Source organism: Yersinia similis (assembly GCF_001053095.1).
Lineage (GTDB): Bacteria > Pseudomonadota > Gammaproteobacteria > Enterobacterales > Enterobacteriaceae > Yersinia > Yersinia similis.
Genome location: NZ_CGBP01000001.1, coordinates 1 through 57671 on the forward strand (window position 1 = coordinate 1; position 57671 = coordinate 57671).

The window sequence follows — 57671 nt, forward strand, 5'->3', positions numbered from 1 at the left end:
GCGTTGCGTGATGAAATGTATAAATGTGATGCGAAATTAGATGCGCTATAATCCTCCTGAACGTAAATAAGGAGAATATAATGGAAGTGGATTATATGTTGATTGGTTACGGAATGGACGGGCAGATACACAGAGATGAGTATCCAAAAAATAATATACGGATTATTGAACCTATAGTATCAAGGTCTGACTCTGGTCATCATGGCGGACCAATAAAAACATTTGAAGTTGATACGGTAACTTTCAATGGTAGAAAATATGCCATTGGCACCAGTCGAAGCACTAATAGCGATGAAGTTTTTCGCTTGATTGATAGCTCTGGAGTCTCGCCAATTCCGGAATAAATTCAAATAAACGCGTCACTATATCAATGAGCCTCGCTAAATGCGGGGTTTTTTATTGCCTAAAAATGGACTCTCAGTAAACGGATTTCATTATCTGGAGACTCACTATGTGTGACGAAATCGATCAAGCCCAAAACCTTGAATTACTCAACATTGAAATCGGAATAGCTAATCACAAGCCAACAATGACGTTTACCGGATTTTGCCATTTTGCAGAGTGTCGCCGGAAAATTCACGAGGGCATGTTCTGAGACCGACAGAGCAATCGCACGAATAATACAGAGGCAAGACCATGAGAAACAACACGACGCAAAAAAAAATAGCCGCCCTCCATAAGGCTCAACCCAACTCATTGAAAATCAGTCTCAAAGAATGGAATGAGCAACAGCCACGAAAACGATGCATGGAAACAGTGAGGCGCTGGGCGCGCGCTGGCATGCTTTACCCTGCACCGGAGTTTGACGGATATGAGTACCTGATAGATTCTGCGGCCGTAAAGCATGATCCCCGCAACTCCCAGAAAATAAACATAGTAAGCCTCATGGAGAGAGTTAATGGGCCGACCACGCAATCACGCCAATCGCGGGCTACCGCCAAACTTATACGTAAGAAATAACGGCTATTACTGCTACCGAGACCCAAGGACGGGTAAGGAGTACGGGGTTGGCATTGATAAACGCGAGGCTATCAATCAAGCCGTAGAAGCAAATATGCAATTAATATACCCGGACATAATAAAACTAGTTGATCGAATAAACGCTGAAAACACAATGACATTTCATGAATGGCTAGATCGCTATTATGAAATTGTTAATACCAGGGGATTAAAGAAAAGCACACTTGTAAATTATAAAAGCTGGATAGGTATTTTTAGAACATCATTCAATAATTCCAGTTTAGCCAGCATAACAACAAAAGATATTGCTGGATTTATTAACACTCAAGTAAATCAAGGCAAGTCTGCCAGTGCAAAATTAATGCGGGGTGCATTGCTTGACCTATTTCGAGAGGCAATCTCCGAAGGTCATATTAATGCTAACCCGGTCGAAGCAACAAGAACCCCAAAGGTTGAAGTCATGCGATCCAGACTGACATTAGAAAACTATAAAATAATCAGATATTCAGCCAATGAGCTACCTCCGTGGGCTGGGCTAAGTATGGACTTAGCACTTATAACCGGGCAGCGACTTGGTGATATATGCAAACTGAAATGGGAAGATATTCACGATGATAAATTATGGATAATACAGAGGAAGACACAAGCAAAATTATCAATACCTTTATCAATAAGCATCAACGGTATCGATTTGCGATCAGTGATCGATAAATGCAAATCGCTGTTTGGTAATACAGATTTTGTACTTTCAACAAATAGAGGGGGATTTGTAGCTGAGAGGACTATGACAGAGGGGTTTATGAATGCGCGCCTGAAGTCTGGACTTCAATGGAAAGGAACACCGCCATCTTTTCATGAGATAAGAAGTTTATCCGCAAGACTGTATACTGACGCCAAAGGTGGCGAGTTCGCCCAACATTTATTAGGCCACAAATCAGCACAGATGACCGCTAAGTATCAAGATAGCCGTGGTAGTGAGTGGGATGATATTACTATATGATTGTGACCTTATTTTGATTGATAATGACTTATCAATTTTAACCTTTTGATTTTAAAGGGATATTATAATGCGCTTATTTCTTGCTAAAGGACGTGAAAAATCCTTACTTCGTCGCCACCCATGGATTTTCTCTGGGGCGGTTCAACGCCTTGAAGGTGATGCACTTCCCGGTGAAACCATAGATATCCTTGATAGTCAGGGAAAATGGTTGGCCCGTGCCGCCTACTCGCCTGAATCACAAATTTTGGCACGAGTCTGGACGTTCAAACAAGATGAGGTTATAGACTGCGCATTCTTTATTCGCCGCCTACAACAAGCCCAGAATTGGCGAGATTGGCTGGCACAGCGTGATGGCCTTGATGGCTACCGCCTGATTGCCGGTGAATCTGATGGCCTTCCGGGCATTACTATTGACCGTTTCCAGAATTTCCTGGTGCTACAGTTACTTTCTGCCGGTGCCGAATATCAACGTGAAACGTTGGTCAGTGCGTTACAACATTGCTATCCAGAATGTTCGATTTATGATCGTTCCGATGTTTCTGTCCGTAAAAAAGAAGGTTTGCCACTGACTCAAGGCCTTGTCTGTGGCGAAATGCCACCAGCCCTGCTGCCGATTAGCGAAAATGGCATGCAACTCTTCGTTGATATCCAGCAAGGTCATAAAACTGGTTTCTATTTAGATCAACGCGATAGCCGCTTAGCGGCCCGTAATTATGCCAATGGCCGCCGTGTTCTGAACTGCTTCTCATATACGGGAGCTTTTGCTGTCGCTGCGTTGATGGGCAATTGCCAACAGGTCATTAGTGTTGATACATCACAATCCGTGTTAGATATTGCGAAACAAAACATTGAGCTTAACCAGTTGGACCTGAGCAAAACGGAGTTTGTCCGTGACGATGTATTCCAATTGTTGCGTAGCTATCGCGCTCAAGGGGAAAAATTCGACATGATCATTATGGATCCACCTAAATTTGTTGAGAATAAAAGCCAATTAGCCAGTGCATGCCGTGGCTATAAGGATATCAATATGTTGGCGATTCAATTATTGCGCCCTGGTGGTATCTTGCTCAGTTTCTCTTGTTCAGGTTTGATGCCAGTCGACTTATTCCAGAAAATTTTGGCCGATGCCGCGTTAGATGCAGGCCATGACATACAGTTTATAGAGCAGTTCCGCCAAGCTGCAGATCACCCGGTTATTGCGGCTTATCCAGAAGGATTATATCTAAAAGGATTCGCGTGTCGGGTAATGTAACTTGAAATATCCTGCGACACCCTCATATATAAGACAGCGAAAAGTTCTCGGGAGGTTATCATGATCGCCAGCAAATTCGGTATAGGCCAGCAGGTTCGCCACAGCCTGCACGGGTATTTGGGAGTGGTGATTGATATCGATCCTGAATATTCTCTTGCACCTCCTGAACCTGATGAGGTTGCAAACAACAAGATCTTACGTTCATCACCTTGGTATCATGTGGTAATAGAAGATGACGATGGGCAGCCGGTACATACCTATCTGGCTGAAGCGCAACTGACTTATGAAGATGTGGATGCACACCCAGAGCAACCTTCATTAGATGAACTTGCGGCCTCGATCCGCCACCAGTTGCAGGCTCCGCACCTACGTAACTGAGCCATGTTAGTGAATATCAAACCGGTGTTGATTGCCTGGTTAATGACATAACTCGCCACCCTGTGAGCAACGCGCTGACAGGGTGTTTTTTAGAAAGCCCAGAGTCGGTACATTGGACGTCACCCTTTTTCTAATCCCAAGCGGGGAAGCTCAATCTTAGGGCAGCGATCCATCACTACCTGCAACCCTGCATCGGCAGCCAATATGGCAGCTTGTTCATTAATAACACCTAGTTGTAGCCACAGCACCTTAGCACCAATAGCAATGGCATCCTGTGCAATGCCATATGCAGCATCAGAATTACGAAACACATCTACCATATCAATAGCATGTGGGATATCGGCTAATTCAGCATAAACCAACTGACCAAGCAGCAATTCTCCTGCCAGTTTAGGATTGACTGGTGTGACCTGATACCCCTGCTGTAGCAGATACACCATAACACGATAGCTGGCCCGTGATGGGGCATCACTCGCTCCAACTAATGCTATGGTTTTTACCTTTTTGAGTATGTCAGCGATATATTTATCATGCATTATTCAGTTCCTCTGATTCGCTAAAAGAATATTCCAAACCCTTCACTTTCGATGGATTAACTAATATTAGCGAGTTTCCTAAGTGTACATCATGTAAAAAGAATCGATAAAAATACCATCTAATTGATTTGATTGAATAGTTGTAGATATTATTACCACCAAATTGTTTTTATTCTTAAAATTCATTAAGATAAAACAACACCCCCATCCAGAATGATCCGAGTAGTAAACAAATACAATGGATTGGAAAGACTTTGACACATGATCTGGCTTACCTGACAATGTAAGCGGGTATCACCTTAAGGAGTAACACATGAAACTTGGTCTGGTTGCAGGGATGTTAGCCGTCTGCTTTAGTTTTTCGTCTGTCGCGATGACATTAAAACTCACGCCAGAAATTGAGCTACTCGTCGTCGATGGCAAAAATATGTCTGGCTCCTTATTGAAAGGTGCCGATAGTTTGGAATTAAACAGTGGTATGCATCAGATTCTGTTTAAAGTGATAAAGCCGCTACCTACAGACCCCTTAGCTCTTTATTCTTCGCCGCCATTAATCGTGGTATTTAATGCTCATAATACTCGGTCAGTTGCCATAAAATTACCGGCAATTAACACCCTGCGAGATGGACATCAATTCTCCAAAAATCCTTTATATCAACTTATTGGTGATAATGGGCACCCGTTATCTGTACGCCACGATGTTTTACACCAAGACCTTCTAAAGAATAGTACGACTCTTGAAACAGTAATGGCGGCATATAATGTTGGGAAATACAACGCATCCGTCCCCGCGTTCGCGGCAATCCCGCCCTCACCGGTGAGTGCAGTGCCCGGTACGACGATTCCGGTTGCTGGCGTCAATACCCCACATAAAACGGCCAGTTTGCAAGGTGAAAACGTCACCGAACAAATGCTGCAATATTGGTTCTTGCAAGCAAATCCGGAAACCCAAAAACGTTTCCTTATATGGGCAAAAAAACAACCTATCCACTAAAAAATGTGCCACCTATTAGCGTGTTAACCTCTGTCATCGGCACCATTTCCCCCAGAGCCGTGTTTAATCATCAGGTTATGCCTACTTTCTCGCATTTCTTTGTGCTGCTACTATGCACAAAATCACCATTTCAGTAATCTGTCAGTAAACCTATTGGCTATTACTGAAGGATATCTTGATGGAACTTACTACCCGCACTATTGCGGCTCGCAAACACATTGCCCTTGTTTCCCATGATCACTGTAAGAAATCACTGCTCGCATGGGTGATGGAAAACAGAGATCTACTGGCACAGCACGAGCTCTATGCCACAGGGACCACAGGTAATTTAGTGCAGAATGCGACAGGTATTGATGTGCACTGTTTACTCAGTGGCCCGATGGGCGGTGATCAGGAAGTGGGTGCGCTGATATCTGAGAAGAAGATAGATATCCTGATTTTCTTCTGGGATCCGCTCAATGCAGTTCCACATGACCCAGATGTGAAAGCCCTGCTGCGCCTGGCAACAGTATGGAATATTCCGGTAGCGACTAACCGCTCTACTGCAGATTTCTTAATTGGCTCTGCCTTGTTTAGTAACGAAGTCACCATCGCCATCCCTGATTATGACCATTACATGCAACAGCGCCTGAAATAGGCAACTCACCCGGTGGCTCAACCACCGGGTTTAGTATTGAGACATCGCATTTATTATGTTGACTAGGGCTTGCGTTGCACCAGGGCACCTAATTCACTGAGTTGAGAAACAAAAACAGACGGCCGTGCCGTGTCTTGTAGTAACCACACTTGATGCTTAGCACGCGTTATCGCGACATAAAGCAAACGCCGCTCTTCCGCATCAGGGAAATCTTCGGGAGGAGGCAGCAACACATCTTCCAGTACAGATTCCCGCGCTGCGGCTGGGAACCCATCATTGCCCTCATGTAAGCCAACGATAATGACATAATCAGCCTGCTGCCCCTTGCTGGCATGAATGGTCATAAAATCGACAGTCAACTTTGGCCACCGCGTCGTGGCTTTTTGCAAAACTTCGGGGCGTAAATGATGGTAACGCGCCAATATCAGGATACGTTCGCCTTCCTTAACAAAGCCGCTTAATTTATCCAATAAGGTATCCAACTGCGTATCGGGTAAGATCATCACCGATTTTTTATTACCCTTACTCAAGCTGTTAAGTGGTTTCTTCAGTTGATAAGGGTTTTGCTGAATAAACCGGTTCGCAATATCACCAATCCGATCGTTAAAGCGGTAAGTCGTATCCAGTGCACATTCAGCCCCTTCACCAAAATGCTCACTAAAAGCCGTTGTCAGCGAAAGCTCAGCACCACTGAAGCGGTAAATAGCCTGCCAATCATCGCCAACCGCAAACAGGCAAGTTTGCTTATTCTGTTTACGCAGTGCCGCGAGTAACATCGCCCTTTGTGGTGAGATATCCTGGAACTCATCAACCAAAACATGCTTCCATGGGCTGACAAAGCGCCCTTTCTCCAGCAAGTTAACCGCCTGATGAATCAACCCAGAAAAATCGACGGCCCCCTCATCTTTCAATGCCGTTTTCCATGCTTTTAGTAACGGTGCCATTAAACGGATACGCTTCTGAAACAGATCACGCACCTCATCATTCGCTTGCTCAATCATTTCAGCCTGACTGCCACCGTGCATACGCATCAAACCTACCCAGCGTTCAAGACGACTTGCCAGCCTCGCAGCCAACCGTTTGTCCTGCCAGAAATCGCCGTCAGCAACGTCCCACGCCAACTCATCAGTTAACCACTCTCGCCACCCTTTGGCCTGTGCTTTCTTCTCACTACACTGTTGTTGCCAATGTTTAATTAGCAACGCCCTTCTGGCCTGGCTGTCAGACTCAAGCTTGCTGATAACCGGTGTTTTGCGGCTACCTTGCTGGATAATATGCAATGCCAGAGCATGAAAAGTTTTAGCTTGAATATCATCCACGCCCAGGCGTTGCTTAATACGGCTATTCATCTCATCGGCCGCCTGGCGACCAAATGCCAGCAATAAAATCTGCTCAGGCAGTGCCTCATTACGACGTAGCAACCAGCCAGCACGCGCCACCAGCACCGATGTTTTACCGCTACCGGCGCCTGCTAACACCAAAACTGAGTCTTCACCGTTAACCACCGCACGGCTTTGTGACGCATTAAGGGGCGAGGTTTCTACATTTTGGAAAAAATCTTGATACTCCTCCAACATACGGGCTGTCCATTGCTGATTACATCGTTCAACACTGTAACGACCTTGCTGTAACCAACGCAGGCAAAATTCATAATCTGCTCGACAGGATTCAAACGCCACTAAGCGTTCTACTGGCATTGGCAAGGCACCGAATGCCTCGCGGATCATGACTTGTATCTGGCCTAATTCACTGCGTTTAAACCATTTATCCTGCTGTTCAATTCGCTTAATTGACTCCACTTGTTTATGCAGCACCTCGGCACAAACCTGGCTCATCTCTTCACTCCATTGCTGCCATACCCTCAGCAAGTAATGATAGAAATGTTGTGTTTCCTGCCATTCAGTACCGTGCAACCGTACAACTTTCTGCTGCGGCAACTCAAATTCAAGCTCGCCCCAAACGATACCTCGTTTACACTGAATACTAACCAGTTGGTTAAAAGGGATTAGGTATTGATGTTTATCACCGCATACTTCGATGCCTGCATTCAGCAAGCGGACCCGGTTATAGGGGTGCTGAGACAGATGTTTGCCAAAAGATGTCGCTTTAAGTTCCATATCTGCGCGCCATAACCCATATCAAGTGAATTGAAGTAACATGATGGAGTGTAAATAAAATAATTGAGTTTAAACAACAGGTATCCGATAGTTGGCAACAGAAACTAACCTGTATTGAGAGTGTGAATGGTTAGCATATGCTATCACTCAGCCACATTGCGGTTTTTTCACTCACCGAGGAAAACTCATTATTATGCGTACTGTATTGAATGTTCTTAACTTTGTTTTAGGTGGTTTTTTCACGACGCTAGGCTGGCTATTAGCAACGTTGGTCAGTGTCATCTTGATCTTTACCTTACCATTAACCCGCTCTTGCTGGGAAATTACCAAATTATCACTCCTTCCTTATGGTAACGAAGCGATCCACGTCAATGAATTATATCCAGAAAAAAGTAATGCGCTGTTCACCGCAGGAGGGGCTTTACTGAATATTGTTTGGTTTATATTATTTGGCTGGTGGTTATGTTTATCTCATATAGCTGCGGGGATTGTGCAGTGTATGACCATAATTGGTATTCCGGTAGGCATCACCAATTTTAAAATTGCTGCCATCGCCTTATGGCCAGTTGGCCGTCGAGTTGTTTCGGTAGAAGTGGCGCAGCAAGCCAGAGTGGCTAATGCTCAACGCCAGCATCGGTAACACTGAATTTTTCTGTTTTAGAGGTTTTTGTGTTCACTTTCGTCACTGATTTACGCCGTTATGCATACAACAGTAGCCTGCTTTATCATGCCCGTATTTTTATCGCTTTGGCGGGAGTAACGGCAGTCCCATGGTGGATTGAGCAACCAAAACTGACTATCCCATTAACATTAGGGGTCGTTGCCGCAGCACTGACAGACCTTGATGACCGCCTAACCGGGCGGTTACGTAACTTATTAATTACGCTAATTTGTTTCTTTGTAGCATCATCTTCAATTGAGTTGCTATTTCCTTACCCATGGTTTTTTGCTCTCGGTCTGACCTTATCAACCTGTGGCTTCACGCTGCTAGGTGCATTAGGGCAGCGCTATGCCACTATTGCTTTCGGCGCGTTGCTCATCGCTATTTACACTATGCTAGGTGCCTCTATGTACCCTACCTGGTACCAGCAACCACTCTTACTGATATCAGGTGCCGTTTGGTATAACGTACTCACGTTGTTCGGCCATCTTATTTTCCCGATCCGTCCCTTACAGGATAATTTAGCCCGTTGTTATCAACAGTTGGCTCATTATTTGGAAGCAAAGGCCAATTTGTTTGATCCTGATATTGAATCTGATATTAACCAGCCCTTAATCGACGTGGCGATGGTCAACAGTACATTAGTAGCCACCTTGAATCAGGCCAAAGCCTCACTCGTGACCCGACTAAAAGGTGACCGTGGTCAACGAGGCACTCGCCGGACACTTCACTATTATTTTGTTGCGCAAGATATCCATGAGCGAGCCAGTTCATCCCATTTTCAATATCAGGTTCTGCGAGAAAAATTCCGTTACAGTGATGTGCTATTCAGATTTCAGCGTTTACTGAGTATGCAAGCCAAAGCCTGTACCCAACTTTCCCAGTCCATTCTGATGCATCAAAAATACCAACATGACCCACATTTCGAACGGGCATTTACGTTCTTAGATGCCGCACTGGCCAGAGAACTGGCTCATCACGAAAATACTCAGCAAGTTAAGGCACTTTCCTACTTGCTAAAAAATTTGCGGGCCATTGATGCACAACTGGCTGGGATAGAGTCAGAGCAAGCCTTAGCACAAGACCCAACACCTGAGAACCGTTTGTCAGATGACCGCATCACTGGCTGGAGTGATATAAAACTACGAATCAGCCGCCATCTGACACCGCAATCAGCACTATTTCGCCATGCAATACGCATGTCTATTGTCTTGTGTGTGGGCTACGCATTCATTCAATTAACTGGGTTACGCCATGGTTATTGGATCTTGCTGACCAGCCTTTTTGTCTGCCAGCCAAACTATAGTGCAACCCGCCGCCGCCTTGCGTTACGAATTATCGGCACCTTAGCCGGTATCCTTGTCGGTTTGCCTATACTTTATTTCGTTCCTTCTATTGAAGGGCAACTCACCCTGATTGTGATCAGTGGTGTTCTGTTTTTTGCGTTCCGTAATGTCCAATATGCTCACGCGACGATGTTTATCACCCTACTAGTCTTATTGTGCTTTAACCTTTTGGGTGAAGGGTTTGAGGTGGCCGCACCACGGGTGTTTGATACCTTGTTGGGTTGTGCCATTGCTTGGGTAGCCGTCAGTTTTATCTGGCCTGACTGGAAATTCCGTCAACTGCCTACGGTGGTTAATAAAACATTTAATGCTAATTGCCGCTATCTGGATGCTATTTTGGCGCAATATCATCAAGGTAAGGACAATAGCTTGCTTTATCGGGTTGCCCGCCGTGATGCACATAATTGCGACGCTGAATTAGCGTCAGTTATTTCAAATATGTCAGCGGAACCCAAAAACGATAAAGAAACTCAGGAAGCGGCATTCCGCTTACTTTGCCTGAATCACACCATGTTGAGCTATATTTCTGCTCTGGGTGCCCATCGTGAAAAATTGACCAATAGCACCACGCTAAATTTGCTCAATGATGCTATTTGCTATATTGAGGGCACCCTGGCAAAAGAACAACCAGACAACGCCAGAATGGCAAGTGCGTTGGCTGAGTTATCCAACCGGCTACAGCACTGTCATCCAGAACCAGAAAGCAGAGACCTATTAGTCTTACAACAAATCGGTTTGCTGCTTGAACTGCTACCGGAACTCAGCGAATTAAATAAACGTATTAGTCAGCCAGCATAAGGTCCCCAAGGGCCACCCACCGTGGCCCGTTATACGGTTTCATACGATTATACTGACCCATACCATTATGCCGTTTCATATGATGGCGTCTTTGCTGGATGGATGTGTTTTTCAAACCATTCGATAAGCTCACTGCGCATCATTAAAGGCAAAGCAGCATAATGATAGCCACTGATAGCCCCCGCCAAAGCCAGCAATATATTGATCCCAAGAGAGCGCCTTAGCGCCCGTAATTTCAAGTAGCAACATTTAGCGCCTTCAAGGCGTAATTCAGTCGCATTCTTTATACCCACCTTCCATAATAGCCGTTCAAGGCTGGCACTAAGATTAGGCAAATCCTTCAGACGAACCACCGGGCCTTTCTTACTTAGAACATCGATTTTCGCGCCCTCATAAGCCTGCCGGACAAAATGATGTAATCTGAGTCCATCATTCCATAATGAAGCATCAACCCATAATGAAGCATCAACTCGATAATAACGTAGTAAGACAGGTAACCCACGTTTCGCATACACAAGGTTAGCCATTCCGCTGGCACGGAATAAATCCTCAACATTATCGTTAGCTCGCAAATAAAGCTCACCTTCCGAAACAACAGCGAACATGATGCTGTTAACCAATAGGCCATAGCCCCCAAATTGGGAACGAATTGTTATCTGCCCCAGAAAACCAAAACGAACTTGTGCTTGAGCGATCCTTTTTTCTGACATGATTTTCATGACTACTCCTTTAGTAAAAATCCTAACCAATGTCCCTATCTTGTAGCAATAAGTGTAAGAGGAACAACTAATTGCAAAAATACGCAATATGGATTACGTAGCCAAACATAAAATGGATTTACATGTATTTGCATCACAATTATGCGAAGCGTCTTATAAAATTTAGTTGATCTTCGATTAAACAGTGACTACTGTATATACATACAGCACACTACAGGCGGGTTCATAATGCGTACTCAATCACTTAAACCTTATCATGCTAATTATCATTCTCTTACTACCAACGATTCTCCAGCAAGAGTTGATGCCCCAACCGATAGCGGCCTTATCAGTGAATTTGTTTACAGTGAAAATCAGCCCGTAGTAACACAATTATTACTTCCTTTATTACAGCAAGTTAGTAAACAATCTCGTTGGCTTTTATGGCTCACCCCACAACAGAAATTAAGCCGTTCGTGGTTAAAGCAATCAGGGCTGCCCATCAATAAAGTTGTGCAACTCAGGCAGATCAATCCATTATCGACCGTTGAGGCGATGGAAAAAGCATTATTAACCGGTAATTACAGTGTTGTTCTCGGCTGGTTACCGGAATTGACGGAAGACGATCGTATCAAACTACGTTTAGCCGCGAAGTTAGGAAATGCTTATGGGTTTGTTATGCGCCCATTGAATGACACAAAAGTGGGTTCAGGACAGTGCGCCACGTTAAAAATTCATTCTTATTTGTATCATTAAGTGAATTTAGGATTTATCCCATGAATAATTGCAATATTCAGAATTTAGCCCTGAAGAAGTGGCATAAAGCGAGTCAGAATGCGGCTTGCCGAATAAAATAATGCCTCATAAAATGCTATTTACACCTTTAAATCGTTAAAATTCATATAGAGTTATGCGTTTTTTTAAGGCGGTTTACTACATCACACTTGTAACTTTCTCGCCACGTTGTAGACTTTACATCGCCAAGGTTGCTCTAAAATGCCAAATCATACAGGCAACGTAATTAACGGGAGCGTAAAAACCTTGGCGAAGAATTTTAACCAAGGGCTTAGCTTTGAAAGCTCATTGCCTATTTGGATGATAACGAGGCGTAAAATGAAAAAGACAGCTATCGCATTAGCAGTGGCACTGGTAGGTTTCGCTACAGTAGCGCAAGCCGCACCAAAAGATAACACCTGGTACACAGGTGGTAAATTGGGTTGGTCTCAGTATCAAGATACTGGTTCTATCATCAATAACGATGGTCCAACTCATAAAGATCAGCTGGGTGCCGGTGCGTTCTTCGGTTACCAAGCAAATCAGTACCTGGGCTTTGAGATGGGATACGACTGGCTTGGCCGTATGCCTTACAAAGGCGACATCAATAATGGCGCTTTCAAGGCTCAAGGCGTTCAGTTAGCAGCTAAACTGAGCTACCCAGTAGCACAAGACCTTGACGTATATACCCGTCTGGGTGGTTTAGTATGGCGTGCAGATGCTAAAGGCTCCTTCGATGGTGGTCTTGACCGTGCTAGCGGCCATGATACCGGTGTTTCTCCATTGGTAGCTCTGGGTGCTGAATACGCATGGACCAAAAACTGGGCAACCCGTATGGAATACCAGTGGGTTAACAACATCGGTGACCGTGAAACCGTTGGTGCTCGTCCAGACAACGGCCTCCTGAGTGTTGGTGTTTCTTACCGCTTTGGTCAGGAAGATGCAGCAGCGCCAATCGTTGCTCCAACACCTGCTCCAGCGCCAATTGTTGACACTAAGCGTTTCACATTAAAATCTGATGTGCTGTTTGGTTTCAACAAAGCAAACCTGAAGCCAGAAGGCCAGCAAGCTCTGGACCAACTGTACGCACAACTGAGCTCTATCGATCCTAAAGACGGTTCTGTCGTTGTTCTGGGCTTTGCTGACCGTATCGGTCAACCAGCGCCTAACTTAGCTCTGTCTCAGCGTCGTGCTGACAGCGTGCGTGATTACCTGGTTTCTAAAGGTATCCCTGCTGACAAAATCACTGCTCGCGGTGAAGGTCAAGCAAACCCGGTTACAGGCAACACCTGTGACAACGTGAAACCACGTGCTGCTCTGATTGAGTGCCTGGCACCAGATCGTCGTGTTGAGATCGAAGTGAAAGGCTACAAAGAAGTTGTGACTCAGCCACAGGCTTAAGTTACCTTCTTTCGTGAAAAACCCCGCTATGCGGGGTTTTTTTTATCCTGTGAGTTAGCCAAAAGCTTACTGAATCGCTTATCTTGGTTTCACCAGATAACACTTAAACTTCTTTATCTAAAATATCTTTCAAGTCCTGCTTCAAAGAAGACATCTGGCTGGCATATTTCTCTTTCCGCTCAGCATCTTCAATCAACTGAACCACAGTATCTGAAAGCGTATTACCACGCCGCCTGGCTAATACCGCCAATCGCTGCCAAACCAAAAACTCCAGGTCGATCGACTTCTTACGCGTATGCTGGTGCTCGGCATTAAAGTGGCGCTTACGGCGGGCACGAATAGTCTGTTTCATTCTGGTCGCCAGATTGACATTCATATGCACGTCAATCCACTCTTGTACTTTCACTGGTTCATTTTCCAGTTTCATCAGTTGCTCTACTGCATCTTGAGCGGCACTGTTTTCAATATGGCGGGTAATGGCTTCACCTTCACGGTGTTTTTTGACCAAATACGCCCATTTCCAACCACTCTCAAGATTTTCCAGCTGTTGATATTTCATCGTGAGCTCTTCAGTGACCGTGTAACTTAAGTCAAGCATAACAGCTTTACACAGAATTTCACCCTGCTAAACACGCATTATTAGCTTGTTTTTTGTACGGAATACACAACATATCGGACTCCTTACCACCAAGAGCCACTCTACGTATATGCAGCCTGCTTTATTCTTGTATAATCGCCCTTTCCCTTTTTGACGATTGCATCTATCACTTTGACCAATAACCGACTCGAATGGCAGTCACTGCTGCCGAACACAACGCCATATGAAGCGTTATTTGCTACTGCCTCCCAATTGGAGCCTGTTGCTTTCGCAGCCTATCAGCCCCGGTTAGAGAATGGGATGACGCTGTTCTGTCATCCACAATCTCAACCGCGGTTTATGCTAATCAAAGCACAGGAAAGTACCGACTATCTGGCATTGATCGCACAAGCGGTTAAAGAGCTACAACCGGAGGCCTCCAACCTGCTTGGTGGAGATTATCTGGTCCATGGCCACCAAGTCACCTGGCAAGCAGCACAGCACGGTAACGAACGGTTTGCAGCGCAATCAACCTGTCTCTATCAAGAATGGGTCGAACCGGAACAGTTGTTTGGCTGTGTCAGGGTGTATAAAGATCAAATTACGCTGCAACCGGGTTTGGTTCATCAGGTAAATGGTGGTGTATTGATCTTGTCGGTACGGGCCTTGCAAGCTCAGCCATTGATGTGGCTGCGTTTGAAGCAAATGATAGTTCAACAACGCTTTGATTGGCTCTCTACCGATGAAACCCGCCCGTTGCCAGTACATATTCCTTCCATGCCACTCGACCTGCGTTTGATACTGGTTGGTGACCGTTTAGGGCTTGCCGATTTTCATGATATGGAACCCGAGCTGGGTGATCTGGCGATTTATGGTGAGTTCGAGGCAGAACTCCCCCTGGTAGATATCGAAGGCATGGCTCTATGGTGCGGTTACATCAACACCCTATTGCAGCAAAAGCAGCTACCGGCCTTATCTGCCGATGCCTGGCCGGTCCTGTTCCGCCAAGCCGTCCGTTACAGTGGTGACCAAGGCAGTCTGCCGCTCTGCCCGCAATGGCTTACCCAGCAGCTAGCAGAAGCGGCGCTTTATGCGGAAAATGACACAATCTCAGCCAACGCGCTAGAAGCGGCGCTGAATGCCCGAGATTGGCGACAAAATTATCTTGCCGAGCGGATGCAAGATGAGATCGAGCTGGGGCAAATTCTGGTTGAGACTGAAGGGCAAGTCGTTGGTCAAATTAATGCCTTATCCGTGCTGGAATATCCCGGTCACCCGCACGCGTTTGGAGAACCCGCACGGATCAGTTGTGTGGTTCATTTGGGCGATGGCGAATTTGTTGACGTTGAACGTAAAGCGGAATTGGGCGGTAATATTCATGCTAAAGGCATGATGATTATGCAGGCATTCTTGATGTCTGAATTAGAACTTGATCAGCCGCTGCCATTCTCCGCATCCATCGTGTTTGAGCAATCCTATGGTGAGGTTGATGGCGATAGTGCATCACTAGCAGAGCTTTGTGCGCTAGTCAGTGCCCTTTCACAGCAGCCTATCAATCAGCAACTTGCGGTTACAGGCTCCGTTGACCAATTTGGTAATGTACAACCTATTGGTGGCGTGAACGAAAAGATTGAAGGTTTCTTCGAGACTTGCCAACGCCGTGGTCTGACGGGCAATCAGGGGGTGATTTTACCTACCACGAATGTTCGTCACTTGTGCCTGAATCAGGCAGTGGTTGAAGCGGTACAGAAAGGTCAATTCCACCTGTGGGCTGTCGATACCGTGGCTGAAGCGCTACCATTATTGACTGGGGTCACTTATGACGATGAGCAGCAACCCAGCCTGTTAGGCGCTATTCAGGAACGTATCGCACAGATAAACCCACAGGATAGACGCCGCTGGCCATGGCCATTACGCTGGCTAAACTGGTTCAACCAGGGCTAATCAGACTTGCTCAGCGTACAGCTGTACGCTATTCTGCGCACTTCACTAAAATAAGGCTTACTGAGAACATGGTAGATAAACGCGAATCCTATACAAAAGAAGACCTTGAAGCATCCGGCCGTGGCGAGTTGTTTGGCGCTGGTGGGCCACCATTACCCGCAGGCAATATGTTAATGATGGACCGTATTGTCAAAATGACAGAAGACGGTGGCAGCCATAATAAAGGTTATGTGGAAGCGGAACTGGATATCAATCCAGATCTATGGTTCTTCGGTTGTCATTTTATCGGTGATCCCGTCATGCCGGGCTGCCTGGGCCTTGATGCCATGTGGCAGTTGGTTGGTTTCTATCTCGGCTGGCTCGGTGGCGAAGGCAAAGGCCGTGCACTGGGTGTCGGTGAAGTTAAATTCACCGGTCAGGTGCTGCCAGAAGCGAAGAAAGTGACATACCGTATTAATTTTAAACGCGTGATTATGCGTAAATTAATTATGGGCGTTGCGGATGGCGAAGTCTTGGTTGATGGTAAAGTGATTTACACTGCCACTGATTTGAAAGTAGGTCTGTTTAAAGACACCAACGCTTTCTAAGTAAATTTCGTCAACACACTGTAAAAAAAGGCGATGATGAATATTCATGTCGCCTTTTTATTTTTACGTAATATACCACATGAAATTCAGGAAATAACCTCACCGCCAGGCCCGGTTGATTGAGACAATTAACACTTCTTAACCTACTGCCATTTCTTAGGTTATTAACGTTTCTTAGGCCACGATCACTTCCCGCTACCAGGCGTCCGCCTCATATCATGACAAAGAATGTTATTACTCCCACGATAACGCTAAATACACTCGTGGTGATTAATACACGCTTCCAGTAAGGGCCGCTAGTGAGTGAATAGATAACACGGGTAATGATACGTGCTATAGAAAACAAGAAGTTAAATATGCTGACCACCGCGTCTGTCAGCACTACCAATAGAGAATCCATTTAATCGCTCATCCATAAGTATTTATGCCACAGAGTATACATAACTTAGTTTGGAACCCCTTATGCAATTCGATACCCCTTCTTGGTACTTGAGACTGACTCTTAGCAGGCCCGGTCAAGAGAGATATAATGAGTGAACGGCTGACGTTCATGCATGAAAACGGTCAGTAAATATTAAGTAACCGTCTTATGGAGAACAGCCTTCGGGGCAGTCTCCTGTTCAATCGAGTTTAAAAGGAAAAAGAATGAGTACACGCCATGTAGTAATTACAGGTATGGGTGTCGTTTCCCCATTAGGCTGTGGTATCGAAACGGTCTGGCAGCGGCTATTGGCAGGGCAATCAGGTATCCGTGTTCTATCGGATGAAATTGTAGGTGACTTGCCCGCTAAAATTGGTGGGCAAGTGCCTACGTTAGCAGAAGACGCTAAAGCTGGTTTCGATCCGGATAAAGCGGTTACCCCAAAAGATCAAAAGAAAATGGATCGCTTTATTGAGTTTGCGATGGCGGCAGCAGATGAGGCAATTAGCCAAGCGGGCTGGCATGCGGATAACACCGAGAAACAAGAGCGTACCGCGACAATCATAGGAGCGGGTATTGGTGGCTTTCCGGCCATTGCCCATGCGGTGCGTACTTCCGACAGCCGTGGGCCAAAACGCCTATCACCGTTTACTGTACCTTCATTCTTAGTGAATCTGGCCGCTGGCCATGTTTCTATCAAACATCATTTCAAAGGCCCGATTGGCGCGCCAGTCACTGCATGTGCTGCCGGTGTTCAGGCAATTGGTGACGCCGTGCGGATGATCCGTAACAATGAAGCCGATGTTGCCCTGTGCGGTGGCGCAGAAGCCGTGATTGATACCGTGAGTCTGGCCGGTTTTGCTGCCGCTCGAGCATTATCAACCAACTTCAATAGCACACCAGAAAAAGCCTCCCGTCCCTTCGACAATGCCCGTGACGGTTTCGTGATGGGAGAAGGTGCTGGCTTACTGATTATTGAGGAGCTGGAGCATGCATTAGCCAGAGGCGCGAAGCCATTAGCGGAAATAGTCGGCTATGGTACCAGTGCCGATGCTTACCATATGACCTCTGGCGCTGAGGATGGCGACGGGGCCTATCGCGCCATGAAAATCGCTTTGCGTCAGGCCGGTATTACGCCCGAGCAAGTTCAGCATCTGAATGCCCACGCGACCTCAACACCGGTAGGTGATCTCGGTGAAATTAATGCCATTAAACATTTGTTTGGCGAGAGTAATACGTTAGCGATTACCTCAACAAAATCCGCCACAGGGCACCTGTTGGGCGCTGCTGGTGGGCTGGAAACCATTCTCACCGTGCTGGCATTGCGTGATCAAATCGTGCCCGCAACGTTGAATCTAGAAAATCCAGACCCTGCGGCCAAGGGACTCAACATTATTGCAGGTAAAGCACAACCTCATGAAATGACGTATGCCCTTTCCAATGGCTTTGGCTTTGGTGGAGTGAACGCAAGTATCTTACTGAAACGCTGGGTGGACTAACGCAAATAAATGAAAACCTCCGCCTAATGCGGAGGTTACCCTTGATAATGACAGAGAGCCGCTTAAGCGGTCACAGCCCTGTCCGCCATAGCCTGTCGCCACCCTCCTAACCAATGAGACCGAGCGTCTAAAGATTGATAGGGACAAATTTCCCTTGAGCGCCCTGAAATACCTGCTTGATACCCACGTGACAACGCCCTTTCCAGGCGATCTCTTTTCTGTCTCTTCATGCCTCGTTTCCCTCACTTTTTTGGTTTGGTGGAAAGAAAACAGTGACTACTTTATGTGCAGCCACAGTTAAGTGATAGACCTTAAAAAACAGAAAAGCAATGCGCAAAATTCACGCCAATGTCACATTTGTGAGCTACATCCACAGAATTAGCTAAGTAGTTGATTTGATGTATATGAAGGTAATGCGTTGATATTAAATAGAAACCCCCCTTTTTCTGACAATGTCATTATTATCAGAGAAAGAGGGTAGACTGATTTAGAAAAATATATTACTTAATCTGTTGCAATTGAGCGGCGATAGTTTTGGCTTCCTGTTGCCAGCCTTCTGCCAATGTACGGACCAGCGCATCATAGCCATCTTCACTCTGTTTAAGTTCCAGATTGAAAGGCTGCTTAATTAACTGCCCCTGATGTTTTAGGATCCATACACCGCGTATTACTGCACGCCCATCATAACGTCCATGAAACCCGGTTACCGTGATATTTAGAACATCCTGATCGCTATCCAACGGTTGCGCAGAGACTAGCCAACCCGGTAGCGAATAACTCAGGTTGGTCACCAACGTTTGCTGTAACTGCTGGTCTAGCGGGCTAGCCCAGAGATTATTGTTGGCAATAACATACTGTACATCGTTGGTTTGATACACCACACCAACCGCCGCAAGGTAATCAGCCACACTGACATGTTCAACCCATAACTGCCGTGATGCTACGCTGCTACTGCCCGTAGCAGGCGCATTAAGTGCCGGTAACTGATAGTACGTTTTACTGGTTTCGCTGCTGCAAGCACTGAGTAACAGCGCGACGATAACTGCCATCCATTTCATCATTTTTTGGCCTTCTTAGGCTGAGGATCCTGACTTCCTGCCGCTTCAAATACCAGCGCATTGCTCTTCTCATTCAGTGTCCGCAATACCGGTTGTAATTCACGCAAGACCTGATCTAACCGCTGCATGTCACCCACCATTTTATTGTAGGCCGGTGAGCCAGGTTGGAAGCCTTTCATACTACGATTCAGTTCATTCAGCGTTTTTTGCAGATCTTTTGGTAGATCCTGCATCGACTGGCTGGACGTGATTGCATTAAGTGAAGCCAAAATTTTCTGGGTTTCACGCATTGTCTTCTGGCTTTCAGCCAACGTCTTCGTGACTTCATTAACCATTGGATTCAGTGGCAGATTATTAATCTTATCCAGTGTTTGCATGACTTTCTGTTGGATTTGAGCCAAGCCACCACTGGTTGTCGGCAATAAAGGATAACCAGCAACTTCTTGCGGCCCTTTCCACGGTTTCGCATCGGGATAAAAATCCAGATCGACAAACAGTGCACCAGTCAGTAAGTTGCCAGACTTCAATGATGCACGTAAGCCACGCTCTTTGGCGGTTTTCAGTACCTGTTCAAAATTGGTATCTGGACCTAAATCATCACGGAAACGGCCCGGTTCAATGCGAATTAATACTGGAATGCGGAAGTCATTATCGACTTGCTGCTTCATCCCCTCTGCGAAGAAGGGTACATCTGCAACCGTACCAACACGAATACCACGGAATTCTACCGGTGCACCAGACTGTAGCCCACGTACAGAATCAGAGAAGAACAGTAAGAAGTTTTCATGTTCAATGTACAAAGAGTTCTGAATGCTACTGCGGTTATCAAACAGCTTAAACTCCGCTTTATCCTGAGTGACGGGCTTACCCTGCTCTAAACCATCTGGTACATCAAAACTGACTCCACCACTGAATAATGTCGCCAACGATGCCATCTCCACACGCATACCTTGTGAAGACAGATCCACAGCGACACCACTGTCTTTCCAGAAACGGACGTTGCTGGTCACCAAGCTGTCATAAGGCGCGCCAATAAATAGCTGGTAACGCATCAGACGGGATTGAGGATCAAAAGTACTGGTTTCTACGGAGCCTACGCGATAACCACGGAACAGTACCGGATCACCGGCATTCAACTGCCCCGCTTGATCACTATCCAGCATAACCCGTAAACCTTTCGCATCTGGTGAGGCAAGCGGTGGGGAATCCAATAAACGGAATTCATTTAGTGCCTTACCGTTACTGCCCGGTTGCAGCTCAATATACGCACCGGAGAGTAGAGTCCCTAAGCCAGATATCCCTTCACGGCCAATCTGCGGTTTTACCACCCAGAAAGCGGTATCGCCGTGCAACAGGGTATTCATGCCAGAATTTAACCGGGCCTGTATGATCACATGGTTAAGATCTTCACTCAACGTGACCTTTTCAACCACACCAACATCCACGCTACGGCTCTTTATTTTTGTTTTTCCCGCCTCAATACCTTCAGCATTTAGGGTGGTCAAAACAACCTGTGGCCCTTGGTTACTGAAATGATAAAACAGTATCCATGCGCCAATCAGCGCAGTGACGATCGGGATGATCCACACCGGTGACCATCGCTTGATTTTTTCAATTTCTGCCACACTCTGGCTGGGATTATTGTCCGTCACCTTGCGGCTCCTTCTGGGTTGTTTCATTGATTCGATCCCAGGTTAAACGAGGATCAAACGTTAATGCAGAAAACATTGTCAGGATCACAACCATCGCAAACAGTAGTGCCCCAATCGCCGGGTAGATACTCATCAGCTGCCCAATACGGACTAATGATGAAAGCACCGCAATAACAAAGACATCGACCATTGACCAGCGGCCAACAAATTCTACGATTTCATAAATAAAATGCATACGTTCAGCATCAGTGTTGCCCTTGCCTTTGGCATCCCAACAGAGCCAAGCAATCGCCAACATTTTTAACGATGGCACCATGATACTGGCAATAAAAATCACCAACGCCACGGGGTAGGAACCCTCACTCCAGAGAAAAATCACCCCAGCCATAATGGTGGAGTTCATTTGGTTACCCAAACTTTCAGTTATCATTATCGGCATCATATTTGCCGGAATATATAACAGGATCGACGTGACTAATAACGCCATAGTCCACTGCAAGCTATTACGGCGGCGAGCATAACCGTGGGTATAACAACGTGGGCACTCGACTTGGTCTTGCGGCAAAATTGCTGTACAGCATGAGCATGAGCGCAAACCTTGACGCAAGCCAGTACGGCCTGGGATCAATCGGTAAGGCACTGCTGGCGCAGGGGCGATGTCTTGCCACATCCAATGACGATCAATGCACTGAAAAGCGCGCACTTGTAACAAACAGAATAAACAGTATGGGATAAAACTGCTGCCAATACCGATCTCACCATAAGCCATCAGTTTGACAAAACTCACTAATACGCCGGCGAGGAAGATCTCAACCATGCACCAGGTTTTAAACTGGAACAGTGCTTTCGCCATGGCGATTTTCCAACGGGTTGGCATACGCACCCGCAGGCAAAGCAGAATAATCGCTACCATACAAAATGCGGGGATTAGCTGAACCAACACCATAAACAGCGTTGCCATACTGACGTAATTATCAGACAGCATCACTCGAGGGATTTGGATCAAACTTATTTCGCTGGTGATCCCCGCCACACGCATATCGACGAAGGGGAACATATTAGCCAACAACAGCATAAACAGAGCGCTAAGCGCATAGCCTATTGGCCGCTTGCGAGGCTCTTCCCACCGCGCAGTCAGTGTCGTTTTACAACGGGGGCATACCGCTTTAGTGCCATAAGGCAAGGGGGGTAAGGCCACTGACATATCACACTGCCGGCACAGGAGAATATTCCCTGATTGCCCACCATTAACAGGCTCAATAACAGCACACAATATCTATTTCCTTACGGCAGGCCTTTATAGCTGAACACCGTTCTATCAAGAGACTCAATGTAACAATAAACACAATATCATCACAAAGCACAACATTACGTCACCTGGCAGAACGGTGTAACGCATTTTTAACCGTTTTTCTGAGCTTCCAGCTCTTCCCAACGACTGAATGCCACCTCTAACGCCTGCTCAGTATCTGCCAGGGTTTTCAAAACCTGTTGAGTCTCTTCGTGTGGACGAGAGAAGAAATTAGCATCACTGACTTCAGCCTGTAACTTACTGATATCATTTTCCAGTTTTTCTAGCTGTTGCGGCAACTGATCCAACTCACGTTGTAAGTTATAGCTCAGCTTGCCGGGTTTTTTAGCCGCAGGTGCATGGCTTTTAACCGAAGTAGACGCTTTGGTTTCTTCAATCTTCGGTGCAACCTGACGAATCGGCTTTGCCTCTGCCCGTTGTTGATGCGCATCATAATAACCGCCAACGAAGCTATTGATTTGACCATTGCCTTCAAAAATCCAACATTCAGTCACTGAGTTATCAACGAATTGGCGATCATGGCTAACTAACAGCACGGTGCCTTGATAGCTATCGACCATCTCTTCCAGCAATTCTAGCGTCTCAACATCCAAGTCATTGGTCGGTTCATCGAGGATCAACAAGTTACTTGGCTTAAGGAATAATTTGGCTAATAACAGACGGTTACGCTCACCACCAGACAGAGCTTTCACCGGTGTCATCGCGCGCTTAGGGTGGAACAGGAAATCTTGCAGATAGCCCAGTACATGGCGTGAACGGCCATTCACCATCACTTCCTGCTTACCTTCCGCCAGGTTATCCATGACCGTGCGCTCGGGATCCAGCTCCGCACGATGCTGGTCAAAATAGGCGACTTCCAGCTTGGTCCCGCAATGCACTTTACCACTGTCCGCGTTAAGCTGACCGAGCATCAGTTTCAGCAAGGTCGTTTTACCGCAGCCATTTGGCCCCACCAACGCAATTTTGTCACCACGCTGTACTTGAGCTGTGAAATCGTTCACCAGCACTTTGCCATCAATCTGATAATTAACATTTTCCAGATCGAAGACAATTTTGCCAGAACGTACGGTCTCTTCCACTTGCATCTTGGCGGTACCCATAACCTCACGGCGTTGCGAACGTTCCATCCGTAACGCTTTCAGCGCACGAACACGGCCTTCGTTACGGGTACGGCGCGCTTTGATGCCCTGACGTATCCAGACTTCTTCCTGGGCCAGCTTGCGGTCAAACTCAGCGTTTTGCAGCTCTTCAACCCGCAAGGCTTCTTCTTTGCTGGCGAGATACAGCTCATAATTACCGGGCCATGAAACCAATTTACCGCGGTCCAAATCTACAATACGGGTCGCCATTGCACGAATAAAGGAACGGTCATGGGAGATAAATACAATACTGCCTTGGAACTCTTTCAGGAAACCTTCCAGCCAGTTGATGGTTTCGATATCCAAGTGGTTGGTTGGCTCATCCAGCAGCAACACTTTTGGTGAGCTTACCAATGCACGGCCAAGTGCCGCTTTACGCAACCAACCGCCCGACAGTGAAGAAAGTTCAGCATCTGCGGATAGCCCTAGTTGAACCAGCACTTCTTGAATACGGCTATCCAGTTGCCACAACCCTTGGTGGTCCAAAATTTCTTGTAATGCCGCCAAGCGATTGAGATTTTTTTCACTCGGATCCAGTTCTACCTGATGTAGCGTTGCATGGTAGGCTTTTAGATGTTCAGCCTGTTCCTGCACCCCTTCAGCCACAAAATCAAACACGGTACCGGCCACATTACGCGGTGGATCTTGTTGCAGACGTGCCACAATCAGATCCTGTTCATAAATGATTCGGCCATCATCTAATGGAACTTCTTTACTCAGAATTTTAAGCAAGGTGGATTTGCCCGCACCGTTACGGCCCACCAGACAAACACGTTCGTTCGCCTCGATATGTAATTCAGTGTTATCTAATAAAGGTGCATCGCTGAACGACAGCCAGGCTCCGGACATGCTAATTAACGACATAGTTTTTACTTTTCCTCTTGGCTGTGGGTGACCAGCCAACAATTGTGGATCTGACGATTACGGGCAAAGTCTTCAGATTGTGTAAGTGTGGTTATCTCTTTCGCTTCCAGCCCCAGCGCGGCTATCCCGGCCAGATCCATCTGGAAACCACGCTTATTGTTCGAGAACATAATTGTCCCCTTGCGGCGCAGTAACCGTTTAAGTTCTTTCATCAGCACTAAGTGATCCCGCTGAACATCAAAGGTGGTTTCCATACGCTTGGAGTTAGAGAATGTCGGTGGATCAATGAAGATCACGTCGAATTGCTCATCAGTGTTGCTGAGCCAAGAAAGGCAATCCGCCTGAATTAAGCGGTGTTGCTGGCCCGTCAAGCCATTCGCTCGCAAGTTCTTCTCTGCCCACTCCAGATAGGTACGCGACATATCTACCGTGGTTGTGCTGCGCGCGCCGCCCAGCCCCGCATGGACGCTGGCGGTACCGGTATAAGCAAACAGGTTAAGGAAATCTTTGCCCTGGCTCATTTTGCCCAACATCTGGCGGGCAATACGGTGATCCAGAAACAGACCAGTATCAAGATAGTCAGTCAGGTTAACCCATAGCTTGGCGTTATACTCACTGACCAGCAAGAATTCACCCTTTTGGGCCAATTTCTCGTATTGATTTTTACCCTTCTGACGCTCACGGGTTTTCAACACCAACTGATTAGAGGGCAGTTCTAGCACCGCCAACGTGGCATTAATCACATCAAACAAGCGCTGGCGGGCTTTTTGTGGATCGATCGTTTTAGGCGGCGCATACTCCTGCACCACCACTTTGCTGCCATAGCGATCGACCGCAACATTGTAATCCGGTAGGTCGGCATCATACAGACGGTAGCATTCGATACCCTGTTGTTTCGCCCACTTATCCAGTTTCTTCACATTCTTACGCAGACGGTTAGCATAATCTTCAGCCACCAACGCGCCACCTGCACCCTGTGGGTTCACCGCCAACTGATAGTTTTTCTGTACGCAATCCAGCGGGCCATTCTTGGCTTTAAATTCACGATCTGCACGCAGTTGCAGGCAGCTCAGTAATTCTGGAGAGGCACTGAACAGTGACAGACGCCAGCCGCCAAATGCGGTTTTCATCATACGGCCAAACATATTATGCAATGCAATCAATGCAGGTTCGCTTTCCAGCCGTTCGCCGTAAGGGGGGTTGCTGATAACGGTACCCACCGGCCCTTCAGGTAATGGATTCACCAGCTTACTGATATCGTTAGCATTGAAGGTAATCAACTCAGCAACACCTGCCCGTCGGGCATTCGCACGCGCCATTTCGATGACCCGACGATCAATATCTGAACCAAAGAAACGAGATGAAGTCTCTAGCAGGCCACGACGAGCGCGCACTTGCGCTTCAGTGGTCAGTTCACGCCACAGATCTTCATTAAAAGCATTCCAAGCGGTAAAGCCCCAATGCGCCCGGTGCAAACCCGGAGCACGATCAGAGGCCATCATTGCGGCTTCAATCAGCAAAGTCCCTGAGCCACACATAGGGTCGACCATAGGTGTACCCGGCTGCCAGCCAGAACGCTGGATAATCGCTGCTGCAAGGTTTTCTTTCAGCGGTGCCTGACCAGTCAGATCACGATAACCACGCTGATGCAGCCCCTCACCACTGAGATCAAGAGCCACGCTGGCCATATCCCGTTGCAAGAAAACATTCACCCGAATATCAGGTTGTTGTTTGGCAACCGTTGGGCGTTGATCCATTTTGCGAGTGAAGCTGTCCACAATCGCATCTTTAACTTTCAACGCACCATACTGGCTATTACGGATCTCTTCATTCACACCGCTAAAATGTACGGCAAATGTTTTTTCCACACCAAAAATTGACGGCCAATCGATAGCCTGTACCCCAAGGTACAAATCTAAATCACTGTAGACCTTAAACTCGTTGAGCGGCAATAAGATGCGCGAAGCCAACCGGCTCCACAACAGGCTTTGGTACATGAGTCGATCGTCGCCCTGAAAATGTACCCCACCCTGTACTATTTTACAGTCGTGAGCGCCCAGCGCTTCGAGTTCGCTTTTTAACAGTTCTTCCAGTCCACGCGCCGTGCTGGCAAACAGAGAGTTCATATCGCACTATCACCAAAAAGAAAATTGTTGCGCATTATAGCTAATCCCAGCGGCTTGTCATAAAGTTGCTCCCTCTAATTTAATACTCATACGGAGGCAATGGTGATTACCCTCTCTAGGCTTTACGTTCATCCGGTGAAATCTATGCGTGGTTTGCAGCTTTCCCACGCCCAAGTTAGCAGCAGCGGGCTGGCCTTTGACCGTGTATTTATGATCACCGAATCAGACGGCACGTTCATTACTGCACGCCAATATCCGAAGATGGTTATGTTTACCCCGGCATTAATGGCAGACGGCTTATATCTCACCGCCCCCGATGGCGAGAGTGCCAGTATCCGCTTTAATGATTTTTTAGCCAATCCCGCCCCCACTGAAGTTTGGGGAAATCATTTTACCTCGTTAATTGCCCCCGAGGCGATCAACAGTTGGTTAAGTGGCTATTTTCAGCGTGACGTACAACTACGTTGGGTCGGCACAGAATTAACACGTCGTGTCAAACCGTTGCCGGAGGTTCCCCTCTCTTTTGCTGATGGCTTCCCTTATCTGCTGATTAACGAAGCGTCATTTAAAGATTTGCAGCAACGTTGCCCTGGCAGTATTAAACTGGAACAATTTCGTCCAAATTTAGTGGTCACCGGTGCCACAGTTTTTGCCGAAGATTGCTGGCAGGTAATCCGGATAGGCGATATCACATTTGATTTAGTCAAACCATGCAGCCGCTGTGTATTAACGACCGTCAGTGTTGAGCGTGGACGAAAACATCCAACCGGCGAACCATTGCGGACATTACAGACGTTTCGAACTGCGGAGAATGGTGATGTCGATTTTGGCCAGAATATGGTGGCCAGAAATAGCGGTATTATTCGAGTTGGCGATGAAGTTGAAGTTCTGATCACCAAACCGCCAAGGCCCTACGGTGCCGGAGCGGTTGTTGAAAGCCTTACCGCGCCACAGGATCAGTCAAAAACGGTATCCATTGAATATAATGGCATACGCTTTAACGGCAATAATCAGCAAATACTCTTGGAACAGTTAGAACAGCAGAATATCCGTATCCCTTATTCGTGCCGGGCCGGGATATGTGGCAGTTGCAGAATTACCTTACTCGCTGGAGATGTTGCTCCACTCAAACAGAGTGCTGTTGGTAACGATGGAACCCTTCTTTGTTGCAGTTGCATTCCTAAAGGCGATATTTCCCTTAGAGGCAAATAACCAAACTCAAAAACACACCGACAAATTACACCGCACGGTCATACGCTGTTGTGGTGTTAACCTCTTCAACCATTAGTGGAAATAAACGGTTATTCATTATTTTTATCGCATCACCAAGTACCAACTGACGACCAGCTAATACCACTTGAGATTGTGCTAATAAGCATAAACTGGCGGAGCAGCCCGGTTCAACCACGAGCAAACGTACATCTTCTCCGCTGTCTAATACTTTAACCAACGTCAGTTCGCCATTTTGTGGTATCAGAACTTTAGGTTGCTGTACAAAATGCCAACTTTTTGGCATGAGTGGTTTCAAGAAGCGACATGCAACCAATGCATTTAATACCAATTCTGAGCGCTGCTCATTGCTCAATTTAATTTGGCGACACTGATCTTCAAATTCAAAATAAAGAGCCGCATCATCAACACAGAAAGCCGATTCATCGAAAGCATCTGGTGTCAGCATTTTAGAGGGGAAGCGCGAACGGAATATCATACCATTAGCTAAATCCAACATAAGTCGGTCGTGTTCAGTATCAAAATACCAACGCCATTTATCATCTGGTTTAATTCGCATATTTAATCCTTCCCATCATATTGTAATATCATAAACTCAATAGCTGAGTTCTAGACCCATCGAATGGGACTCTCTTCATATAAGCATTTTGCTGAATATTCAATCTACCGGAGTAAAATATAGACTAGCCGGGGGCATAAATAAACCCCCAGCAGGTAATGAAGATAAATAATTAGATATGAGTAACGATATTCTTAATCAAACCCGGCCCACGGAAGATAAATCCGGAATAGATTTGAATCAATGAAGCACCAGCAGCCATCTTTTCCCGTGCAGCTGTAACGGAATCAATACCGCCAACACCGATAATAGGCAGACGCCCTTTTAGCTCTTGTGATAAACGATGAATAACTTCAGTACTGCGTAATTGTAATGGGCGGCCACTTAATCCACCGGCTTGCTCACAATAATTTAATCCCTGAATCAGAGAACGATCTAAAGTCGTATTAGTAGCAATAACGCCATCAATATTATGACGGACCAAGCTATCTGCTATTTGGATCAATTCCTCTTCAGTAAGATCCGGCGCGATCTTCACCGCAACGGGAACATACTTATGATGGTGTTGATGTAGCTCAGTTTGTTTATTTTTAATTGCGGCTAACAAATCATCTAATGCTTCACCGTACTGTAAGGATCGTAATCCCGGTGTATTAGGTGAGGAAATATTAATCGCAATATATCCAGCATAAGGATAAATTTTATCCATGCAAATCAGGTAATCTTCTTTACCTTGTTCGACTGGCGTATCTTTATTCTTGCCAATATTAATGCCCAATATACCGCCAAAATGGGATTTTTTGACATTTTCAATGAGATTATCGACCCCATGATTATTAAACCCCATTCGGTTGATCAAACCTTCAGCTTCGACGATCCTGAATAATCTCGGCTTGTCATTCCCCACCTGAGGCCGTGGCGTTACAGTACCCACTTCAATGAAACCAAAGCCCATGGCACCCAAGGCATCAATACACTCACCGTCTTTATCCAGGCCCGCAGCCAAACCTACTGGGTTTTTAAAAGACAGGCCCATACAACTTACCGGTTTGGTGGGTACCGACTGGCGTACCAAAAATTCCAGAGGTGTGCCGCTAACTCGCTTTAACTGACGGAAAGTCAATTCATGGGCACGTTCTGGATCAAGCTGAAATAGTGCTTTTCTGACAAGTGGATAATACATGTGATCTCCTGAGCGATCAGTGACAAGCGGTTAGCAAGCACTAATTCTGTCGTGCTGTAGCCAGTTAACGTTATCAGTACTGTTGTGTAATCCCGCTAGCTGACCAGCTTCCAACGTATGGAATGCCCATCATACTTCAAGTTGAATGTGTGTTGGCTGTCTTCGTTACTCCGTTGCCGCCTGCCTGCATCTTGAAGTCACTTGGGTATAGATACGGGAATGGTAAATTCATCTTTCAGGAAAGTAAACGTTTGCGAAGTAAAGCCATTCAAAGAATAAGCATATTACCCGTATCCTTTATTACCTTAAGTTACAGTGGTGTTAACAGTAATAACAGGCAGGTAAAAATAGAGGGAATTAATGACAAAATACACACAACGAAGAGAATAGGCAGATTGTAAAAACACCTTATTCCCTGCATCAAATTCCCTATATCAAAATAATGCCCATGGAGCTTGAATCGTGCCATCCGTGGCACGAGTATCTGACTATCCCGACTATCCCGACTATCCCGACTATCCACCATTTAAGACCGCGTTATCGGAGTTTGCCAGCAGCCTGAGTGGGCATCAGACCCTCTACTCAATGAGGTCACATTGACTTATGCCGCAAGTGCTTTGGTTATCTTCTCGTACAAATCACCCGATAAGTTATCCAGCGTTTTCAATTGCTCCAATGCCTTACGCATCAGCGCCTGACGCCCTGCATCATAACGTTTCAAGCGAATCAGTGGCTCAATTAACCGCGCAGCAACTTGTGGGTTGCGGGTATTTAAGTCACTGAGTATCTCAACCAAGAACTGATAACCACTACCATCAGCCGCATGGAATGCAGCCGGGTTACCGGAAGCAAAACTACCAATCAACGAGCGAGTACGGTTCGGATTACTCAAACTGAATGCAGGGTGTTTCAGTAAGGCACGTACCTGTACCAGGACATCTGCCGCCGGGCTGGTCGCTTGTAGAGCAAACCACTTATCCATAACCAAACCGTCATGATTCCAGCGCACATCAAAGGCTGCCAACAACTCATCACGGCAAGGTAACTGAGCAGCAACCGCCGCTGCTAATGCTGCCAATGAGTCCGTCATATTATCGGCTTGATGATATTGTGAAGAAATAAGCTTATTGGCAAATTCCTCATCACCAAAGGCCAGATAATTGAGGCAAGTATTACGTAAAGCACGTTTGGCAATATCACCATGCTCAATACGGTAAACCGGCGTCATATTGGAGACATATACGGCCAACAGTTCATCCGACAGCTCCTGGGCCAGACAACGCGTGATCGCTTCATGTACCGTATTGATCGCTTGCGGATCGATAGTCGTAAACAGTTCGGCCATTTCATTTTCTGAGGGCAACATCAAAATCTGCGCGGCCAAGGCAGGATCAAGATTTTCATCCAGCAATATTGCGCGGAAAGCGTCTGCCACATGCGCGGGCAAACTCAGTGGCTGTTGCTGCTGATATTTAGCAACATTCAGCTTAATGTAGGTTGCCAGCAAGCTTTGCGCTGCATCCCAGCGAGAGAATTCATTGCGGGCATGCTGCATCAGGAACGTGAGTTGCTGATCACTGTAGGGGTAATCCAATTTTACGGGTGCAGAAAACTCACGCAGCAGAGATGGGATAGGTTTCTGTGCCACATTATCAAAGGTAAAGGTCTGTTCAGACTCTGTCACATTCAGCACGTGGTGAACCGGCAAGCCATTGTGTTGCAATGGGATGACATGACCTTTGCTGTCATACAGTTCGATGTCTAACGGTATGTGCAGTGGCAATTTCTCTGGTTGATCCGCTGTAGGTAACGTTTTTTGGCTAACGAATAAATGATACTGCTGTTTTTCAACATCATAATCGTCATGCACGGTCAATAATGGTGTGCCTGATTGGCTGTACCAGCGCCGGAAGAGAGACAGATCAACATTTGATGCATCTTCCATTGCCTGTACAAAATCATCGCAAGTCGCGGCACTTCCATCATGCCGTTCAAAATAGAGCCGCATACCCGCTTGGAATGGCTGTTCACCCAGCAGCGTATGCATCATTCGGATAACTTCTGAACCTTTTTCATACACGGTGAGCGTATAAAAGTTATTCATCTCTATCACTTTATCCGGACGAATAGCATGTGCCATCGGGCTAGCATCTTCCGCAAACTGCGCCGCCCGCATTACCCGGACATTTTCGATACGGTTGACAGAGCGGGAACCTAAATCAGAGCTGAATTCTTGATCTCTGAATACGGTTAAACCCTCTTTCAGACTCAATTGGAACCAATCGCGGCAAGTGACGCGGTTACCCGTCCAGTTATGGAAATATTCATGGCCGATAACAGCTTCAATATTTAGATAATCTTTATCTGTGGCTGTTTCTGCTTTCGCCAGCACATATTTTGAGTTAAATACATTTAACCCTTTATTCTCCATCGCCCCCATGTTGAAGAAATCAACAGCGACAATCATATAGATGTCGAGGTCATATTCCAGACCAAAGCGAGTTTCATCCCACTTCATTGAGTTTTTCAGGGATGTCATAGCCCAATCGGCACGATCTAAATTACCCCGGTCAACAAAAAGCTCAAGGGCGACTTCACGACCCGAACGGGTAATAAATTTATCCTGTAACACATCGAAATCACCGGCAACCAAAGCAAACAGGTAAGAAGGCTTCGGGAAGGGATCTTCCCACTTGACCCAATGACGGCCATCATCCAGTTCACCCTGCCCCACACGGTTACCGTTGGAGAGCAGATATGGATAGCGAGACTTATCCGCCACAATGCGAGTAGTAAAACGAGCCAGCACATCAGGACGGTCTAAATAATAAGTAATGTGGCGGAACCCTTCGGCTTCACACTGTGTGCAGAGCGCTTCACCAGACAGGTATAACCCTTCCAACGCGCTATTGGTTGCCGGATGAATATTATTGACAATCGTCAGTGTAAAATCTGCGGGTAATTGCTCAATAACCAGCGTGTTATCCTGTTGGCGATAATGTGGCCATATTTGCCCATCAACGCTGACACTGATTAGCGTCAGATCTTCACCATTTAGAACCAACGGTGTCACGTCTGTTCTTTGACGTTTTACTTTACTGACCGCCGTTACCGTCGTTTTTTGCGCATCCAGTGCGAAGTCCAGATCGATATCGGTGATGGTGTAATCCGGCGCACGATAATCGTGACGGTATTTAGCTTGCGGCTGTTGTGTCATAGAAACCCTTTTGACGTCATCAGTGAGTATGATTATCGGATCTGTATTCGCCGTTATTGAGGGCGAATCTTGCTGCTATTAGCGACTTTTCCCCAGACCCAGATAGGTTTTCAATGTATCACAGTTGTAAAAAAAACCTAGATGAGAACCTTGGCGACTCCGGTAAATAACGCATTGAATGTCCATTTTTCGAGCCGTCCCGCAAGCTAATTGTCGCTTTGCAATTCGTCACCAATAGGCTCATTGGGTAGTGCACAAATTCACACATTTAACAAAATAACCTGCCGACAAAATCTGCTTTTTATGTTTAATAGTGCACAAGAGAAACCGGGAAAATCAGGAGAACTATCGATATAGCTATCATTTATAATGATCAGACTGCTGACAAACCCCGATGACTCACTCTTGAACGGTGAGGATAGGCAGAAGAGTAAAGCGTCCGCGCCAGGGAGGGCGCGGCTCGAGCCCCCAGGGAAGGCTATTTTTATACAGGGAAGCCGGCGTCTTTACGATCTGCCTGTTCTCTCCGTTGCAGGCACTTTGTCAATAACCTCTATCATTTATAATGATTTTGTTATTAACCATGTCTTTCATAAAGTTAGTTCACCAACTTAGCGAACTAACGAAATAAGCCACTATAAACAGCCGTAGTACTTAATTACGTTTGTTTTTCCTGACAATGGCACGTTAGTCTTAGACTTCTGATTAGCATTTATGGTGTGATGAGGCTTCAATAACAGGATAATACCGGTATACTCCTGCAACTTTATAGATTTTGCCGACTGTGGAAAATGCTCCTACGAGGATGCTGTATAGCGCCATGACTCAAGACGCCTCACCGATTTTGACTTCATTGCTTGATACGGATGCATATAAGCTTCATATGCAACAAGCCGTATTTCATCATTATCGCCACATTACGGTTGCCGCCGAATTCCGCTGCCGTAGTGATGAGCTGCTGGGGGAGTATGCTGATGAAATCCGCCACCAGATAGCCCTAATGAGTCAATTAGCACTGACATCTGATGAGTTTATTTACCTCTCCAGCCTACCCTTCTTCCAGGATAATTATCTGCGTTGGTTACGCGATTTTCGTTTTAAACCAGAGCAAGTCTCCGTCGCTGTTCATGACGGTAAATTAGATATTCGCATTGCCGGTTTATGGTGTGAAGTGATCATGTGGGAAGTCCCTTTGCTGGCAGTGATCAGCGAAATCATTCACCGACGCCGTTCTACTCATGTGACAACGGATCAAGCGGTTCAACAACTGCGCACGAAACTTGAGCAATTCAATGCCCTCAGTGCGGATATCGATATTACTCACTTTAAATTGATGGATTTCGGTACCCGCCGCCGATTCTCTCGCGAGATACAGCACACCGTTGTCAGCACGTTAAAAGATGAGTTCCCTTATCTGGTCGGCACCAGCAACTACGACTTAGCCCGCAAATTAGCCTTAGCGCCCGTCGGGACTCAAGCCCATGAGTGGTTTCAGGCTCACCAACAAATTAGCCCAACATTGGCAAACAGCCAGCGTGTAGCACTGCAAGCCTGGCTGGATGAGTACCCCAATCAGTTGGGCATCGCACTGACTGATTGCATTACTATGGATGCTTTCCTACGCGATTTTGATCTGGCTTTCGCCAACCGCTATCAAGGCCTACGCCATGACTCTGGTGACCCGATCGAGTGGGGGGAGAAGGCTATCGCGCATTATGAAAAATTGGGTATTGACCCAATGAAAAAGGTATTGGTGTTTTCAGATAATCTAGATCTGGAGAAAGCATTATTACTCTATCGTCACTTTTATCAGCGCATTAAATTGGTGTTTGGTATTGGTACGCGTTTGACGTGCGATATACCAGGCGTTAAGCCATTGAATATTGTTATTAAACTGGTTGAATGTAACGATAAACCGGTGGCTAAGCTCTCAGATAGCCCTGGTAAGACTATTTGTCAGGATCCCGCATTTGTCGATCAGTTACGTGAAGCCTTTGCGTTACCTTTAGTCAAGAAAGCCAGTTAATACCCCGTTACCGGGTAGCGTATGTTTACCCGGTAACTCCATTTAGCCTCTCGGCTCTTCCACGATTAAATTTTCCATTATTAAATAGTGTCTTCGTTTGTGTCGTATTTATACCTAAAGCTATTGTCGTCAGCGGGTGAGTGATTTGGGTGCATAAATGCCGCTAACCCCCTAGTGGTTGCAAGGACGGAGGGCATATTGACGGTAACCTCAGAAATCTTGCACTATTCTGATGATTTCTACTTGTGTCCTGCACTGCCACAAGTAACATAGCAACATCCCCATTTCATTGGGTTGTTAACTATTTCTATACCCTAAGTCATTAAAGTTGTAGCCAGGCAGTAAGTGCGCAAATCCTGATGAACTGACTCAAACCAGAGATTCAGATGAGTGAGAGCCGCTAACACACTGCAACTTCAAGGAAACAGGGTATATATCCAAACCATTAAAGAGAGAAATCTATGAGCGTAGTGCCTGTAGTCGACGTACTGCAAGGCCGCGCCGCGGTTGGCAGTGAAGTCACCGTGCGCGGTTGGGTGCGTACCCGGAGAGATTCTAAAGCGGGTATCTCCTTCGTTGCCGTTTATGACGGTTCCTGCTTTGACCCGTTACAGGCCGTCGTGAATAATACTTTGCCAAATTATCAGGATGAAGTACTGCATCTGACCACCGGTTGTTCCGTTGAAGTCACCGGTACCGTGGTCGCATCACCGGGTGAAGGCCAAAGTTTTGAAATTCAAGCAACCGCCATCAATGTAGTGGGCTGGGTTGATGACCCTGATACCTACCCTATGGCTGCGAAACGCCACAGCATTGAATATTTACGTGAAGTGGCGCACTTACGCCCGCGTACCAACCTGATTGGTGCCGTTGCCCGTGTTCGCCACACGTTGGCACAAGCAATCCACCGCTTCTTCGACGAAAATGGTTATTTCTGGGTTTCTACACCGCTGATCACCGCCTCTGATACTGAAGGCGCAGGTGAGATGTTCCGTGTTTCAACGTTAGATCTGGAAAACCTGCCACGCACGGATACCGGCGCTGTTGATTTTAGCGAAGACTTCTTCGGTAAAGAAGCATTCCTGACCGTATCGGGTCAGCTAAACGGTGAAACCTACGCCTGTGCGTTATCAAAAGTTTACACCTTTGGCCCAACCTTCCGGGCTGAAAACTCCAATACCAGCCGCCATTTAGCTGAATTCTGGATGGTTGAGCCGGAAGTGGCCTTCGCTTCGCTGGATGATGTCGCCGGTTTGGCTGAGAAAATGCTGAAATACGTTTTCCAGGCGGTCTTGAATGAACGTGCTGATGACATGAAGTTCTTTGCCGAACGTGTCGATAAAGACGCAGTTGACCGCCTACAACGTTTCGTCACCTCTGATTTTGCTCAAGTTGACTACACTGATGCCATTGAGATCTTGCTGGCATCCGGTCAGAAATTTGAGAATGATGTTTCATGGGGTATTGATTTGTCCTCTGAACATGAGCGTTATCTGGCTGAGAAACACTTTAAAGCGCCGGTAGTGGTTAAAAACTATCCGAAAGATATTAAAGCCTTCTATATGCGAATGAATGAAGATGGCAAAACCGTTGCGGCGATGGATGTTTTAGCGCCGGGTATTGGTGAAATTATCGGTGGTTCACAACGTGAAGAACGTTTAGATGTCTTGGATGCGCGTTTGGCCGAAATGGGCCTGAATAAAGAAGATTATTGGTGGTATCGTGATCTGCGTCGCTACGGCACTGTACCGCATTCAGGTTTTGGCCTCGGATTTGAGCGTTTAATCTCATATGTAACCGGGGTTCAAAACGTTCGGGACGTTATTCCATTCCCACGTACGCCGAGAAATGCCAGTTTCTAAGTTTATTATTTAGAAAAGAAAGTCAATTTGTACAAATAAAAGCCAGCCCTGCTGGCTTTTATCATTTTTTAAAATTCGATCTAAGTCACAAAGTTCCCTTAATTTTACATTTTGTAACACATAGTTTCTCAATGAAACACATTATTGTAATTGGTAGCATTTTCGGTCTGGATTATAAGGTCTGTGAATGGAACACTGCGTTCAGACACAGACGACACCAAACTCTCAACAATAGTTCCATAAAAATTATTGGCGGCAGTGGCAGGTGTCCGAATAACACCAATGAGGGTAATAATAATGATGAAGCGCAATATTCTTGCAGTAGTAATCCCAGCTCTGTTAGCCGCTGGTGCAGCTAATGCAGCAGAAATCTACAACAAAGATGGCAACAAACTTGACCTGTACGGTAAAGTTGACGCACGTCACTCTTTCTCTGATGCAGCTAGCCAAGACGGTGACAAGTCTTACGTTCGTTTCGGCTTCAAAGGTGAAACCCAAATTACTGACCAACTGACCGGTTACGGCCAGTGGGAATACAACATTCAAGCAAACAACGCTGAAAACAGTGGCGCTCAAGAAGGCAACGCAACTCGCCTGGGCTTTGCTGGTCTGAAATTTGCTGAATTCGGTTCATTCGACTATGGCCGTAACTACGGCGTAATCTATGACGTTAACGCATGGACTGACATGCTGCCAGTGTTCGGTGGTGATTCAATCTCCAACTCTGACAACTTCATGACTGGCCGTTCTACTGGCCTGGCAACTTACCGTAATAACAATTTCTTCGGTATGGTTGACGGCCTGAACTTTGCCCTGCAATACCAAGGCAAAAATGACCGTTCTGAAGTCAAAGAAGCTAACGGTGACGGCTTCGGTATCGGTTCTACTTATGATATCGGCAATGGCATTAACTTCGGTGCTGGTTTCTCTTCTTCAAACCGTACTCTTGATCAAAAATATGGTTCTACCGCTGAAGGCGACAAAGCTCAGGCATGGAACGTTGGTGCTAAATACGACGCAAACAACGTATACCTGGCTGTAATGTATGCTGAGACTCAGAACCTGACTCCATACGGTGCTTATGATTTCACCATCGCGAACAAGACTCGCGATATCGAAATCACTGCACAGTATCAGTTCGACTTCGGCCTGCGCCCATCACTGGGTTATGTTCAGTCCAAAGGTAAAGATCTGAACAATGTAGATGACAACCATGATCTGGTGAAATATGTTTCTGTTGGTACTTACTACTACTTCAACAAAAACATGTCTACCTATGTTGATTATAAAATCAACTTGCTGGACAAAGACCTGTTCACCGAAACCAACAACATCACAACAGACGACGTTGTTGCTGTTGGCTTAGTTTACCAGTTCTAAGTCAAACTTAATGAGGCAGTTTATCTGCTGACCTAAGTTGAAAAAAGACAGGGCCTCGGCTCTGTCTTTTTGTTTCTATTCTGAGCTGATTGATGGAGATTACTCTGTCTATCGGCCTATTTTGCCGATTTTTCACCTCAGATCCCCCCGCCTCACCAGATTCATTTCTTTTTATCGCAAACGGTTGGCAAAGGCCGCAACTGGCGTTACCCTGAAGGCTCTGTTTGCTTAACGCTAAGCCATGGAAGCCTCTGACATGTTTGAAAAAATCACTGCTGCACCTGCGGATCCTATTTTAGGTTTGACCGATATCTTCCGCGCGGATGACCGCGCTCATAAAATCAATCTGGGGATCGGTGTCTACAAAGACGAAACCGGTAAAACCCCAGTGCTGACCAGCGTGAAGAAAGCTGAGCAGTATTTACTGGAAAATGAAGTTACCAAAAATTATCTGGGTATTGACGGCCTGCCTGCTTTTGCCAGTTGCACCCAAGAGCTGCTGTTCGGTGCTAATAGTGCAATTATTGCGGATAAACGTGCTCGTACCGCTCAAACGCCAGGTGGGACAGGTGGTTTGCGCATTGCCGCTGATTTTATCGCCCATCAGACCCGCGCCAAACGTGTCTGGGTCAGTAACCCAAGCTGGCCAAACCATAAAAACGTCTTCGAAGCCGCAGGGCTGGAAGTGGTGGAGTACGCTTATTATGATGCTGCTAATCACGCACTGGACTTCGATGGCTTGTTAAATAGCCTGTCAGAAGCTCAGGCGGGTGATGTGGTGTTGTTCCACGGTTGCTGCCATAACCCAACGGGTATCGATCCAACAGAAGCTCAGTGGAGCCAACTGGCGGAGTTATCGGTTGCTAAAGGCTGGTTGCCACTGTTTGATTTCGCTTATCAAGGCTTTGCTAAAGGTTTAGAGGAAGATGCTCAGGGCCTGCGTATTTTCGCGGCAACACATCAAGAGTTAATCGTTTGCAGCTCTTATTCGAAAAACTTTGGTTTGTACAATGAGCGTGTTGGGGCTTGTACCCTTGTCGCCGCCGACAGTAACGTTGCCGATACCGCATTCAGCCAAGTTAAAGCGGTTATCCGTGCCAACTACTCTAACCCACCGGCACATGGTGCATCAGTCGTTGCCACTATTCTGAGTAATGCCGCACTACGGGCGATTTGGGAACAAGAACTGACCGATATGCGTCAGCGTATCCAGCGTATGCGTCAGTTGTTTGTTAATACCTTGCAGGAAAAAGGCGCTCAACAAGATTTTAGCTTTATCATTAACCAAAATGGGATGTTCTCGTTCAGTGGCCTGACCAAAGAACAAGTACTGCGCCTGCGTGATGAGTTCGCCGTCTATGCGGTAAATTCTGGCCGGGTTAACGTAGCGGGGATGACTCCAGATAATATGGCACCGTTATGTGAAGCTATCGTTGCGGTGCTCTAATTCAGTATCCGTTATCACCCCTTGACTGACCATAAAAGGATGGCCCAATCCATCCTTCAGACTGCTGACAAACCCCGATGACGCGATCTTGAACGGTGAGGATAGGCAGAGGAGTAAAGAGTCCGCGCCAAGGATGGCGCGGCTCGAGCCTACATGGATGTATTTACGGCGTCTTTACGATCTGCCTGTTCTCTCCGTCGCGGGCACTTTGTCAATAACCTCCAGGATGGCCCAAGCCATCCTTTTGACTGGCCGCCCGATGACGTAATTTTACGTGGCAAGGATAAACGAAAGAGAACGCAAAAGACGCCTTCCGGCATCTTTTGCTATTGAACATTTATCTATGATATTTATGATGCTAACTACCGTCACTAACTACTACCGTCACCAAATAGCCGGCTCTTCTCGAATAAACGGATTTGTCTGCCGCTCATGCCCCAATGTAGACATAGGCCCATGGCCGGGAATAAATGCCATATCATCGCCCAACGGCAATAATTTAGTGCGGATGGAGTTAATTAGCTGTTGATGGTCGCCACGCGGAAAATCACTGCGCCCCACGCCACCATTGAAGATAACATCCCCCACCAGAGCCAGGCGGCCTTGCTGGTCAATAAACACAATATGCCCCGGCGTGTGCCCCGGACAATGCAAAACAGATAACTCTATTTCGCCAACCTTTATTTTATCGCCTTCTTCCAACCAGCGGGTCGGGGTAAAAGCCTCACATTCACTTAGCCCAAACATTCGGCTCTGTGCGGGTAACCCTTCTAACCAAAATGTATCTTCTTTTTCAGGGCCATAAATCGGTACCTGAAAATGTGCAGCAACTTCAGCAGCAGCGCCAACATGATCTAAATGACCATGAGTCAGCAGGACCTGGCTTACAGTAACCCCCTGAAGCTCAACCTCAGCAATTATTTTAGTGGCCTCACCACCGGGATCCACTAAGGCAGCCTGCCCCGTCGCTTCACACCAGATTAACGTGCAGTTCTGGCTAAACGCCGTGACTGGAATAATTTGATATTTCATAAAGCTCCAACCCCAGTGCGACTGCCAACTGGACCGTAGACACTGGCTAAAAAATTTGTTTTACCAAGCCCGTGTTGGCCCGGTATCAATATGCACAAAATTACTGCGAGGGTAATATCCTACACCACCTGCGCGCATTTTTAATGCCGCTTTGCGGATATGACTCAATTGGATACCTTCAATATGAAAGTCCATCGCCTGCCCTTTGGTATGGTAGCTCTGTTTGGCCACCCCACGGGTATGCTCACGCAGTTCATTATTGGTGCCAAGAGAGCGATAGCCAGAAATAAGCTGCACCGGTTTAGTGGTTTCGAGGAGAACTTGCAGGCGATACAGTTGATCGAACAGGCGTGGATCAATTTTTTTGACTTTATTGGCTCGGTAATCGCGGAAAATATGGTTTAAGCGGGAAAGTTCATCTTGGTTATAACTCCGACCATCAAAGAACTCTGCTTTTATGGTCTCGCCTGTATTAAGGTTATTCAGGGTCAAGATCCGTGGGCGTGGAGTAGAAAGAGTGGCGAATACCTGCCCTGGCAGCAGTGACATACCCAACGCAACTCCGCCCAACGTTAGCCACTTACGGCGATTATTATCAATTTTATCCATGATCTCTGTTAATACCTGGCAAGAATGTCAAAAGTAAGCACTAATATGTGCCGCCCCGAACCTTAACCGCCTATGAAAAAGCAGTCAACTCGCATTCACTGTGCGTTGAGGTCAGGTGACAGGGCGCTCACGAACGAGCGCCCACAAGATAACCCGATATTTAAGACCATTAGTTATTGAGTTTTACTGCATTTATTGCAATAAAAACTCAGCCTGCTGTGAAATTTGTGCACCAGATCGCACCATTTTATCATAATTGTAAATATCTGTTCTAAACTGCGGTTTACCGTCTTCCGCAACCCATGCCGTCAGATAATACAATTGCACCGGAACGCGCTGGCGGATATTGACGTAGGTGGTATCACCTTGTTTTATCTTGGAAGAGACCCGTGCATCATTCCAGCCAGCATCTTGCAGCAGCATGTTCGCTAAATCAGACGCTTTATTGACACGCACACAACCTGAACTCAGGGCGCGAATGTCCTTCTGGAACAGGCCATGATTCGGCGTGTCATGTAAATAAATAGCGTCGGAACTTGGCATGTTAAATTTGAACCGCCCTAACGAGTTATTGGCACCTGGTGCCTGACGCAAACGGTAAGGGAAGTTATTCGGCGAGATAATGCTCCAGTCAATCATAGAAGGATTGATCACTTCAGCATCATTACTCCATCCGGACAACACGGTATAGCCATTACGCTGGAAATAACCGGCATCGTTACGTGCTTTGGGCACGATATCCTGCCGTACCAATGAGGTCGGTACGTTCCATGGCGGGTTCACCACCACATTATTCAAAGCACTGCTCATCAGGGGAGTTTTGCGACTTGGACGGCCAACAATCACCCGAGATGAAAGCACTTCGGCCCCATCTTTATAATAATTCAGAGAGTAGTTTGGGATATTAACCATAATGCCGTTATCAACATGCCCAGGCAAAATACGTAATCGCTGGATGTTCAATGCCAATAACGTGGCCCGCGTTTGTGGCGAAACATTCAACCATTCGCGGGTACGAGGGCCGATAACTCCGTCATCAGTGAGCCCCTGCCATTGCTGGAAGCGTTTAACGGCTTCTACCAACTCAGGTGTATAGATATTGTCAGTTAGCGTAACCACGCTCACTGAGGGCGTATGTACGGATGCAGCATCGTCGCTCTCAGGGGCGGGGACGGCTGATGGGCTGACCACCAAGCTGTTAGTCTGAGTGCGATTTTTTTCTTCATCAACAGAGAGATCATCATTAACTACGGCCACCGTAGGGTTCTCTACAGGAATCACCTCTGGCGCTTTCACCGGGGTTACTGGGTGCAACATACCCGTTCGATCAAGAATTTCCCGCAATGCAGGGATATCGTTGCTAAGTTGCCCCGGACGTAAACTTGGCCCAGTGGGCATCTGTGGCCACGGGCGTCGGTCTGCTAGCATCAACTTCAACGCCTGTTGCATTTTATCGTATTGCGGATGCTGCGGAGCCAACGACGCCAGATAAGAGGCTGTCGAACCTTCATTTACCGCTTTCTGCCAGGCGTTTAAAATCGCCGCAGGCGGCATGGCCATTTTGTAAGGCACATTACTGTATAGCCAAACACTGCCATTAGCACCGACACCGGAAATAAAGTGTAAATAACCCAGCATCGCATCCGATAGAATAATATCACGCGCCATACCGGTGATTTCTGGCTCGCTCAGCCATTTAACCCATTGCATAAACTGCGGTTGAATGCCTGAAAGGCCAACCTCCGCTAACTGTTGCTGAAAACGTTGAACAGCAACCCGGTCTTGCCACATAGGCTGCATTTGGTTCGCCGCATATAATGACGCTAATTCCGAGGCATAGAGTGGCACGACATCTTTTGGAAGCGCGGCCAATAATTGCGAACGGCTTTGAGCCACTGACATGGTTGCACCACGTGCTGGCAAAGCTGAAGATGAATCCACAGGCATTACGGGGGCAGCCGCTGATGCGGTAAACGCGGTCATCAGGCTGCAAACTAAAGCGCAGTATAAAACGAGTGCGCGTTGTAACTTTCTTTTTATCATCGACATTCCATGCCCCTTGTATGCTCATCTCAGTACGTCATAGTTTGTCGGTACCATTGCTTCTTATTTTATCATACAAATAGAAGTGACATTTTTATGGTCGATTATATAAGCCAATCAATCACCTTTACGCTAACAGATTTCCCACGCTTATAAAATACAACCCGAAGATGTTACAAAAAATAAATATCCTCCGGCATAGCCGGAGGTTTTTCATATGCGCCTATAAGGCTCTGTTACCAGCCGCGCCCTAACAGGCGCATCGCGATCTGACATTTGCATCTATGGATTACTTACGGCCCGTAAACGGGCTACCGGGATACGGGATCGAGAGTTGCTCACCCATTTTATCCTCTCCAGTTGGTGCTTTATGTATTCTTGTATCCTAGCCGTGTTTTTCCCTACCGTATCAACGTAATACCCTCGACACCAAAACTCCCTGTTACGGTATTTGAACTTCAAATCGCCAAACTGCTCATAAAGCATCAGGCTGCTCTTTCCCTTCAGGTACCCCATAAATCCCGAGACACTCATCTTCGGCGGGATTTCCAGAAGCATATGAATGTGATCCACACAGCATTCCGCTTCCAGAATATTCACATTTTTCCATTCGCACAGCTTTCTTAAAATACTGCCAATCGCTCTGTGTTTTTCCCCGTAGAACACCTGCCTTCGGTACTTCGGCGCAAAAACTATGTGATATTTACAGTTCCATCGGGTGTGCGCTAAGCTCTTTTCGTCCCTCATTGGGACCCCCTTTTGATTTCTTGTTGAACGTTTGCAGTTGCCAGACCGCAAACTGTTTTAACAAATCAAAAGGGGTTTTTATAACTGGCCCAAAGCTGAAAGCTTTACTGAACCCCCAGCCTAGCTGGGGGTTTTCTGGGCACAAAAAATGGCCGCTTCTGTGCGACCATTTAATAAAATTAATTATTATTTACTGTTTTTTATGCGTGTTCATTAACTACTTTGTTGCAATTCAGCGGCTATTGGTGGCAATGAGGGTATTTCATTTGCAAAGCCACGTAAGCCAACCACATGTACATGCTCATGATTTTGGAAGACTTTTCGTACCAGTTTATAGGTTGTCCCTTTTTCCGGACTAATATTTTCTGGTGCGGCAATAATTAATTGCATTTCCAACCGTTCACACAGCTCAAATAATGTGGCAATAGATTTCGCATCCAAACGGGCCGCTTCATCAAGGAAGAGTAAGCGGCAAGGGGAAATATCTTTACCCCGCAAGCGCCGTGACTCTTCCTCCCAGCTTTGTACCACCATGACCAGAATTGACATGCCGGTACCGATAGCCTCCCCAGTTGACAGCGCCCCACTCTCCGCACGCAACCAACCATCAGCACCACGATAAACCTCGACTTCTAATTCAAGATAGTTGCGATAATCGAGTAACTCTTCACCAATGGTTTGTGGCAACCGTTGCCCCATATCCATTTGTGGGTTCAGACGTTGATACAGTTTCGCCAGCGCTTCAGAGAAGGTCAGCCGGTTACTGTTGAACAGATCCTGATGTTGTTCCTGCTGCTCGGACAACACATCAAGCAAGGTCGCATGGGCTTCGCGCACGTTAACATTCAGCCGCACACTTTTCACCTGACCAAAGGAAACCGCTTGTAAACCCTGATTTAGCATACGGATACGGTTCTGTTCGCGGTGAATGGTTTTACGGATAATATTTGATACACTTTTCGAACTGATGGCCAGCTTCTGCTCACGGGCAGTCAGTTCTTCGGTCAGGCGGCCCAGTTCAATCTCCATCTGTTCGATGGCTTCAACTGGATCGTCAGTGCGGATAATATCCTGACGAATACGCTCACGCAGATGTTGATAGACGGCGATATAGAACTGAATTTTACGCTCTGGACGTTTCGGATCTTCAGACAAACGCAGCACATCGCGCAGATGTTCATTATCCGCGACGGCAAGGCGCAAGGCGCCTAAGGCTTTATCCGACATAGAACGCAGTTCGTCACCGTCCATATAGGCCAGTTCACGGCGGTGCAAGCGGCGCTCAACACCGTTATCTTTCACCATTCGCATCACAGCACACCAGCCCGCTTTAGCATTGACCACCTGTTCGCGAATCTGATGATAATCACGCTCCAACTTGCGCAGTTTTTTCTGCAAGCTGTCCATTTCAGCTTCACAGAAGGTCAGTTGTTTCTCTAACTGATTACGTCGTGAACGGTTAGTGCTCAGCGCGGCATGTAACTCATCGCGACGCGCACGCGCACGCGCCTCGGCATTAGCATCAGCCGGAACACCAATATCCACCAGCTCTTGGCTTAGCTCTTTAAGCATGTCGCGTTTGGCGTCATAAGAGCTTTTCAGCGAAGCTAATACCTGGCTGTACTGAGTAAATTGGCTTTGATACTGACGTAGCTGCTCACGGGCGCGGGTACGCTCCGCCTCTGCTTGTTCCAGACGCTGGCGCAGTTTGTCATTCAAATCAGAATTTTCAGTCAACATGCCAGCCGAATCGGTGTAACTGAAATGAGCACGTCGTTGAACGACTTCAGTCAGTGCAAAAGCTTGCTGTTTCGCCAAACGCTGGCTGTTTTGGGCCAGTACATAGTTTTCCTGCAACTGCTCATGCTGCTGCGGATCACTTTGCAATACCGATAGCAGCGGCTCCAGTTTGGTTAGAGAAATACCATGCTGTTGAATATAACGAGCCGCTTCTTGCGCTTCCGCAAGCTCTTCAGTTATCTCTTCTACTCGGTCAGTCAGTGTCTCATCCAATAGCAGGGAAACCAACGGTATCAATCGATTAAGAGCAGATATCCCCTCTTTAGCCTGATCAAATTGCCGACGCTGCTGCTGGTTCTGATCTTCATGTGCGTTTAGAGCTCGCTCAATTTCACCACGGCGGGTATTCAACAAACGAATTTCAGCCTCTGGATCGGCATCAAATGCCACTGCCAGATGAGAACCGATAAAGCGGCTGAATGCCTGATGGGTACGTTGAGTTTTTTGCACATCAAATGATAACGTGGCATAGCGTTCGGCCAAACGGTCACGCTCCTGATATAGCGTCTCCAGCCGATTTTCACGCGCTGCACGGCCAAATAACGGTACTTCAGGGTAACGAGAATAACGCCATTGCCGATCAGCAATTTTCACTACAACGGCTTTTTCATGCTCTTCGACGGCAAACACACTGTCATCAAATGACTGCGGATCCCCTTCGATGAGATAGAGATCTTCTGGGCAATCATCCAGCCCCTGCAGGTGCTCACGGACCAATGACAGATCAGGCACCACGATACCGTGGCGGGATGGACCATACAACGCGGAGAAATAAGGCGCATCGTCGATAGTGACATCGTCATAAATTTCGGAGAGCAGTACACCGCCAAAACGTTCAGCCAATGCGATTAAACGGGCATCTTCAGCCCCGCTCGGTTGGCTCAAACGTTCGATTTGTGCATCGATGGCGCGCTTGGTTGCTGCGATCTCATCGCGTTCAACCGTCGTTTCACGCTCACGCTCCAGCAACTGCTGCATGTGTTCCGTCACCTGACGGCTGTCTTCCAACGCTTCACCGCTCTGTTCGCTAAGCTGGCTCAGTGCATCCTGAGCGGCCAACCAAACTGGCGCACGGGCGGTCAGTTCCTGAATCTTCAGCTTCAGCTGTTCCAGTTCCTGACGCATCTCCATCCGCCGCTCACCTGCGTCACTGACGCTGAGAGACAGTTCTTCGACCTGTGATTCCAGCTCTCGCTGCAACTCTTCTAACTCTTCTGGCTGGTAGGTATTCCCTTGGCGTTTACAGAATTCCTGCAACAAGCGCTCCGCATCCTGCTGGGCACGTAAACGCTGCTCCAGCTCTGACAGACGCATCCGCAAAGGCTGCACCCGTTCGGCCAGATGTTGTTGGGAAGGCCAATCGCGTAACAGCTCACGGGCGGTTTGCCATGCCTCACTGCGACTGACTTCACCAGTGATATTCACCACCAGCTGATAAGCTTGCTCAAATTGGCTGTGAGCCGCATCAGCAACACTCAATTTCTGCTCAAGCTGCAATAGGGACTCGGTCGCCTCCTGCTCTTTCGCGTGGAACGTATCCAGCCACTCTTCCGCGTTATCTGCCGTTAACTCTGGCAGTTGGCACAGAGCACGAGCGCGCTCCAATGCCTGCAACGCTTGCTGATATTGAATAGCTCGCGTTTGCTGCACATCCAACGCTTGCTGATAATCAGCCAGTTGGCTTTTTAGCTCATCAACTTCCAACTCGGCAGCTTCCGCCCTGGCTTCGTTATCCGCTTGCTGTTCGCTGGCCTCGGAGACCACTTCACTTTGTTCTTCCAGCCGATAGGTCAGCTCTTCTAAATCGCTCTGATAACGCTCGATTTTTTCCTGCTGGCGCATGGCCGTCTGCACCAGATTCAGGTGATCACTGGCCGCTTGATAATCGGTTTCCAGATCGGATTCCGTGCCACTTTGCTCTGCCAACTCCCGCGACATTTCAACATGGCGATACTGTTCAGTGACCAGTTGTTTACGGCTGGAAAGTAAATCACGACGCAATACCAGCGCACTGTCGAGGTGAATCCGCCGCTCATTGGCATGGCGCATATAATCGGCGGCAACATAGGAGGTCGCTTCCGAGATCAAATGCTTAAAAAGATCACGATCAGACTGGGTGATACGAATTGCTTCCAGTGTCATACGGTTTTCACGTAACGCCGCTTCCATATCCTGGAACGCTTTACGCACACCGCTATTTTCTGGCAATAAATAATCGCGTAGCGAGCGAGTAATGGCGCTGGAAATACCACCGTACAGCGATGCTTCGATCAAACGATAGAATTTGCTGCGATCGGCAGAAGAACGTAAGCGCTTTGGAATCACCCCCAAATCAAACATCAGGGAGTGGTAATCAGTGATGGAGTTAAATTGCTTAAACTGCACCCCTTCCATGGCTTCAACGCGCTCTTTCAGTTCCGGTAATGACAATACCCGCGCCTGACGTTCAGCCACCAACTCAGTGAGGATCTCAGTTGGCTGGATCGCCGTTGGTAACCCTTGGATCGTGAATGGTTTGATATCGACTTTACGATCACGCCCAGCCACTTGCTGCAAGCGCACGCCTACCACCACCCGCTGATGGCGTGAGTTCACCACGTCTAAGGTTGAATAACACACACCTGCACGCAATTTACCGTGCAGCCCTTTATCTCGGGAGCCACTGGTCGCCCCGGCTTCGGTGGTGTTACGAAAATGCAGCAAGGTTAGATCGGGGATCAGCGCAGTGACGAAGGCCGCCATCGTGGTAGATTTACCGGCACCGTTACCGCCAGATAGGGTTGTTACCAGCTCATCAAGATCGAATGTTCGGGCAAAAAAACCATTCCAGTTAACCAAGGTCAGTGAGCGAAATTTACCGCGTTCAATCATTCCTGTTCATCCTCTACACTGTCCGCTGCATTGCCCATAGTGACATCAGCATCATCACTTTCATCATGAAGTGACAGACTGTTTTCTACCGCCATGGCTTCGCCATCACGGATCATGCGTAGTTGGGCTTCACGTTGATCATCACCGCTGCGTACATCCGCGCCAAAACGGAATACCGCTTCAGTGATGCGAAACTTGGTGCTGTCGTTGCCCATAAAATAAATCATGCCCAACCGACGTAGCCGGTTAAGTGACGTCCGTACTTTTTCCTGTAACTTCTGTTTATCTAAATCCGATCCGGTCGAGCGCTGGTTAACAAACTTCAGCAATTTGCTCTCATCGGCCAGACTCAGTAGCTCTTCGTACAGCTCTTGCTGAGAGAAAATCCCTTCATGAGCCAGCCGTTCCGGGCTGAGGTAGAGATAACAGAGAATTTTGCCTACCATCATATCCAACTCAGATAAAACCGAGCGTGGAATAAGCGTGGTTGAACGAGGACGCAAATAGAAGAAACCTTCTGGCGCACGGATTAACTCGACATTATAGCGAGCATAAAACTCTTCCAGTTGCTCCTGAAAATCCATCAAAAAAGCATGATTATCCAACTCATCAATACCAATATGACGGCCAGCACGTAACTGACTGTCCAATGCTGGAAATAATGTGTTGGCTAATGCCTGAGCCAGCTTAACCGGCATTACTACTTCAATATTTGTTGATGACATGTGCCTGCACCTTGGCTCCGTAATCATTAATTGCTAACCACTCGGCTGGCAACCCTGAGAAATCGGCTTCGGCCACACCTAGGCGAACAGCCTGGTCGACCAGGATACGAGCCACGTCAAAATGACGAGCACGCGGATATTGCGCGAGGTAATCACGCATGACTTCCCCCAGATTAAGCGGTATTTGCTGTTGCTGATAAACCAGCAACGCTTGTTCAATCATGGCGGTTAATTGCTCACGGATGGCATTAAACTCTTCAAATTCCAGATCCGGTGGCAGCTCACCCGTGACTTCTTCACTGCGTAGCGCCAGCTCTTCATCGCGCATATCCAGTAAGCGGTCTGCGTTAGCGTGAGTGAGTGTCCACGGGTTATCAAAATAGTGTTGTACAGATTGGCGTAACCGTTGGGCGAAGACCCGGTTTTTATCCATATCAATGGCAGTACGAATAAACTTATGTACGTGACGGTCATAACCGATCCACAGATCGATGGCCTGTTGGCCCCAACTGATAATACGGTCAAGTTTACTTTGTAAATCAAACACCAGTTTATCGACCAGTTCCAGACCTGCATTGCCGATAGTCGCTTCCTGGATACGCAATAAATTTGCCTGAAGCTTATCCCCCGCAGCTTCCAGCGTATCTTGCAACTCACGGAGTGTGCCGGAGGTTTCTGACAACAGCATTTCACAACTGGCAATGGCCGCGCGCCAGTCTTGATTCAGCAACGCTGCGATATCTTCTTTCACGCTATGTTGCTGTTCATCCATCAGACGTTGAGTCATATCAATGCTGTCAAAGATTTCAGCGACGGAATATTTTAGCGGAGCGAATACGTTACGATGCCAGTGAAATTCATCGCCCCCCTCTTCTGCTGCTTCAGCCGCACGTTGCAGCTCTTGCGCCACAATCGATAACTGCATGGAGAGACGCAGGGTAGAAAACTCACGCTGGCGAATATAATAATCGGTAATGCCAATGCCCAAAGGGGTCAAACGGTAAATGGCATTACCATCAGCCAGTTCGCTGGTAAAACGGTTTAATAAACGCTGGCGTACCATGTCATTGATCGCGTTATTGGCACGTACCGTGACGGTTTCAGTGGTCTGCTCAAAACCTTTGCTGACGTGGCGAAATGCATCAACCAACTCGCCTTCACTCATTTCACCGTCTAGCCGCTCGCCGTTTAACGCGGCGATAGCCATAAGAAAAGCCAGACGTTCCGTGGGCAGAGTAATCGAAAAATCATTCTTTCGCGCCCAGGCGACCAGTTCGGGTACTGTCTGGGAAAATTCACTCATAATGGGTCCTTCAGATTCGGCTTAAACGCCATAACATGCACGTAGCGCCCCAAACTAATAAAGGGCTCTTGCCGGCAATAGCGCTGTTCCAACGCTAATAATTCAGCAAACTCATCAACTTGTTGCTGTTTATTTTTCATGTAATCGTGAAATACCCGTACTCCTGTCTTACCCCTAATGGACAACCCCATTTGCTCAAGCCAACCGTATACCATTGGTGGGTCTAAAGGGTATTGCGGTGACAACGAACGTTGCCGACGCCGTTTAACGCCGGGAATGGCTAACTGAAAGTTACCCAACACCGCATTACGCATCACCAGCCCGTTGGCATTGAAAAACATCAACGACAGTGCGCCTCCCGGTTTTAACGTATCAAAAAGTATTTGCAGAACCTGCTGAGGTTCAGCAATCCATTCTAATACTGCATGGAACAATATCAGATCAACGGGTTGTTCTAAATGTTGGCGAATGTCCTGCGCTGCACTTTGTATAAATTGCATGTTGTGGCTCACACCTTTTTCGTGAGCTGCCGCTTTTGCGCGCTGGACCATTTCAGCAGATAAGTCACACAACAGCACATGATGGCCTAATGCCGCCAGTTGGCATGCCATATGCCCTTCACCGCCCCCCGCATCTAAAATCCGTAGAGGACGCTGTGGTAACTGTGCCAATAACCCAGTGATATCTTGCCACACCACCGCCTGACGAATCATTCCCTTCGTCGTACCGTAGATATTGCGGGAAAATTTCTCAGCAATATCATCGAAATTGCGATCCTGCATGGGCAACTGCTCCGCTTATTATCTTTATCACTGTTGGTTTACCCACTCTAATAGCTTACCCGAGTTGGTTATGTCACTGGCACCAAGAGAGGTACGTAAACCAATAGCCACAAAAAAAGAATTTTCATCAACCCGTTATTTTGGCACAGCCTGCCTTAGAATAAATCCCATTCCCCCCGTAATCGTAATCAAATGCCGTTTTTTCAGCCAAATAATCGCCATTTTTATGCTTTTACCCTAGAGAGGGTCAATGTGCTATTAATGCTGCCGTCGCTTTTGCCCATCTTAATGAGCCTGGCATTAATCTTATTATGGTTTACCTGCTGGCAGAAAAGCGGCAAAACGCTGTTTATAAAGCGTTAGCTGATAAAGAGTTGGCGGCAACCGTGTAAAATCCCCAGGCGCTTAGATAACTAAGTGACTGAGGTGAGCAATGGCAGCTAACCCCTGCATCTTGAAGGACGACGGGTATATTGCCATTGGAAAAACAATCATTTCCTTATTAGGGATAATGACCCCGTAGATTACAGTGTTGTCCTCCGTGGCGGCTACACGTTTAATCCGAATTGGGCGCTAAATGCCAATTTATTCGCAAATAACAATTTCTTCGCCAATAATCGGTCGGAGAGGCACGGCTGTATCCCCCTTTTGTGAGACAAAAAGGGGATTAACGGGAAATTCAGGCGCTAACAGCCAACGGCAGAACAAAAATAACCAAGAAATGCCATAGAAGACATCGTGGCAGTGACCATATGAATCGACAAATCCCTCTGGTTAATCAATCAATAAGCAAACTAATCCAACCAAGGGAGAAGCTGCCGAGCTGCATTATCAAATAAAAGGCGATCCAGACTTCCTGTATGAATAAAACGAGCCACCAGTTCCCAGAGCATATAAAGCCAACGGCGAGCAACGAAGGCCTCAGAGACCGGCGCTTTATTGAGATAGCGATACAATAGCTGGCTTGGCATCCCCTCTTCGCTAAGACGAAACAAATCATACTCACGTGGAGCCCATAGCATTGGGCCGGGGTTTAGCATCGCCAATAGCTGGTCGCTACGCGCATCTTTTAGCATACTGCGTAGCGTCAAGTTACCGTGGACCAGCACTGAACTGTCGTCAAAATCAGCGAAAAGCAGCGCTAATGATGCTCTGGCACGGTAGAGCACCGCCCGGTCCGCCTGGGTCATCAGTGGCGCGTTCATGTTAGACAACGCGGCCCACAACACTTCAACCCGCTGTTGATACCAGCGGTACCAATTATTTTCTTGCGTACTATCTACGTGGCCAACACACCCATGGCTATCAATACGATGCCATGACAGAATCCCTTCAACTATTTGATCCATCAGTGCATTCCAACGGTCGCCCGTTCGGGTCGGTGCCTCGACAGAAACACCACGTAAGCGTTCTATTAGCAGAATTTCTTTATAGGGGGATTGGTGAGTCATGACTAAACCGTACACCGTCGGCAAGCGAATATCCCCTTCCCGCGCCAGCATCGACAGTTTATAAGCCTCTTGTTGCGCAATACCCTGGCAAACATAGCTTTTCGCTAATAATGGCATCGCCTGATCTTGCAAGTTATACATGGCATACAAATGGGCGTAAGGCTGTTCACTGATCCGTTCAAGGCGGGTAATTGACTCCCCTAAAATGACACTGAGTTCAGCTTTCAGTTGTTCCATTAGGCTTTGTCCGGTTATCTGACGAAAGTGGTTTATCATAATGGGATTACAGGCCAGAGATTGCCAGAATGTAGATCAAATAACCCGCACATACTCAACGTCATTGATGTGGGTAGCCAAGCAGCATAAACGTGGCCACGATGTATGGGGGAAGCACGTCGATCATGCCTCAGCGGCGGCAAGTCAGGAAGGAATAATAAAAATCAAATCATCGACATCAACAAGAGACCAAGAAAGCAGTAAATAGGGGGCAGGCAGAATAAAGAGGAAAGCAATAAACCGAGGCTAGAAATAACAACGCCAGAGCCCGGTAGGTTCTGGCATAAAGTTTCTGTCGTGCAATTTATTGATTGAGCATGATAGCCCGGACTCTGTCTAAATCGCTCTGCGTATCAACCCCAACCGCGGGCACGGCTTTCGCCACTGCAACGTGAATTTTCTCGCCGTACCATAACACCCGCAGTTGCTCTAACAATTCAATTTGCTCAAGCTGACTGGGTGCCCAGTTAACATAGCGGCGGATAAAACCTGCTCGATAGGCATAGATACCGATATGGCGTAAGAAACAATCACCGATGGTCTCTTTTGATTGAGCAAAACGCTCTCTTTCCCACGGAATGACGGCCCTGGAAAAGTAGAGGGCATAACCCTGAGCATCCATAACCACTTTAACGGCATTAGGGTTAAAAGCTTCTTCACTGCTTTCAATGGGTACAGCCAACGTCGCCATACCGGCACTACATGCAGCCAGATTATCAGCAACCTGACGGATAATAACCGGCGGCACCAGTGGTTCATCGCCCTGGACGTTGACGATAATATCGTCATCAGCAAAACCATAGTGTTCGATAACTTCGGCTAACCGTTCAGTGCCAGACTGATGATCGGCACGGGTCAGGCAAACTTCACCACCTGCGGCCTCAACCGCCTTGACCACATCCGGATGGTCTGTTGCCACAATCACCCGGTCAGCACCTGACGCCAATGCCCGCTCCATGACATGGACGACCATCGGTTTACCCACAATATCAGCCAGTGGTTTACCGGGTAAACGGGTTGAAGCATAGCGGGCGGGAATTATAGCAATGAAACTCATGCGTGCTTCTCATCAATTGACAGTGGGCGGGCCTCGTTCTCCAACAACACAGGGATACCGTCACGTACCGGGTACGCCAGATTGTCCACCTTACACACCAACTCAAGGTTTTCTTTATTGAAGTACAACTTGCCGTTGCAGACTGGGCAGGCAACAATTTCGAGTAAACGGTGGTCCATACATCCTCCAAAATGGAGTTTAGCCAGCAGGAAAGTGTTCGAGGATACCATATCCGCTCATACAGGTTAACTATGCCGATGTGGTGATTCCCTACAGCCATCGATAACCCAGAATGATGTGCATCAGCCACAGCATAAGCCCATATTGTCAGCGATTAGATAAATGATTCAAGCGAACCCCGATGAGGTCACATCAGTCAGTGATTCAGGTGAGTAAGCGCTGCTAACGACGTTATGGCACTGAGGAGGAAGGAGAAACAGCTACCGATGAGGTAGCCGTTTGCTTAGAAAGCGATCACATCTGCTGCTGACGGTCCGTGAATACTACGATAAGTAGAAAACTCAACGTCCTGCCCTTCACTCAGTGATTTATTTTTGGTGTTGGCAATGGCAGTTTTGCTGACATAAACATCCGAGCCACCATCGTGTGGTGAAATGAAACCGTAGCCTTCCGACTGGTTGAACCACTTCACGCGCCCCATTTTTAACGTCATAATAAATTTCCTTTTACTGGGCATCCTAACAACTCATTATTATTTATTGTTTAGATGCAGTTGCCCATCCTAAAGTTTTTAACTAAACCTCTATGAGCTTGATTTTATGAAAAAACCGCATAATTGCGGGTTTTGTAATTTTATCTATCCTGGTGAACGATTAGCACACTTGCATAATCATTTTATTTCCTAAGATAGCCTAAACATTATTATTCTGAATTACAGAACAACAATTTATGTATTTTCGGATACAAATGGCCAATCTACCACAGACATTCAATGCTATTGACAATAGCGATTCTGCATCAGAAACATTACTTATGGACTTATGGGAATTGTTTATCGAAGATTTTAGGAGGTTCGTCTTTGAAGCGGTATCAAAAGATAACGTTTGGGGAGGAACTGCTTTACTCTCGCATACACCCTACACATAAATACGCTTTATACATAAACAGGCCTAAATAATAGGTCTGCGCTATTTACACATAAAACCCCCGCCTATGCAACTATTTTATCGCGTAATATGCAATACCCCCCAGTATCAATGAGATGTCGCGCATAAAAAATCAATATTCTCCACTGCTTGCCACCTGGTTCACCAAATTCGACCTAGAATGAAACGGTATCAGCACAATCCACAACTATGATGGTCTACATGGAAAACTGTCTACATTAAAACCTGTCTGCGCTGAAATCGCCTGAAGGAGCTATCCAATTATGAACCCCCAACAGTTTGTACATCCCGATGAGATACGGGCCAAATTCTCCAGCGCTATGTCGGATATGTATCAGACCGAAGTCCCTTTATATAGCACATTATTACAGCTCGTCGCGGACACGAATACTCAGGAGATGGCTCAGGATCAGGAAGTTACCCGTCATTTGCAACAAACCGGGGAAATTGAACGCCTAACGATGGAAAGACACGGCGCAATCCGCGTCGGAACAACAGAAGAACTCAAGACGCTGCGGCGTTTGTTTGCGGTCATGGGAATGGTGCCGGTCGGTTATTATGACTTAGCACCAGCGGGTGTTCCGGTTCACTCCACCGCCTTCCGTGCGGTACATGAAGCTTCGCTGCAAGCCTGCCCTTTCAGGGTTTTCACCTCATTACTGCGTTTGGAGTTGATTGAGCAACCCACACTACGGCAACTAGCTGCGGATATTCTGGCGAAAAGAACAATTTTTACCCCGCAGGCGATTAAACTAATTATTCAGCATGAAACATCGGGCGGGCTCAATCGCCAGCAAGCAGATAATTTCATTACTCAGTCGCTGGAAACGTTCCGCTGGCATTATCAGGCAACTGTCAGCGCTGAAACCTACCAACAGCTACACGATCAACACCGCCTGATTGCTGATGTGGTCGCTTTCAAAGGTCCGCATATTAACCATCTAACTCCACGGACCTTAAATATCGATGCCGTACAAGCAGCAATGGCAGAACATAATATTACGCCAAAAGCCGTTATCGAAGGGCCCCCCCCTCGCCACTGTCCAATACTGTTACGCCAAACCAGCTTCAAGGCGCTGGAGGAAAAAATCGCGTTTGTATCAAGTAGTGGGCAAATAATACAAGGCCACCACACGGCCCGCTTCGGGGAGATAGAGCAGCGAGGTGCCGCTTTGACAGCCAAAGGCCGCAAGCTGTATGACCGCTTACTACAAAGCGCACAGGATCAATTGCATGTTCCTGTAAATGAGAACAATGCTGCGCAATATAGCGCGATCCTGAGCGAGAAATTTAGTCAATTCCCTGATGATTACTCAACAATGCGAGCAGATAAACTCGCATTCTTCCGCTATTTCCCTACCAAAAAAGGCCTTGTTACAGCAACCATATCAATGCTGGGAATGACACTGGACGAACTTATTGATAACGGATTTATTCAATATGAACCATTGGTTTATGAAGATTTCCTGCCAGTCAGCGCTGCTGGAATATTCCAGTCAAACTTAGGCGATAAAGAGCAGAGCCGCTTTACCGGATATTCCAGTAAAGCAGACTTCCAGCGGGACTTGGGGATTGCGGTTATTGATGAACTGCAACTCTACGAAGCAACACAGCAGCGTTCAGTTGCTGGATGTGCAGCAGCTCTCAAACTAGCGCTGTTGAACTGATAAAGAAGGGAGCTACTTGGTACCAGGAGATAAAGCCTGAATGTTTAGTAACAATTCATCTGCCCTATCGGATGGTAGTTGCGCATCGACAGGTAAATACCACCAATTAGGCAGAGCAAAAGCCCGACACTTAACGGCATCTTTTTCTGTCATCAATAAGATTTGAGTGCCGGAAGTCAATAAGCTTAATTTTGCCAATGCATAATCCTGATGGTCAGCAAAAGCATGCTCATTTTCAGGTTTAATTCCTAACAAATTTAGCGTGGCAAAAAAGCGAGGAGGATGACCAATTCCGGCCATAGCAACGACATGCTGCAGTTGCTCCGCAGATTGGCGCTCCCCCGTAACCAGATTGACCGCCTGCCGCGCAACCAGTTGCATGGGGATCTCCCCCTCAGCAGCAAGGCCACCGTTGGTGATTACCGCATCTACTGACCGCAATCTTCCCTCCCGCTCCCGCATAGGGCCAGCTGGCAACCACCAGCCATTCCCAAAGCGACGGACACCATCAATGACGACCAACTCAAAATCACGCTGTAGCGCATA

46 protein-coding genes and 4 pseudogenes (1 of these 50 running past the window's edge) are annotated in these 57671 nt (G+C 47.0%); 23 read left to right on the top strand and 27 right to left on the bottom strand.

The features are described from left to right. Positions 1–80: 80 nt before the first annotated feature. From AC971_RS00005 to hspQ, 5 genes are all read left to right on the top strand, one after another. A complete protein-coding gene (locus AC971_RS00005) occupies positions 81–344 on the top strand; it encodes a hypothetical protein (protein ID WP_025383358.1) in 264 nt (87 codons plus the stop codon). 292 nt (positions 345–636) lie between these two features. Next, on the top strand, positions 637–960 hold the full coding sequence (locus tag AC971_RS00010) for an excisionase (protein WP_048677086.1): 324 nt from the start codon (positions 637–639) through the stop codon (positions 958–960). Further along, complete coding sequence (locus AC971_RS00015; RefSeq protein ID WP_025383356.1) at positions 899–1960, top strand: tyrosine-type recombinase/integrase; 1062 nt, start codon at positions 899–901, stop codon at positions 1958–1960. Before AC971_RS00010 ends, AC971_RS00015 begins: the two co-directional genes overlap by 62 nt. Before the next feature lie 61 nt (positions 1961–2021). Next, the gene (gene rlmI, locus AC971_RS00020) at positions 2022–3212 is read left to right on the top strand and encodes a 23S rRNA (cytosine(1962)-C(5))-methyltransferase RlmI (protein ID WP_025383355.1); all 1191 of its coding nucleotides are present in this window, start codon (positions 2022–2024) and stop codon (positions 3210–3212) included. A gap of 60 nt (positions 3213–3272) precedes the next feature. Next, positions 3273–3590: a heat shock protein HspQ gene (gene hspQ, locus AC971_RS00025; RefSeq protein WP_025383354.1), complete on the top strand. Its 318-nt coding sequence runs from the start codon at positions 3273–3275 to the stop codon at positions 3588–3590. Between the two features lie 119 nt (positions 3591–3709). Here hspQ and AC971_RS00030 read toward each other — a convergent pair whose 3' ends face one another. Then, the gene (locus tag AC971_RS00030; RefSeq protein WP_025383353.1) at positions 3710–4126 is read right to left on the bottom strand and encodes a CoA-binding protein; all 417 of its coding nucleotides are present in this window, start codon (positions 4124–4126) and stop codon (positions 3710–3712) included. Positions 4127–4439: 313 nt separating this feature from the next. Here AC971_RS00030 and AC971_RS00035 point away from each other — a divergent pair, with 313 nt between their 5' ends. Together AC971_RS00035 and AC971_RS00040 are read left to right on the top strand one after the other, a co-directional pair. Next, the gene (locus tag AC971_RS00035) at positions 4440–5120 is read left to right on the top strand and encodes a DUF2057 family protein (protein ID WP_025383352.1); all 681 of its coding nucleotides are present in this window, start codon (positions 4440–4442) and stop codon (positions 5118–5120) included. Between the two features lie 178 nt (positions 5121–5298). Beyond that, entirely contained in the window at positions 5299–5757 is a 459-nt protein-coding gene (locus tag AC971_RS00040; protein ID WP_025383351.1) for a methylglyoxal synthase, read from the top strand. Between the two features lie 62 nt (positions 5758–5819). Here the strand turns inward: AC971_RS00040 and helD are convergent, their stop codons facing one another. Further along, positions 5820–7874 (bottom strand): DNA helicase IV, encoded by a 2055-nt coding sequence (gene helD / locus AC971_RS00045; RefSeq protein WP_025383350.1) that lies wholly within the window; start codon positions 7872–7874, stop codon positions 5820–5822. Between the two features lie 193 nt (positions 7875–8067). Here helD and AC971_RS00050 point away from each other — a divergent pair, with 193 nt between their 5' ends. Together AC971_RS00050 and yccS are read left to right on the top strand one after the other, a co-directional pair. Then, entirely contained in the window at positions 8068–8514 is a 447-nt protein-coding gene (locus tag AC971_RS00050) for a YccF domain-containing protein (protein WP_025383349.1), read from the top strand. A gap of 29 nt (positions 8515–8543) precedes the next feature. After that, positions 8544–10679, top strand: a complete 2136-nt coding sequence (yccS, locus tag AC971_RS00055) for a YccS family putative transporter (RefSeq protein WP_025383348.1) — start codon at positions 8544–8546, stop codon at positions 10677–10679. A gap of 65 nt (positions 10680–10744) precedes the next feature. Here yccS and AC971_RS00060 read toward each other — a convergent pair whose 3' ends face one another. Beyond that, complete coding sequence (locus AC971_RS00060; RefSeq protein ID WP_025383347.1) at positions 10745–11398, bottom strand: TfoX/Sxy family DNA transformation protein; 654 nt, start codon at positions 11396–11398, stop codon at positions 10745–10747. A gap of 228 nt (positions 11399–11626) precedes the next feature. Between AC971_RS00060 and sulA the strand changes: the two genes are divergently transcribed. Together sulA and ompA are read left to right on the top strand one after the other, a co-directional pair. Then, positions 11627–12133, top strand: coding sequence for an SOS-induced cell division inhibitor SulA (sulA, locus tag AC971_RS00065; RefSeq protein WP_025383346.1), 507 nt, complete (start codon positions 11627–11629; stop codon positions 12131–12133). A 357-nt stretch (positions 12134–12490) separates the two neighbouring features. Then, positions 12491–13552 (top strand): porin OmpA, encoded by a 1062-nt coding sequence (ompA, locus tag AC971_RS00070; protein WP_002213066.1) that lies wholly within the window; start codon positions 12491–12493, stop codon positions 13550–13552. Positions 13553–13655: 103 nt separating this feature from the next. Here ompA and matP read toward each other — a convergent pair whose 3' ends face one another. After that, positions 13656–14111, bottom strand: a complete 456-nt coding sequence (matP, locus tag AC971_RS00075) for a macrodomain Ter protein MatP (protein ID WP_025383345.1) — start codon at positions 14109–14111, stop codon at positions 13656–13658. 210 nt (positions 14112–14321) lie between these two features. On the opposite strand from matP, the gene AC971_RS00080 reads away from it, so the two are divergent. Next, on the top strand, positions 14322–16073 hold the full coding sequence (locus AC971_RS00080) for an AAA family ATPase (protein ID WP_038402625.1): 1752 nt from the start codon (positions 14322–14324) through the stop codon (positions 16071–16073). Between the two features lie 68 nt (positions 16074–16141). Beyond that, positions 16142–16660: a bifunctional 3-hydroxydecanoyl-ACP dehydratase/trans-2-decenoyl-ACP isomerase gene (gene fabA / locus AC971_RS00085; RefSeq protein WP_025383343.1), complete on the top strand. Its 519-nt coding sequence runs from the start codon at positions 16142–16144 to the stop codon at positions 16658–16660. A gap of 211 nt (positions 16661–16871) precedes the next feature. Here the strand turns inward: fabA and AC971_RS21575 are convergent, their stop codons facing one another. After that, the gene (locus AC971_RS21575; protein WP_038402189.1) at positions 16872–17060 is read right to left on the bottom strand and encodes a hypothetical protein; all 189 of its coding nucleotides are present in this window, start codon (positions 17058–17060) and stop codon (positions 16872–16874) included. A gap of 245 nt (positions 17061–17305) precedes the next feature. Between AC971_RS21575 and fabF the strand changes: the two genes are divergently transcribed. Next, entirely contained in the window at positions 17306–18580 is a 1275-nt protein-coding gene (gene fabF, locus AC971_RS00090; protein ID WP_025383342.1) for a beta-ketoacyl-ACP synthase II, read from the top strand. Positions 18581–18642: 62 nt separating this feature from the next. Here fabF and rmf read toward each other — a convergent pair whose 3' ends face one another. The 6 genes from rmf to rlmKL all read right to left on the bottom strand — a co-directional run bounded on the left by rmf (position 18643) and on the right by rlmKL (position 26731). Then, complete coding sequence (gene rmf, locus AC971_RS21580) at positions 18643–18810, bottom strand: ribosome modulation factor (RefSeq protein ID WP_038402188.1); 168 nt, start codon at positions 18808–18810, stop codon at positions 18643–18645. Between the two features lie 270 nt (positions 18811–19080). Further along, a complete protein-coding gene (gene pqiC, locus AC971_RS00095; protein ID WP_025383341.1) occupies positions 19081–19641 on the bottom strand; it encodes a membrane integrity-associated transporter subunit PqiC in 561 nt (186 codons plus the stop codon). Continuing rightward, positions 19638–21290, bottom strand: coding sequence for an intermembrane transport protein PqiB (gene pqiB / locus AC971_RS00100; protein ID WP_025383340.1), 1653 nt, complete (start codon positions 21288–21290; stop codon positions 19638–19640). The genes pqiC and pqiB overlap by 4 nt, the downstream gene beginning before the upstream one ends. Continuing rightward, positions 21277–22563 (bottom strand): membrane integrity-associated transporter subunit PqiA, encoded by a 1287-nt coding sequence (gene pqiA, locus AC971_RS00105; protein ID WP_025383339.1) that lies wholly within the window; start codon positions 22561–22563, stop codon positions 21277–21279. The genes pqiB and pqiA overlap by 14 nt, the downstream gene beginning before the upstream one ends. A 128-nt stretch (positions 22564–22691) precedes the next feature. Beyond that, positions 22692–24605: an ABC transporter ATP-binding protein gene (locus AC971_RS00110; protein ID WP_025383338.1), complete on the bottom strand. Its 1914-nt coding sequence runs from the start codon at positions 24603–24605 to the stop codon at positions 22692–22694. A gap of 5 nt (positions 24606–24610) precedes the next feature. Further along, positions 24611–26731 (bottom strand): bifunctional 23S rRNA (guanine(2069)-N(7))-methyltransferase RlmK/23S rRNA (guanine(2445)-N(2))-methyltransferase RlmL, encoded by a 2121-nt coding sequence (rlmKL, locus tag AC971_RS00115; RefSeq protein ID WP_025383337.1) that lies wholly within the window; start codon positions 26729–26731, stop codon positions 24611–24613. A gap of 99 nt (positions 26732–26830) precedes the next feature. Between rlmKL and AC971_RS00120 the strand changes: the two genes are divergently transcribed. After that, complete coding sequence (locus AC971_RS00120) at positions 26831–27943, top strand: YcbX family protein (protein ID WP_025383336.1); 1113 nt, start codon at positions 26831–26833, stop codon at positions 27941–27943. A gap of 25 nt (positions 27944–27968) precedes the next feature. On the opposite strand, the gene AC971_RS00125 is transcribed toward AC971_RS00120, so the two are convergent. The 3 genes from AC971_RS00125 to pepN form a co-directional block, all read right to left on the bottom strand. Beyond that, positions 27969–28520, bottom strand: a complete 552-nt coding sequence (locus tag AC971_RS00125) for a cell division protein ZapC (protein ID WP_025383335.1) — start codon at positions 28518–28520, stop codon at positions 27969–27971. A 172-nt stretch (positions 28521–28692) separates the two neighbouring features. Continuing rightward, positions 28693–29703 carry a quinone-dependent dihydroorotate dehydrogenase gene (gene pyrD / locus AC971_RS00130; protein WP_025383334.1) on the bottom strand — a complete coding sequence of 337 codons (1011 nt, stop codon included), beginning with the start codon at positions 29701–29703 and terminating at the stop codon, positions 28693–28695. Between the two features lie 601 nt (positions 29704–30304). Next, on the bottom strand, positions 30305–32920 hold the full coding sequence (gene pepN, locus AC971_RS00135) for an aminopeptidase N (protein ID WP_025383333.1): 2616 nt from the start codon (positions 32918–32920) through the stop codon (positions 30305–30307). Positions 32921–33740: 820 nt separating this feature from the next. On the opposite strand from pepN, the gene pncB reads away from it, so the two are divergent. The 5 genes and pseudogenes from pncB to AC971_RS24555 all read left to right on the top strand — a co-directional run. Further along, a complete protein-coding gene (gene pncB / locus AC971_RS00145; RefSeq protein WP_025383331.1) occupies positions 33741–34946 on the top strand; it encodes a nicotinate phosphoribosyltransferase in 1206 nt (401 codons plus the stop codon). A gap of 461 nt (positions 34947–35407) precedes the next feature. Beyond that, a complete protein-coding gene (gene asnS / locus AC971_RS00150) occupies positions 35408–36808 on the top strand; it encodes an asparagine--tRNA ligase (protein WP_002211301.1) in 1401 nt (466 codons plus the stop codon). Between the two features lie 300 nt (positions 36809–37108). After that, positions 37109–38188, top strand: a complete 1080-nt coding sequence (gene ompF, locus AC971_RS00155; RefSeq protein ID WP_162471862.1) for a porin OmpF — start codon at positions 37109–37111, stop codon at positions 38186–38188. Between the two features lie 256 nt (positions 38189–38444). After that, positions 38445–39635 (top strand): amino acid aminotransferase, encoded by a 1191-nt coding sequence (locus AC971_RS00160; RefSeq protein ID WP_025383329.1) that lies wholly within the window; start codon positions 38445–38447, stop codon positions 39633–39635. Between the two features lie 153 nt (positions 39636–39788). Beyond that, a pseudogene (locus tag AC971_RS24555) lies at positions 39789–39857 on the top strand (gluconate 5-dehydrogenase); the annotation flags it as partial. Between the two features lie 162 nt (positions 39858–40019). Here the strand turns inward: AC971_RS24555 and AC971_RS00165 are convergent. The 8 genes and pseudogenes from AC971_RS00165 to cmoM form a co-directional block, all read right to left on the bottom strand. After that, positions 40020–40667: an MBL fold metallo-hydrolase gene (locus AC971_RS00165; RefSeq protein WP_025383328.1), complete on the bottom strand. Its 648-nt coding sequence runs from the start codon at positions 40665–40667 to the stop codon at positions 40020–40022. Positions 40668–40727: 60 nt separating this feature from the next. Next, complete coding sequence (locus AC971_RS00170; RefSeq protein WP_025383327.1) at positions 40728–41276, bottom strand: peptidoglycan L,D-endopeptidase MepK; 549 nt, start codon at positions 41274–41276, stop codon at positions 40728–40730. A 192-nt stretch (positions 41277–41468) separates the two neighbouring features. Continuing rightward, positions 41469–43325, bottom strand: coding sequence for a L,D-transpeptidase (gene ldtD / locus AC971_RS00175; protein WP_025383326.1), 1857 nt, complete (start codon positions 43323–43325; stop codon positions 41469–41471). A 283-nt stretch (positions 43326–43608) separates the two neighbouring features. Then, positions 43609–44066: pseudogene (gene tnpA, locus AC971_RS00180) on the bottom strand (IS200/IS605-like element IS1541B family transposase). A 213-nt stretch (positions 44067–44279) separates the two neighbouring features. Next, complete coding sequence (gene mukB / locus AC971_RS00185) at positions 44280–48737, bottom strand: chromosome partition protein MukB (RefSeq protein WP_025383322.1); 4458 nt, start codon at positions 48735–48737, stop codon at positions 44280–44282. Next, positions 48734–49462, bottom strand: a complete 729-nt coding sequence (mukE, locus tag AC971_RS00190) for a chromosome partition protein MukE (RefSeq protein ID WP_002211309.1) — start codon at positions 49460–49462, stop codon at positions 48734–48736. Before mukE ends, mukB begins: the two co-directional genes overlap by 4 nt. Continuing rightward, a complete protein-coding gene (mukF, locus tag AC971_RS00195) occupies positions 49443–50765 on the bottom strand; it encodes a chromosome partition protein MukF (RefSeq protein ID WP_025383321.1) in 1323 nt (440 codons plus the stop codon). The genes mukE and mukF overlap by 20 nt, the downstream gene beginning before the upstream one ends. Next, complete coding sequence (cmoM, locus tag AC971_RS00200) at positions 50762–51547, bottom strand: tRNA uridine 5-oxyacetic acid(34) methyltransferase CmoM (RefSeq protein ID WP_025383320.1); 786 nt, start codon at positions 51545–51547, stop codon at positions 50762–50764. Before cmoM ends, mukF begins: the two co-directional genes overlap by 4 nt. 192 nt (positions 51548–51739) lie before the next feature. Here cmoM and AC971_RS25695 point away from each other — a divergent pair. Together AC971_RS25695 and AC971_RS25700 are read left to right on the top strand one after the other, a co-directional pair. Continuing rightward, positions 51740–51895: pseudogene (locus tag AC971_RS25695) on the top strand (envelope biogenesis factor ElyC); the annotation flags it as partial. Between the two features lie 122 nt (positions 51896–52017). After that, a pseudogene (locus AC971_RS25700) lies at positions 52018–52147 on the top strand (envelope biogenesis factor ElyC); the annotation flags it as partial. Between the two features lie 194 nt (positions 52148–52341). Here AC971_RS25700 and AC971_RS00205 read toward each other — a convergent pair. From AC971_RS00205 to AC971_RS00220, 4 genes are all read right to left on the bottom strand, one after another. Next, positions 52342–53235, bottom strand: coding sequence for a YcbJ family phosphotransferase (locus tag AC971_RS00205; protein ID WP_025383319.1), 894 nt, complete (start codon positions 53233–53235; stop codon positions 52342–52344). A 343-nt stretch (positions 53236–53578) separates the two neighbouring features. After that, entirely contained in the window at positions 53579–54331 is a 753-nt protein-coding gene (kdsB, locus tag AC971_RS00210; protein ID WP_025383318.1) for a 3-deoxy-manno-octulosonate cytidylyltransferase, read from the bottom strand. Beyond that, positions 54328–54510 carry a Trm112 family protein gene (locus AC971_RS00215; RefSeq protein ID WP_002211315.1) on the bottom strand — a complete coding sequence of 61 codons (183 nt, stop codon included), beginning with the start codon at positions 54508–54510 and terminating at the stop codon, positions 54328–54330. The genes kdsB and AC971_RS00215 overlap by 4 nt, the downstream gene beginning before the upstream one ends. 284 nt (positions 54511–54794) lie before the next feature. Further along, positions 54795–55004: a cold-shock protein gene (locus AC971_RS00220; RefSeq protein ID WP_025383317.1), complete on the bottom strand. Its 210-nt coding sequence runs from the start codon at positions 55002–55004 to the stop codon at positions 54795–54797. Between the two features lie 717 nt (positions 55005–55721). On the opposite strand from AC971_RS00220, the gene hglS reads away from it, so the two are divergent. Further along, on the top strand, positions 55722–57125 hold the full coding sequence (gene hglS / locus AC971_RS00225; protein WP_025383316.1) for a 2-oxoadipate dioxygenase/decarboxylase HglS: 1404 nt from the start codon (positions 55722–55724) through the stop codon (positions 57123–57125). Positions 57126–57137: 12 nt separating this feature from the next. Here hglS and lpxK read toward each other — a convergent pair whose 3' ends face one another. Then, positions 57138–57671 carry the 3' portion of a tetraacyldisaccharide 4'-kinase gene (gene lpxK / locus AC971_RS00230; protein WP_025383315.1) on the bottom strand. It continues 453 nt past the right edge of the window, so 534 of the gene's 987 nt are visible here — the last part of the coding sequence; its start codon lies off the right edge, out of view; its stop codon occupies positions 57138–57140.

What these genes read in the sequence shown, in the direction of transcription:
- hspQ (WP_025383354.1), top strand. Translation starts at nt 3,273, where the DNA reads ATGATCGCCAGCAAATTCGGTATAGGCCAGCAGGTTCGCCACAGCCTG.
- mukF (WP_025383321.1), bottom strand. Translation starts at nt 50,765, where the DNA reads ATGAGTGAATTTTCCCAGACAGTACCCGAACTGGTCGCCTGGGCGCGA.
- AC971_RS00015 (WP_025383356.1), top strand. Translation starts at nt 899, where the DNA reads ATGGGCCGACCACGCAATCACGCCAATCGCGGGCTACCGCCAAACTTA.
- sulA (WP_025383346.1), top strand. Translation starts at nt 11,627, where the DNA reads ATGCGTACTCAATCACTTAAACCTTATCATGCTAATTATCATTCTCTT.
- matP (WP_025383345.1), bottom strand. Translation starts at nt 14,111, where the DNA reads ATGAAATATCAACAGCTGGAAAATCTTGAGAGTGGTTGGAAATGGGCG.
- asnS (WP_002211301.1), top strand. Translation starts at nt 35,408, where the DNA reads ATGAGCGTAGTGCCTGTAGTCGACGTACTGCAAGGCCGCGCCGCGGTT.
- AC971_RS00060 (WP_025383347.1), bottom strand. Translation starts at nt 11,398, where the DNA reads ATGAAAATCATGTCAGAAAAAAGGATCGCTCAAGCACAAGTTCGTTTT.
- AC971_RS00215 (WP_002211315.1), bottom strand. Translation starts at nt 54,510, where the DNA reads ATGGACCACCGTTTACTCGAAATTGTTGCCTGCCCAGTCTGCAACGGC.
- pncB (WP_025383331.1), top strand. Translation starts at nt 33,741, where the DNA reads ATGACTCAAGACGCCTCACCGATTTTGACTTCATTGCTTGATACGGAT.
- fabF (WP_025383342.1), top strand. Translation starts at nt 17,306, where the DNA reads ATGAGTACACGCCATGTAGTAATTACAGGTATGGGTGTCGTTTCCCCA.
- helD (WP_025383350.1), bottom strand. Translation starts at nt 7,874, where the DNA reads ATGGAACTTAAAGCGACATCTTTTGGCAAACATCTGTCTCAGCACCCC.
- kdsB (WP_025383318.1), bottom strand. Translation starts at nt 54,331, where the DNA reads ATGAGTTTCATTGCTATAATTCCCGCCCGCTATGCTTCAACCCGTTTA.
- AC971_RS00205 (WP_025383319.1), bottom strand. Translation starts at nt 53,235, where the DNA reads ATGGAACAACTGAAAGCTGAACTCAGTGTCATTTTAGGGGAGTCAATT.
- AC971_RS00120 (WP_025383336.1), top strand. Translation starts at nt 26,831, where the DNA reads ATGGTGATTACCCTCTCTAGGCTTTACGTTCATCCGGTGAAATCTATG.
- AC971_RS00220 (WP_025383317.1), bottom strand. Translation starts at nt 55,004, where the DNA reads ATGACGTTAAAAATGGGGCGCGTGAAGTGGTTCAACCAGTCGGAAGGC.
- AC971_RS00125 (WP_025383335.1), bottom strand. Translation starts at nt 28,520, where the DNA reads ATGCGAATTAAACCAGATGATAAATGGCGTTGGTATTTTGATACTGAA.
- AC971_RS21575 (WP_038402189.1), bottom strand. Translation starts at nt 17,060, where the DNA reads ATGGATTCTCTATTGGTAGTGCTGACAGACGCGGTGGTCAGCATATTT.
- ldtD (WP_025383326.1), bottom strand. Translation starts at nt 43,325, where the DNA reads ATGTCGATGATAAAAAGAAAGTTACAACGCGCACTCGTTTTATACTGC.
- AC971_RS00030 (WP_025383353.1), bottom strand. Translation starts at nt 4,126, where the DNA reads ATGCATGATAAATATATCGCTGACATACTCAAAAAGGTAAAAACCATA.
- AC971_RS00170 (WP_025383327.1), bottom strand. Translation starts at nt 41,276, where the DNA reads ATGGATAAAATTGATAATAATCGCCGTAAGTGGCTAACGTTGGGCGGA.
- pyrD (WP_025383334.1), bottom strand. Translation starts at nt 29,703, where the DNA reads ATGTATTATCCACTTGTCAGAAAAGCACTATTTCAGCTTGATCCAGAA.
- mukB (WP_025383322.1), bottom strand. Translation starts at nt 48,737, where the DNA reads ATGATTGAACGCGGTAAATTTCGCTCACTGACCTTGGTTAACTGGAAT.
- fabA (WP_025383343.1), top strand. Translation starts at nt 16,142, where the DNA reads ATGGTAGATAAACGCGAATCCTATACAAAAGAAGACCTTGAAGCATCC.
- AC971_RS00005 (WP_025383358.1), top strand. Translation starts at nt 81, where the DNA reads ATGGAAGTGGATTATATGTTGATTGGTTACGGAATGGACGGGCAGATA.
- cmoM (WP_025383320.1), bottom strand. Translation starts at nt 51,547, where the DNA reads ATGCAGGATCGCAATTTCGATGATATTGCTGAGAAATTTTCCCGCAAT.
- ompF (WP_162471862.1), top strand. Translation starts at nt 37,109, where the DNA reads ATGAAGCGCAATATTCTTGCAGTAGTAATCCCAGCTCTGTTAGCCGCT.
- AC971_RS00050 (WP_025383349.1), top strand. Translation starts at nt 8,068, where the DNA reads ATGCGTACTGTATTGAATGTTCTTAACTTTGTTTTAGGTGGTTTTTTC.
- AC971_RS00160 (WP_025383329.1), top strand. Translation starts at nt 38,445, where the DNA reads ATGTTTGAAAAAATCACTGCTGCACCTGCGGATCCTATTTTAGGTTTG.
- AC971_RS00035 (WP_025383352.1), top strand. Translation starts at nt 4,440, where the DNA reads ATGAAACTTGGTCTGGTTGCAGGGATGTTAGCCGTCTGCTTTAGTTTT.
- AC971_RS00010 (WP_048677086.1), top strand. Translation starts at nt 637, where the DNA reads ATGAGAAACAACACGACGCAAAAAAAAATAGCCGCCCTCCATAAGGCT.
- AC971_RS00165 (WP_025383328.1), bottom strand. Translation starts at nt 40,667, where the DNA reads ATGAAATATCAAATTATTCCAGTCACGGCGTTTAGCCAGAACTGCACG.
- AC971_RS00110 (WP_025383338.1), bottom strand. Translation starts at nt 24,605, where the DNA reads ATGTCGTTAATTAGCATGTCCGGAGCCTGGCTGTCGTTCAGCGATGCA.
- pqiC (WP_025383341.1), bottom strand. Translation starts at nt 19,641, where the DNA reads ATGATGAAATGGATGGCAGTTATCGTCGCGCTGTTACTCAGTGCTTGC.
- ompA (WP_002213066.1), top strand. Translation starts at nt 12,491, where the DNA reads ATGAAAAAGACAGCTATCGCATTAGCAGTGGCACTGGTAGGTTTCGCT.
- rmf (WP_038402188.1), bottom strand. Translation starts at nt 18,810, where the DNA reads ATGAAGAGACAGAAAAGAGATCGCCTGGAAAGGGCGTTGTCACGTGGG.
- hglS (WP_025383316.1), top strand. Translation starts at nt 55,722, where the DNA reads ATGAACCCCCAACAGTTTGTACATCCCGATGAGATACGGGCCAAATTC.
- rlmKL (WP_025383337.1), bottom strand. Translation starts at nt 26,731, where the DNA reads ATGAACTCTCTGTTTGCCAGCACGGCGCGTGGACTGGAAGAACTGTTA.
- AC971_RS00040 (WP_025383351.1), top strand. Translation starts at nt 5,299, where the DNA reads ATGGAACTTACTACCCGCACTATTGCGGCTCGCAAACACATTGCCCTT.
- pepN (WP_025383333.1), bottom strand. Translation starts at nt 32,920, where the DNA reads ATGACACAACAGCCGCAAGCTAAATACCGTCACGATTATCGTGCGCCG.
- mukE (WP_002211309.1), bottom strand. Translation starts at nt 49,462, where the DNA reads ATGTCATCAACAAATATTGAAGTAGTAATGCCGGTTAAGCTGGCTCAG.